The 41908-nt window shown below is 63.0% G+C and carries 42 protein-coding genes; 33 read left to right on the plus strand and 9 right to left on the minus strand.

The features are described 5' to 3' along the window. The first annotated feature begins 512 nt into the window (after positions 1–512). The 6 genes from F561_RS0118750 to map all read left to right on the plus strand — a co-directional run bounded on the left by F561_RS0118750 (position 513) and on the right by map (position 3899). Entirely contained in the window at positions 513–1220 is a 708-nt protein-coding gene (locus F561_RS0118750) for an AzlC family ABC transporter permease (RefSeq protein WP_040381252.1), read from the plus strand. Continuing rightward, a complete protein-coding gene (locus F561_RS0118755) occupies positions 1217–1537 on the plus strand; it encodes an AzlD domain-containing protein (protein WP_019011507.1) in 321 nt (106 codons plus the stop codon). Before F561_RS0118750 ends, F561_RS0118755 begins: the two co-directional genes overlap by 4 nt. A 108-nt stretch (positions 1538–1645) precedes the next feature. Further along, complete coding sequence (locus tag F561_RS29060) at positions 1646–1798, plus strand: hypothetical protein (RefSeq protein ID WP_157452002.1); 153 nt, start codon at positions 1646–1648, stop codon at positions 1796–1798. A gap of 265 nt (positions 1799–2063) precedes the next feature. After that, positions 2064–2471, plus strand: coding sequence for an META domain-containing protein (locus F561_RS0118760; protein ID WP_281166604.1), 408 nt, complete (start codon positions 2064–2066; stop codon positions 2469–2471). A 124-nt stretch (positions 2472–2595) separates the two neighbouring features. Beyond that, positions 2596–2937, plus strand: a complete 342-nt coding sequence (locus tag F561_RS0118765; RefSeq protein ID WP_026299060.1) for a VOC family protein — start codon at positions 2596–2598, stop codon at positions 2935–2937. Between the two features lie 218 nt (positions 2938–3155). Further along, positions 3156–3899: a type I methionyl aminopeptidase gene (gene map / locus F561_RS0118770; RefSeq protein WP_026299061.1), complete on the plus strand. Its 744-nt coding sequence runs from the start codon at positions 3156–3158 to the stop codon at positions 3897–3899. Between the two features lie 22 nt (positions 3900–3921). Here the strand turns inward: map and F561_RS0118775 are convergent, their stop codons facing one another. Next, a complete protein-coding gene (locus F561_RS0118775) occupies positions 3922–4248 on the minus strand; it encodes a hypothetical protein (protein WP_019011511.1) in 327 nt (108 codons plus the stop codon). A gap of 484 nt (positions 4249–4732) precedes the next feature. Here F561_RS0118775 and F561_RS27385 point away from each other — a divergent pair, with 484 nt between their 5' ends. Then, the gene (locus tag F561_RS27385; RefSeq protein WP_019011512.1) at positions 4733–6952 is read left to right on the plus strand and encodes a putative bifunctional diguanylate cyclase/phosphodiesterase; all 2220 of its coding nucleotides are present in this window, start codon (positions 4733–4735) and stop codon (positions 6950–6952) included. Between the two features lie 175 nt (positions 6953–7127). On the opposite strand, the gene F561_RS0118785 is transcribed toward F561_RS27385, so the two are convergent. From F561_RS0118785 to F561_RS0118795, 3 genes are read right to left on the minus strand one after another with little or no spacing between them, the layout of a single operon-like run. Next, positions 7128–8339: a M24 family metallopeptidase gene (locus tag F561_RS0118785; RefSeq protein ID WP_019011513.1), complete on the minus strand. Its 1212-nt coding sequence runs from the start codon at positions 8337–8339 to the stop codon at positions 7128–7130. Next, positions 8336–9139 (minus strand): IclR family transcriptional regulator, encoded by an 804-nt coding sequence (locus F561_RS0118790; protein WP_019011514.1) that lies wholly within the window; start codon positions 9137–9139, stop codon positions 8336–8338. Before F561_RS0118790 ends, F561_RS0118785 begins: the two co-directional genes overlap by 4 nt. Further along, on the minus strand, positions 9136–10344 hold the full coding sequence (locus F561_RS0118795; RefSeq protein WP_019011515.1) for a hypothetical protein: 1209 nt from the start codon (positions 10342–10344) through the stop codon (positions 9136–9138). The genes F561_RS0118790 and F561_RS0118795 overlap by 4 nt, the downstream gene beginning before the upstream one ends. A 207-nt stretch (positions 10345–10551) precedes the next feature. Here F561_RS0118795 and F561_RS0118800 point away from each other — a divergent pair, with 207 nt between their 5' ends. From F561_RS0118800 to F561_RS0118855, 11 genes are all read left to right on the plus strand, one after another. After that, positions 10552–12171, plus strand: a complete 1620-nt coding sequence (locus F561_RS0118800) for a peptide ABC transporter substrate-binding protein (RefSeq protein WP_019011516.1) — start codon at positions 10552–10554, stop codon at positions 12169–12171. A gap of 67 nt (positions 12172–12238) precedes the next feature. Beyond that, a complete protein-coding gene (locus F561_RS0118805) occupies positions 12239–13192 on the plus strand; it encodes an ABC transporter permease (RefSeq protein WP_245556576.1) in 954 nt (317 codons plus the stop codon). Further along, positions 13185–14075, plus strand: coding sequence for an oligopeptide ABC transporter permease (gene opp4C / locus F561_RS0118810; protein WP_019011518.1), 891 nt, complete (start codon positions 13185–13187; stop codon positions 14073–14075). Before F561_RS0118805 ends, opp4C begins: the two co-directional genes overlap by 8 nt. Positions 14076–14134: 59 nt before the next feature. Beyond that, complete coding sequence (locus tag F561_RS0118815) at positions 14135–15214, plus strand: ketopantoate reductase family protein (protein WP_019011519.1); 1080 nt, start codon at positions 14135–14137, stop codon at positions 15212–15214. Next, entirely contained in the window at positions 15211–16377 is a 1167-nt protein-coding gene (locus tag F561_RS0118820) for a Gfo/Idh/MocA family protein (protein WP_019011520.1), read from the plus strand. The genes F561_RS0118815 and F561_RS0118820 overlap by 4 nt, the downstream gene beginning before the upstream one ends. Continuing rightward, positions 16374–18023 carry a DUF885 family protein gene (locus F561_RS0118825; protein ID WP_019011521.1) on the plus strand — a complete coding sequence of 550 codons (1650 nt, stop codon included), beginning with the start codon at positions 16374–16376 and terminating at the stop codon, positions 18021–18023. The genes F561_RS0118820 and F561_RS0118825 overlap by 4 nt, the downstream gene beginning before the upstream one ends. Beyond that, positions 18020–18703 carry an RraA family protein gene (locus F561_RS0118830; protein WP_019011522.1) on the plus strand — a complete coding sequence of 228 codons (684 nt, stop codon included), beginning with the start codon at positions 18020–18022 and terminating at the stop codon, positions 18701–18703. The genes F561_RS0118825 and F561_RS0118830 overlap by 4 nt, the downstream gene beginning before the upstream one ends. Next, the gene (locus tag F561_RS0118835) at positions 18700–19482 is read left to right on the plus strand and encodes an SDR family oxidoreductase (RefSeq protein WP_019011523.1); all 783 of its coding nucleotides are present in this window, start codon (positions 18700–18702) and stop codon (positions 19480–19482) included. Before F561_RS0118830 ends, F561_RS0118835 begins: the two co-directional genes overlap by 4 nt. Beyond that, the gene (locus F561_RS0118840; RefSeq protein ID WP_019011524.1) at positions 19479–20594 is read left to right on the plus strand and encodes an aminopeptidase; all 1116 of its coding nucleotides are present in this window, start codon (positions 19479–19481) and stop codon (positions 20592–20594) included. The genes F561_RS0118835 and F561_RS0118840 overlap by 4 nt, the downstream gene beginning before the upstream one ends. Before the next feature lie 540 nt (positions 20595–21134). Continuing rightward, positions 21135–21464 (plus strand): ArsR/SmtB family transcription factor, encoded by a 330-nt coding sequence (locus F561_RS0118850; RefSeq protein WP_019011526.1) that lies wholly within the window; start codon positions 21135–21137, stop codon positions 21462–21464. Continuing rightward, positions 21461–23158, plus strand: coding sequence for a SulP family inorganic anion transporter (locus F561_RS0118855; protein WP_019011527.1), 1698 nt, complete (start codon positions 21461–21463; stop codon positions 23156–23158). Before F561_RS0118850 ends, F561_RS0118855 begins: the two co-directional genes overlap by 4 nt. Before the next feature lie 216 nt (positions 23159–23374). On the opposite strand, the gene F561_RS0118860 is transcribed toward F561_RS0118855, so the two are convergent. Continuing rightward, positions 23375–23623, minus strand: a complete 249-nt coding sequence (locus tag F561_RS0118860) for a hypothetical protein (RefSeq protein WP_019011528.1) — start codon at positions 23621–23623, stop codon at positions 23375–23377. A gap of 242 nt (positions 23624–23865) precedes the next feature. Between F561_RS0118860 and F561_RS0118865 the strand changes: the two genes are divergently transcribed. After that, complete coding sequence (locus F561_RS0118865; protein WP_026299065.1) at positions 23866–25641, plus strand: hypothetical protein; 1776 nt, start codon at positions 23866–23868, stop codon at positions 25639–25641. A gap of 110 nt (positions 25642–25751) precedes the next feature. Then, entirely contained in the window at positions 25752–26147 is a 396-nt protein-coding gene (locus F561_RS0118870; RefSeq protein ID WP_019011530.1) for a GlcG/HbpS family heme-binding protein, read from the plus strand. A 249-nt stretch (positions 26148–26396) separates the two neighbouring features. Here F561_RS0118870 and F561_RS0118875 read toward each other — a convergent pair whose 3' ends face one another. The 3 genes from F561_RS0118875 to F561_RS0118885 form a co-directional block, all read right to left on the minus strand. Further along, entirely contained in the window at positions 26397–26906 is a 510-nt protein-coding gene (locus F561_RS0118875) for a DinB family protein (RefSeq protein WP_019011531.1), read from the minus strand. A gap of 85 nt (positions 26907–26991) precedes the next feature. Continuing rightward, positions 26992–27438 carry a DUF3224 domain-containing protein gene (locus F561_RS0118880; protein ID WP_019011532.1) on the minus strand — a complete coding sequence of 149 codons (447 nt, stop codon included), beginning with the start codon at positions 27436–27438 and terminating at the stop codon, positions 26992–26994. A 6-nt stretch (positions 27439–27444) separates the two neighbouring features. After that, positions 27445–27924 (minus strand): DinB family protein, encoded by a 480-nt coding sequence (locus F561_RS0118885; RefSeq protein WP_026299067.1) that lies wholly within the window; start codon positions 27922–27924, stop codon positions 27445–27447. Positions 27925–28060: 136 nt separating this feature from the next. Between F561_RS0118885 and F561_RS0118890 the strand changes: the two genes are divergently transcribed. Beyond that, entirely contained in the window at positions 28061–29056 is a 996-nt protein-coding gene (locus tag F561_RS0118890; protein WP_019011534.1) for a helix-turn-helix transcriptional regulator, read from the plus strand. 43 nt (positions 29057–29099) lie between these two features. On the opposite strand, the gene F561_RS0118895 is transcribed toward F561_RS0118890, so the two are convergent. Beyond that, positions 29100–30242, minus strand: a complete 1143-nt coding sequence (locus F561_RS0118895; protein ID WP_019011535.1) for an alpha/beta fold hydrolase — start codon at positions 30240–30242, stop codon at positions 29100–29102. Positions 30243–30369: 127 nt separating this feature from the next. Here F561_RS0118895 and F561_RS0118900 point away from each other — a divergent pair, with 127 nt between their 5' ends. From F561_RS0118900 to F561_RS0118950, 12 genes are all read left to right on the plus strand, one after another. Further along, the gene (locus tag F561_RS0118900; protein WP_019011536.1) at positions 30370–31530 is read left to right on the plus strand and encodes an ABC transporter substrate-binding protein; all 1161 of its coding nucleotides are present in this window, start codon (positions 30370–30372) and stop codon (positions 31528–31530) included. 150 nt (positions 31531–31680) lie between these two features. Continuing rightward, the gene (locus F561_RS0118905) at positions 31681–32778 is read left to right on the plus strand and encodes an alpha/beta hydrolase (protein ID WP_026299068.1); all 1098 of its coding nucleotides are present in this window, start codon (positions 31681–31683) and stop codon (positions 32776–32778) included. Further along, entirely contained in the window at positions 32779–33639 is an 861-nt protein-coding gene (locus tag F561_RS0118910) for a branched-chain amino acid ABC transporter permease (RefSeq protein WP_019011538.1), read from the plus strand. After that, the gene (locus F561_RS0118915) at positions 33636–34613 is read left to right on the plus strand and encodes a branched-chain amino acid ABC transporter permease (protein ID WP_019011539.1); all 978 of its coding nucleotides are present in this window, start codon (positions 33636–33638) and stop codon (positions 34611–34613) included. The genes F561_RS0118910 and F561_RS0118915 overlap by 4 nt, the downstream gene beginning before the upstream one ends. Then, positions 34610–35377 carry an ABC transporter ATP-binding protein gene (locus tag F561_RS0118920; RefSeq protein WP_019011540.1) on the plus strand — a complete coding sequence of 256 codons (768 nt, stop codon included), beginning with the start codon at positions 34610–34612 and terminating at the stop codon, positions 35375–35377. The genes F561_RS0118915 and F561_RS0118920 overlap by 4 nt, the downstream gene beginning before the upstream one ends. Beyond that, entirely contained in the window at positions 35374–36159 is a 786-nt protein-coding gene (locus F561_RS0118925; RefSeq protein WP_019011541.1) for an ABC transporter ATP-binding protein, read from the plus strand. Before F561_RS0118920 ends, F561_RS0118925 begins: the two co-directional genes overlap by 4 nt. 50 nt (positions 36160–36209) lie before the next feature. After that, entirely contained in the window at positions 36210–36794 is a 585-nt protein-coding gene (locus F561_RS30075) for an AAA family ATPase (RefSeq protein ID WP_245556574.1), read from the plus strand. Positions 36795–36827: 33 nt separating this feature from the next. Next, positions 36828–39230 (plus strand): ATP-binding protein, encoded by a 2403-nt coding sequence (locus F561_RS26005; RefSeq protein WP_019011543.1) that lies wholly within the window; start codon positions 36828–36830, stop codon positions 39228–39230. A 62-nt stretch (positions 39231–39292) separates the two neighbouring features. Further along, the gene (locus tag F561_RS0118935; RefSeq protein WP_019011544.1) at positions 39293–40081 is read left to right on the plus strand and encodes a 3-hydroxybutyrate dehydrogenase; all 789 of its coding nucleotides are present in this window, start codon (positions 39293–39295) and stop codon (positions 40079–40081) included. Positions 40082–40288: 207 nt separating this feature from the next. Continuing rightward, positions 40289–40447, plus strand: coding sequence for a hypothetical protein (locus F561_RS29065; RefSeq protein WP_245556575.1), 159 nt, complete (start codon positions 40289–40291; stop codon positions 40445–40447). Positions 40448–40784: 337 nt separating this feature from the next. Next, positions 40785–41480 carry a CoA transferase subunit A gene (locus tag F561_RS0118945; RefSeq protein ID WP_019011546.1) on the plus strand — a complete coding sequence of 232 codons (696 nt, stop codon included), beginning with the start codon at positions 40785–40787 and terminating at the stop codon, positions 41478–41480. Continuing rightward, positions 41480–41908 (plus strand): 3-oxoacid CoA-transferase subunit B (locus F561_RS0118950; protein ID WP_019007877.1); only part of this gene is annotated, 429 nt, incomplete at its 3' end. The genes F561_RS0118945 and F561_RS0118950, both read left to right, overlap by 1 nt.

Consider the following 41908-nt stretch of genomic DNA (forward strand, 5'->3'; position numbering starts at 1 on the left):
CTCCGGAAGCAGCTTCAAGACAACCACTGCGACATCAGCCGGGCACAGGGGATGGCGGTTGAAGAACCGCTCAATTCGGCGAATGACCGAAGACGTCTGAGCGCTTCCCAGGAAGCGCTCGGCCAGCTCCGCATGCCGGACGTCCTTGGCCTGAAGCAGCGCCAAGACAACGAGAGAAAGCAGCTCCACTTGGTTCTTGCGGTACTCCGGAAAGTGGGCACAAAAGCAGCGAGACAGTTGGGTCAGCGTGACGGGAGACGCGCTCTGTTCTGACGGATTAAACGAGAGATTTCAACCCCTCAAAAAGTGTCGGGTACTGAGGTGATCTACACTTTCAGCGATAGCCTGCACGCGCCCCGCATCAGGTGAGCTTCAGAGTGACCTTGAGACCGCCCAAAGTTGGACATGCTGCGCCAATTCCCCGACCACGGTCTCACTGGGCAGTGCGCCGCCAGCCGCAGTCTGCAACACTGCCCTGACTGTCAGGCTGTTCTATGCGGCACCCTGAAGACATGACCGAAATCATTCCACACTCTCCACAGTTCAGGCCTGCCTTCTGGCGGGGGATGCGGGCCTTTACACCACTGGTTCCCGGTGTCGTGCCGTTCAGTATGGTGGCGGGCATTGCAGCGGTGCAGGCAGGCTTCACGCCCGCTGAGTCCATCGCCTTTTCTCTGATCGGTTACGCAGGGTCGGCGCAGCTGATCGCTTCCCAGATGGTGACCAGTCACGCTCCCACCGTGCTGATCGTGCTGAGCAGTCTGATCGTGAACCTGCGTTTTGCCATGTACTCAGCCTCGTTGCTGCCGCTGTTCGTTGGCGTGCCTCTGCCCAGACGCTGGCTCCTGGCTTACGGACTCACCGATCAAGCCTACGCGGTCACGATGGGGCGGCCCGTCACCGAACCCTCTCCCGCGGCGTATTACGCCGGAGCCGCTGCACTGATGTGGCTGACCTGGCAGAGTGGCACTGCCGTCGGCGCACTGGTGGGCGCGAAAATCCCTTCAACCTGGCCGCTGGATTTTGCAGTGCCGCTCAGCTTCATTGCGCTGCTCGTTCCCGTTCTTCAAAGGAGGCCGCAGGTCTTTGCGGCAATCGTGTCTGCGGTGGTGGCAGTGGCAGCACACGGTTTGCCATTTCGCCTGAACCTGATTCTGGGCGCAGTGTGCGGTGTGGCCGTTGGTCAGCTGATGCAGCGTTGGCAGGCCAAATCAGTATGAATATCTGGCTTCTGATCGTGGGGGTGGGCCTTGTCAGCCTGTGTTTGCGTGCGTCGTTTCTGGTGCTGCTGCGGGGCCGACAGCTTCCAGAACGCGTGACCTCCTCGCTGGGACTGGTGCCCGCTGCGGTGCTGGCCGCCCTGATCGCGCCGGAACTGCTGTATTCGTCAGTGACGGGCACACTCGATGTTCTCAATCCCCGTCTGGTCATAGGTCTGCTTGCGGCAGCGGTGGCCTGGAGAACGCGCAACGTGTTGTGGACACTCATGGTCGGCCTGGGCCTGCTGTTGGTTGCTCAGGGACTGGGATGGCGGTAAGAGCATGTTGATAGGCGCAACGGAAACTTGTGTGGGGAAGACAGTCTGCCTCACGCACGCCATCTTGTGGGGTTGACTTCCCGGTGTGGAAATTAGATTGACTGGGCAGTGTCCGGCAATCGCCAGGGACAGCCTGCGGTCTACCTGCATGGAAGCCTAAGCGGCGCAATGGGAACCGGGTATCGGCGTCGCTTCGACCCTGATCGGTTTGGCGGCGGCAAACAGCATCCCGGCCTCGGAGCAGAAGTGATGACCGATTGATTCCGTGAACACAGTCAGGAGCGGCGTAATCGGGATAGTCATCGGATGGCTCATCCGGAATGAAAGAAAGTCCCGTACCTGTTTGTTTGCCCTTCCCTACGAAAGAGGAACAGCAGGATGGCCCGTCAAGGAAAGCCACCTCAAGTGGCTTCTTGCTCCAACTCAGGCAGGCATCTGTAGAAACGATGAAGGCGGCACCATCAGTCACGACAGGACATCAGATCCCCATCACCCGAAACGGCAATGTTGAGCTATGCGATTTTTGATGCTTCCTTTCCTCCTCCTACCCAGCATTGCCGCAGCTCAGTCCGTTCCAGCTCCTCTGAACGGGATCTGGCAACTCAGAGACATGAAAGTCTTCGGAAAAGCCGAAACGACCCTGCCCCCGGCCCAGTTGGTCATTTCTGGCAAACAGGTGGGAGGCAAGATCGGCTGCGGCACCTACTCGGGCACCGTCGCCGCCGCCAATAACAAGATCGAGATTCAGGCGAAGCCGTTGCCCCCCCGCCCCAACGAGCGGTGCCTGTATGCCCTTCCCGGAGCCTTTCACGCAGCGTTGAATGCCTCTGGCAGCTACGTCATCAGTGGAGACACCAAACTGTTGGTCCTGTTCTCCAAAACGACCCGGCTGACCTTCGAGCGCATCGGTTACGTGACCCCTGCCAAGCCCTGAACTGAAGGGAGGAGGTTCGCAGAGTGGCGGTCAGACCTGACAACAGCCGCCACTCACTCCGAGCGGCAAGGATCATGAAGATCAGGAGCAGATGCGGCCACGCCTCCACATTCAATACTGGGGCATGTTGAAAATCGGTTCTATCGTCTGGGGCGTCAGGGACATGTCCCGTGCCACTGCTTTCTGGACGGCTGCTCTGAACTACCAGCTTCGCAACGCGCCAGACGAGGACTGGGCCGTCCTCATTCCGAAAGAGGGGGACGGGGCACAATTGGCCCTGAAACTGGTGACGTCCGAGAAGGCCAAACGGCATCATTTGGATCTCTACGCGGATGACTGCAGAGCGGAAATCGAGCGTCTGTTGTCTTTGGGGGCCATGCGTGCCGAATGGCAATACCCAGCAGATGCGGATTTCACCGTTTTGAGCGACCCAGACGGCAATCATTTCTGCGTGGTGCAGAAGTAGACATGCCTGCGAAGGCTATCCGCAGAGAGAAGGGAACCTCAGTTCACCAAGGGCCACATCAAGTGCCTGAAGAAGAGAAGCAGGCCCGCATCTGACGGTGGGCTTTCTTGTGAAATTGAGACCCCACGTCACTGAAAGGTAGAGGGGCCATCTCCAGGCTTGGGATGCGGCTTCTGCCTGAGCTGGGGAGCAGCAGCGCAGGTGGCTTACAGTGGGGTATGACTATTACTACCGAGGCTGACCTGCGGGGCATGCAGCGAGCAGGGCAGGTCGTGGCCGAGACGCTCCGTACCCTCAAGGAAGCCGTTCACCCAGGTGTGACTCCGGCTGAACTGGACGCCCTCGCTGGACGGGTGTTTGAACAGTACGGAGCCAAATCTGCACCGCGCATGACCTACAACGCTCCGGTCAATGTCTTCATCAGCGTGAATGACGACATTGTTCATGGGCTGCCGACGCAACGTGCCCTGGCTGCCGGGGATGTCGTGAGTATCGATGTCACGCCTTTTGTGGACGGTTACATTGCCGACGCTGCCGTGACCGTAGCCGTACCGCCAGCGTCGCCCGTGGTTATGCGGCTCATCGAATGCACGGAGGCCGCGTTTGAAGCGGGGATGGCTGCCGCGAAAGCAGGGTCTCCAGTCAACGCTGTTGGGCAGGCCATTGAGAATGAGGTCAAACGGCGTGGATTCACGGTGCTTCGGGAGCTTTTCGGTCACGGCGTCGGACGCGCCATACACGAGGAACCGAATGTACCGAACTATTACCGGCCAGCCGACAGAAAGAAGCTGCACGAGGGACTGGTGATCGCGGTCGAACCCATGGTCTCCACCGGGCGGTCACACCGGGTCAGAACGCTGCGTGACGGCTGGACACTGAGCACCACAGATGGCGGCCTGGCCGCACATTTTGAACACACCATCATGATTACCAGAGGTCAGCCCCTGATTCTGACGGCCTGAGCGTCTGCTGGAACGGCAGGCGCTACTGCTCCACCTCAATCACAATCTGGGGGTCCCGAGCATTCCCGCCCACCGAACACCGGGCGGGGACGCTCCTGCTTCCGTCCAGAGAATTGATCTTGAACGTCGCGGTATAGCCCTGCTGCTGGAAGTCGGATGCAGAGAAATCTAGCTTGTTGCTCGACTCTTTCCTGGCTTCACGCTCGCACCACATGATGACATCTGACTGCGGGATGGGCTGCGGCGTGAAATATAGGACAGCCGCCAACGCCGCCGCTGCCAATCCCACCCCGTAACCCAGGATGGCCCGCCCGCTGAACATGGCGGGCTGTTTTTTTGTCCCAGTCATAGCTAAGACCCTACTCCACTTCGGCGCACAGGGAGCCTTTTCCCAAGAGGGTGCCGCAGCGTCCCAGAGCAGGTATACCGTGACCGTGGGGTCAACTCTGACCAGTGACCGGGTAGATCACAGCGCTTGATCAGCAGCCTGAGCTGGCCTGCCCCTCCAGGTTGCCCATAAGGTCGCCGTTCATGTCAAGGTGACCTGAGCGAAGCGAGTCGCGAAGAAAGTACGCTTACGTCATAGCAACGCCTGAGCGGCATCACTGATTCTGCCCGGTGCTGAAAACAGAAGCGGCGCAGATATTAAGGGGACCTGATCACCTTTGAGTTAAACTTCCTGTCCAGTCTATCTGGGCTGGTCAGGTCGTAAAGAACGTCCGCTCATACTTTGTGAAGTCTGGAAGTTATGATTCTGCCCGCCTGTCATCTTTCTCTCTTTCATGAGGCCCTGGCCTCATCGAGCAGATCACCACGGACGACTCTGGAATACTGTGACCATCCCCCATCTGCGTTCCCAGCTCCTTTTGGCTGGCTTGTACCTCGGTGCAACCGTATCTCTCCAGTGGATCGCCACTTTTTTCAATGACGGTCAGTCTCTGTCTCTGTGGTATCTCCCTTCCGGCCTCACCTTTGCCTTTCTGGCGGTCTGTGGATGGCGTTGGGCACCCTGGACACTGGTCGTCAGCGTGACCAGCAACGTCTTCACTTCTGCCTACGACCCCAACGTGGTGGCCGCGATTCCGGGCATTCTGGCCTATGCAGGGGCCGCCGCCGCGCTCAACCGCTTACGCCGTGGGCGGCCCAGCCCTCCTACAGCAGGCGATCTGGCCCGTCTGGGGGTCATCGCTGCCACAGCCAGCGCCGCCGCCGCCCTAGGAAACGTGAGTCTGCTGTACCTGAGTGGGACCTTCACGGGGCCGCTTACAGTCACCCCGTACATCAACTGGTGGGTGGGGGATCTGGTCGGGATCATCACGCTCAGCCCACTGCTGCTGATCGTCCTGGAATCTCTTCGACACGCGGCCCAGAAGGGTACTGTCCTGCGGCAAAGTCAGGTCTGGTTTCAGCAGCATCACCGTGAATTGCGCCTCATCCTTCTGGTCGTGACCGCGACCGTATGCGGGGTGTATACCGTGGAAACCCGCACCGGGCTTCATATCGCCTTCCTGTATTTCCTCCCCCTCCTTTGGCTGTCTCTGCGCTCCACACTGCTGCTTTCAGTCATCGGGGTCTTCTTGATGAACGCTGGCATCATCGTCACTTTTTCTCTTCTGGAGCTAACGGTGCCGCAGCAGCGAGATGCTCAACTCCTGATCACGAGCCTGACCCTGGTGAGTTTGTTGGTCAGTATTCTGGAGTTACAGCGCCGTACCCAGGAGCAGGAGCTGCATCATCAACTGGCGCACGATCCCCTGACTGGTCTGACCAGCCGCGTCGCGTTCCAGCCAGCGGTGAAAACATTGATACGGGACATCCACCCTGATCAACGGCTGCTGCTGCTGTTCGTGGACATCGACCGACTCAAGCACATCAACGACTCTCACGGCCATCTGGTCGGCGACGAGTATCTCAAGCACACCGCCGTTCAGTTGCAGCAGGCGGCGCGGAAAATCCCGAGCATCCAGACAGTGATCGCCCGGCTGAGCGGCGATGAGTTTGCGGTGGCCGCCCGGGTCACGGATGAACAGGAAACAGCTCTGGTGCGGGCCATACAGGACTGCATTCAGCGGCCAGTACGGATCGCGGGACACGAGCTGAGGTTGGCCTTCAGCGTGGGGGTCAGCTCTATTTCCCTGCACGACCACAACGGTCAGACGCTCCGGAACGAATTGGATCTGGTCAGCCTGATTCAGCAGGCGGATGAGGCGATGTATCAGGCCAAGCGGACGGGGCAGAGCCTGCAGTGGTATACGCCGCCTTCAGTGGGCGGCCTCTCGGCGGTCGAATGCGAACGGGGCCTGCGTCATGCCCTGGAAACGGGCGATGAATTCGTCGTGTACTACCAGCCTCTGATCGATCTGCACACACATGAACTTCTGGGCTGTGAGGCCCTGATCCGCTGGCAGCATCCCGTCCACGGACTGCTCTCTCCAGCCGCCTTCCTGCCTGTGGCTGAACGCACCGGGCTGATCGTACCCCTGGGCCGCTGGGTGCTCTGGACGGCCTGCAAGCAGATGGGGGTGTGGCGGGAGCACTACCGCCCACTGCGAATTTCGATCAATGTCGATGCCCAGCAGTTTCATCAGGATATTTTTGTACAAGACGTTCTGGAAGCCGTTCGGGAGGGAGGCATTGCGGCGGATCAACTCGACCTTGAACTGACGGAGAATGCCGTCTTGCTGGACGCGCCTACGGCCACTCAGCATCTTGACGTCTTACGGTCTCACGGCGTCAGGCTGGCGCTGGATGATTTCGGCATCGGCTATTCCAGCCTGTCGCATCTGCGCGACTTCCATGTTCATGTCCTGAAGATCGACCGCTCGTTCACGCGCAACCTGCTGCACGAGGGCCGGGATCTGCATATCGTTCAGGCGATGGTGGCCCTGGGCCACTCACTTGAAATGAGGGTCCTGATCGAGGGCATCGAGACTACTGCACAGCTGGAAAAGGCCGCCGCGCTGGGATGTGATGAGGCGCAGGGCTACCTGTTGGGACACCCTGTACCCCCAGCAGAATTTGAAACGGTCTGGTTACGGGAAAAGGAGTTCTGAGCCTCCTGACCGGGGAGGTAACGGACTGAAGCGGAATAATCCATCTCATACGGAGTCAAAGAGCGTTCCGTATAGAGTGGTTTCCCCTCTTCCACGAGGAAAGAGGGGCGCTTGGGTTATAGGGAGCCGCCGGAGAAAAATTGCGGCCTGATGTTAGAGGGTCCTAGATGCCAGGTTAGGCCAGCCCGATCACCAGACTGTCCAGATCGCGCGGATAGAGGCTGAGCCGCTCCGCTCCGTCTGGGGTAATCACCAGCGTGTCTGAGTGACGAAATCCACCCAGCCCCGGTACATACAGACCCGGTTCGATAGAAAAGATCATGCCCGCAGCCAGTTCGGTGTGATCGTCCAGATCCAGAAACGGATGTTCATGTCCTTCCATGCCGAAGGCGTGCCCGGTGTGGTGGCGGGTGAGGGACAGTACACCACGCTCTTCCAGCAAGTCGCGTACATCCTGTTCGACCTCTGAACAGCGCCGACCGGGTTTCAGCGCCGCGAATCCAGCGTCTTGCGCGTCCAGCATGGCCTGAAAGTACCTGATCTGGTCGGAGGTGGGTTCACCCACGAACATGGTCCGTTCCAGTTCGCTTTCGTAGCCGCCGACCACACCGTAGGCCCCTGTCACCAGGGTATCGCCTGCCTGAACTCCTCCCTGCTGATGAAGTCCGTGCGGATTGGCGGTGTTGTGGCCCCGGATAAACATGGTATTGGCAGGCAACCCCTCGCGCGATTTGGGCACGTAGCGGTCCCCCAGGGCCGCCAGCATGTCGCGGGTGGCCTGCAGACTGGAGCCGTGTGAAACCAGCAGTTCATCGCTGCCCTGACGAATGGCGTCCTGCATCAGTCGGTGGGCGTGGTCGCCCCAGACGCAGGCTTCACGGATCAGCGCGATTTCGGCAGCGCTTTTGATGGTCCGTGCGTCGTCAATCAGGTCCAGCCGCTCGTGGATGGGCAGGTCCAGCACCTGACTGAGCCGGGGACCCCGGTAGCCCCAGCGGTGTTCGTAGCCGTCCAGATCGGCAGCCACGGCCCTTGCATTTGGCCGGAGGGTGCGGAGGTGTGCCGCCAGTGTCAGGAGAGGATGCTGACCGCTGCCGCCGCCCGGATACTCCGGGTAGGTGGCGAACTGGCTCAGCTCTGGACACTGTTGCCGCACATGATCGGATTCCAGTTGCGGAATGAAGAGACTGCATTCGCCGTCATCAGTGATGATGGCCGCCACAGGCCGCTCGGTGGCCGCAAAGAAAAATCCAGTCAGGTACGCCACCCGCGTGGGGCCAAACACACACATCAGGTCGTAGCCGTGCTGCTGCAAGGCTCCGGCCAATTTCTCCCGGCGGGCGAGGTATTCGGCAGGCTGAATTTCAAGGCGTAGGGTGGCCGTCATGAGGGGAGGGACTCCAGGGGAGCGGGTTCGAGGACCGGGCTGGCGACCAGCATCAGGTCGTGGGCAGCGCGGCGGGCAATGGCGCGAATCTGCCGACTCAGTTCAGGAACCCGCTCTTTGGTGAGCCGTCCGGAAGGCCCGGCAATGCCCAGAGCGGCGATGACTTTGCCCGCTCCGTTGCTCAGCGGAGCTGACAGGCAACGTACGCCCAACTCGCGCTCCTCGTTGTCCTCGGCGTAGCCCTGCTCCCGAACGGTATGAAGTTCGGTTTGAAGACGCTCCCAGCTGACCAGCGTATGAGGCGTGCGGGGAATCAGTCCCACCTTGTCTACGATGCGTTTGACGGTGCTGGGCGGCAGGTCGGCCAAAAACAGCTTGCCGACATCCGAACAGGTCAGCGGCGTGATGCTGCCGGGGGTGGTGAACATTCGCATCATGGTCAGAGGCTCCAGCTGGCTCAGGTACATGGCTGTCGTGCCGTACAGCTCGGCCAGGTGTGCAGTTTCACCTGTACAGTCCACCAGTTCCTGCAAGTAGGGCCGTACCCGGCGCACCAGATCGTAGCGGAGGTACAGCGACCGAGAAATCTCCACGATCTCGGGGCCGATATCGTAGCGCTTGCTGAGCGTGTCCTGATGGACATACCCCTTGGCCGACAGCGTCTGCAAGATGCGGTGAATGGTGCTGGGGGCCAGCTGCATCTGTTGAGACAGCTCGGCGATGCTCAGGGGACGGTGTGCGGCAACGATGGTTCCCACAATGTCGAGGGCACGCTCAACGCTCTGAACATTTTCGCTCATGTGGTCGCACGTCGTTGGGGATCAAACATCAGGAGGCTCCGGGGTGAATGCATCTGACCATAAAGGTAATCCACAAATGCCGCCCGGTCTTCGGGTAATGTGCGCTCCCGAACTTCACGCACTGCCTCGTCGCCGAACCAGTAGCTGGCGATAAAGGGGCCACGGAACGGATAGCTGGCAAAGCGCACGCGTCCTTCAATCCAGGGCCGCTGACCGTAGCTGTGCTGTTCCAGGTACTCGATCACGCGGGCTTCGGGCCAGCCTTCGCCCATCTGGTACCAGGCGGCGCTGGTGGCGGTGGCGCTGCGAACCCGCCGCAGGGCACGGTGAAGCAGGTCGCCCTCATCTTCGATCCAGTCGATCAGGTGAACCCCCTGATCCCCGATGCCTTCCTGCACGCAGCCCGTGACCGCGTTGGTGGTGCACAGCAACACGTCGGCGGTGCTTTTGCCCTGCTGGGCCCAGTCGCGGGTCAGCAGGAGTTGGGTCGAGTGGCCGGGAAACACCTCATGCGCCACCAGATGCTTGAGGGCGCTGCGGGTGAAGCTGAGATCCACATTCAGGTCCATCTGGCCTTCGTTAAAGTTGCAGCGGGCGGTAAAAGGAACGCCGCGCAGGGTATTGAGCTGCATCTGGTAATCGCCGGTGGCATAGATCAGGCGGTCTGTGCGGGCCTGGGCATCGGCCATCAGCAGCTTAAATTCGGCTTCCAGGCGCTCGGCGGGAATGGCCTGTTCCTGTTCCCAGCGGGCCACACGCTCGGCCACCGTACCCTGGCGGTATCCGGCATTCAGCAGCACCCGTTCGACATCCAGTTTCATGCTCTCGATCTGCGCGGTATCCACCGCCTGTGCCGGAACACCCACCAACCCTTCCAGTTTTTCCTTGAAGCTCAGTTCCTCGCCTTCAAATAGACGGGCAGCGGTTCGGAGCGAACGGAACATGTCATCCAGAAAGACCCGTCTCGGCCCCGCCTCCAGACCTGACGCCGCCTGCTCCAGAGAACTGAGTTCATGCTGCACGGCGTCCCAGTCTTCCAGAGGCGCAGCGGGCACCAGATCATCGCCCAGATAGATCGGCACCAGTCCTTCGCTGTCCAGCACGCCATGACCCCGCGACAGGCGGCGTTCCAGATGATCCATTCCGATGGTGAGGGCGGTAAGGCGACGTCCGATCTCATGGTCCTGCGGCGTACTGGTAGTCATTGAGTTTCTCCTTGATCTCCATCCTAATCAGAAATTCCACGATGTGGAACCTATATCTAGACAACTTATTCTATCAGGCGGAACAAAACTGGACTTTGTGCTTGACATTTCTCCGTCAAGACGCTCACACTCACAGCTAAGCAAACAACGCTTGTAGTTAGGAAATGGCCGTGAAAACGCTCTGTGTCCCCTATTCAGGAGGTTCCCATGAAGTTTACTCCGATCAGTCAGCATTCCGCATCGCGAAAAGGTCGTCTTCTGCTGGCCCTGACCAGCGTTCTGCTCTGCGGAACCGCTCTGGCCCAAGAACGTGGCGGAACCCTCACCGTCGGACTCAGCTACGACATCGACACGCTGAACGTCTATTCCACGGGCTATCTGGGTGACGTTCAGGCCACTGTGGTCGAAGGTCTTCTGGCTCCAGACCGGAACGCCAACTACGTGCCTGTGCTGGCAACCACTGTGCCGACCATCAAAAACGGAGGCATCAAGGTCAGCGCCGACGGCAAGCAGATGAGCATCACCTACAAGCTGCGCCGCAACGTGAAATGGTCAGATGGAACGCCCTTTACCAGCGCCGACGTGAAATTTACCTGGGAAGCCATCAAAAATCCCAAGTTCATCGCGGAATCCAAGGACGGCAGTGAGGATGTCAGTTCCATCGATACCCCCGATCCCTACACCGCTGTGGTCAACTACAAGCGGGTTGCGCCGGATTACGCCAGTACCCTGTTTACCTTTGGGATTTTTCCCAAGCATGCACTTGAAGGCAAAGACCTGAATACCGACGTATACAACGAAAAGCCGCTGGGCACCGGGCCATTCAAGGTCAAGGAATTCCGGCGCGGTCAGTACGTCATCATGGAGCGCAACCCGCTGTACTGGCGCAAAGACAGCAAGGGCGTGCAACTGCCCTACCTCGACCAGATCGTGTTCAAGATCATTCCGGACGCCAATACGCTGGTCACCCAGCTGAAATCCGGTGAAATCCAGATGACGCCCAGCGTGCCGTATGCACAGGTGACGCAGCTTGACGCGTTGCCCAACATGAATATCGTCAAGAACAACGTCCTGAGCTGGCAGCACCTCGATTTCAACTTCAAGGGGCCGGAAGCGCTGCGCGACCTGAACGTGCGTCAGGCCTTCGCGTATGCCATCAACAAGAGCGCCATCTCCAAAGCGCTGGGAGGCTTCCCGAAGCCCATCGATACCGTGGTGGTTCCGGTCTTCTCGGCCAGCAACAGGAACGTGGTGAAGTATCCTTACAACCCCACCAAGGCCAAGGCCCTGCTGGACGCCGCCGGATACAAGCCCGGCCCAGACGGTATCCGCGTCAAGAATGGCCAGCGCATGAGCTACAAGATTCTGGTTCAGGCCGGACGTGCCAACGATGAAATTGCCCAGCAGGTCATCATCAGCAGCCTGAAAGCTGTGGGCATCGAGCTTCAGCCCGACAACAAAACGGGCGTGGCCTTCCGCGAAGCCCGCTACAAGGGCGGCTACGACGTGTTCTACAGCGGCTGGATCACCAGCGCCGATCCGGTGTACAGCGTGTTCTTCAAGACCGGCGGCGTCAACAACGGTCAGGGCTTCAGCAATCCCAAGATCGACGCCCTCCTGAACCGTGCCGAAAACACGCTCGATCCTGCCGTACAGAAATCGGCCCTGATGGACTTTCAGGCCGAGTTGATGAAGGTGCTGCCCACCATTCCGATCACGACCAACCTGTCGGTCATTGCCGTGACCAACAAACTGGGGAATTTCGTACCCAACCCCACCAACATGACGAACTTCGTCAATACCAGCAGCTGGTACCTGAAGAAATAAGCGCCCTTTTGTAGGCAGAGTCCGGCGCACATGGACTCTGCCTCTCGCAAGCGAGGTCTTGCCGAACGTGACCCTGAATTATCTGCTGAAACGTATGCTGGGAACCATTCCGCTGCTGCTGGGAGTGTCGTTGGTGTTGTTCGGGGTGTTGCACCTCGCGCCCGGAACGCCCATGGATGTCTATGCCGACAATCCGAGCGTCTCCCAAGAAGCCCTTGACCAGATGAAAGTGGCGCTGGGCCTGGATCAGCCGTTGCCCGTGCAGTACACCAAATGGGTTACGGCCTTCTTTACGGGCGAATGGGGCTATTCCATCCGCACGGCCCGGCCAGTCGTCACCGAAATCACGGAGCGGCTGTGGCCTACCATCATCCTGGGCGGCTCCAGCTTCTTTCTGGCCCTGCTGGTGGCGGTGCCGCTGGGGGTTCTCAGCGCCGTGCGCCGCTACAGCGCCACAGATTACGGCATCACGTTCATGTCTTTTCTGGGCATCAGCATGCCCGTGTTCTGGCTGGCCCTCATGCTGCAACTCCTGTTTGCCGTGCAGTGGCGCATTTTGCCTTCTGCCGGAATGCAGACCATCGGAGAAAACTCGCTGGTGGACTTGCTGCGGCATCTGGCCCTGCCTGCCCTGATTCTGGCTTTCGCCAACGTGGCGGGATGGAGCCGGTATATGCGCTCCAGCATGGTGGAAGTGCTGAGCCAGGACTACGTTAGGACGGCCAAAGCCAAAGGGCTGCCGCACAACAAGGTGGTCTACCGCCACGCCCTGCGCAACGCCCTGATTCCCGTGATTACGGTGGTCGCCCTCGACTTTGCGGGCATTCTTTCGGGCGCGGTCATCACTGAAACGATTTTTGCGTGGCCGGGCATCGGGCGGCTCTTTATCGAGAGCATGAATGGCCGGGATTATCCCGTGCTGCTGGCCCTGATGATGCTGGGTTCCTTCGCCCTGGTCGTGACCAACGTGCTGGCCGACCTCGCCTACGCCGCTGCCGACCCCCGGATCCGCTATGACTGAACTGAGTTCTCCCGCTCCCGTCCCCGTTCGGGTGGTCCGTACCGAATCTCCCTGGCGGCGCTTTTTACGGACGTTTGTCAAGCACAAGTTGGCCCTGGTCGGCCTTGGAGTCTTGGTGCTGATGGGCCTGGCGGCCCTGCTCGCCCCGCAGCTCACGCCCTATACCTTCGATGGACAGGACCTCGACATCATCGGCACGCCGCAGCCGCCCAGCCGCATCCACCTGATGGGCACCGACGAACTGGGCCGCGACGCCTTCACGCGGGTGCTGTACGGGGCGCGGATTTCTCTGTCGGTGGGCATCAGTAGCGCCCTGATTGCCACGCTGCTGGGCACGCTGATCGGCGCACTGGCGGGCTATTACCGGGGCTGGATCGATACCCTGCTGATGCGTTTTACCGATGTCGTGCTGTCTATTCCGCTGCTGCCACTGGTGATTCTGGTCAGTGGAATGATCCGTCCCAGCGTCACTTTGCTGATCTGCATCATCGGTGCGTTGGGCTGGATGGGCACGGCGCGGTTGGTGCGCGGCCAGTTCCTGAGCCTGCGCGAGCGTGAGTACGTGGAAGCCAGCCGCGCTCTGGGTGGCAGTCACGGACGGATCATGTTCCGGCACATTCTGCCCAACGCCATCGGCCCCGTCGTGGTCTCCACCACCCTCGCCGTGGGCAGCGCCATCATGCTCGAAAGTGCCCTGAGTTTTCTGGGCCTCGGCGTGCAGCCGCCCACGCCCACCTGGGGCAACCTGCTCAATTCGGCCAGCCAGTGGCTTCAGGGTGCGCCGTGGCTGGCCGTCTTTCCCGGCCTGATGATCCTGTTTACCGTACTGGCCGTCAATTTTCTGGGCGATGGCCTGCGAGACGCCCTCGATCCCCGCAACTGAGCCAGCCCCCTCTCGCCCAACTCTTAATACCCAAGTCTCTCTGACCCAAGGAAACAACCATGAAGATAACCATTATTGGGGCCGGTGCTATCGGCGGCCTCGCGGGGGCCTATATGTCCAAAATGGGCCACGACGTGACCCTGACGGACCGCTGGGCCGAACATATCGACGCCCTCAAGGCCAATGGACTGCGAGTAGACGGCGTTCGCGGCGACCTCCACTTTGAAGTGAAGGCCCTGCACCCGCACGAGCTGACTGGCCCGCTGGAGTGCGTGATGATCGCCACCAAATCGCAGCACAGCCTGGAAGCGCTCGAAAGCGTCCTGCCGCTGTTCGGGCCGGAAACCTTCGTGGTGTCCTATCAGAACGGCTTTAACGAGCCTGATCTGATCGCGCGGCTGGAGCAGGCTGGACTGGGCGGCGCAGAGCGCGTGATGGGCAGCATTCCCAATTACGGCGGCGCGTTGGTCGATCCCGGCCACATCGAATTTGTGCACGAAGGCCCCATCCAGTTGGGTGAAATGACTGGCGAGCGCACCCCGCGCCTGCTGGAACTGGCCCGCTGCCTGGAGGCGCTGACCGAGGTGCAACTCTCGGACAACATCTGGGGCCAGATCTGGGCCAAAGAGGTGTACAGCGCCCAGGTGGTGTTCAGTGCGCTGGTCAACGCGCCCGTGACCGAAAGTCTGGGATCGGAACGCTATGCCCGTGTGGCAGGCGCGGTGGTGCGCGAGGCCCTCGAAATTGCCGAGGCCAACGGCATTCAGGTCGAAGCCTTCGACTTTTTTGACCCGGCCAACTACAAGCCCAATACTCCTGCCGAAACGCAGAAGCTGCTGGACAACATTCAGCACGCCATCTGGCTTCTGAAAAAAGACCAGAAACCGCAGGCCCACAGCTTCAAGAAAAAAGGCAGCGGCATCTGGTGGGACATCGTGTACCGCAACCGCCCCAGCGAGGTGCGCTCCAGCAACGGCAAGCTGATTGCCTTTGGCGAGCGGGTCGGGGCCGATACCCGCCTCAACGCCCGACTCTGCGAGATGATCTACGAAATCGAGGAAGGTCAGCGCGAGCTGGGCTTTCACAACTACGACGAACTGGAGACCTACGTGAACAGCATCGGAAAGGCCCTGCCATGACCTCTTCTTCGAAAAAACTCGGCGTCGGCGTGATCGGCGCACATGCCTGGGCAGAATCGGCCCACCTGCCGGGGTACGCCGCCTATGACCGCGTCGATCTGGTCGCCATCTGCGACAGCGTGCCGGAACGGGCCCACCGACTGGCCCAGATGTTCGGGGCGCGGCGGGTCTACACCGACTACCGCGAGATGCTGCAAGACCCCGATATCGAGATGGTGGATGTCTGCACGCCCACCGACACGCATTTGCCCCTCAGTCTGGCCGCCATCGCCGCAGGCAAACACGTCCTGAGCGAAAAACCGCTGGCCCACGACGCCGCCGACGCCTTCATGGCCGCCCGCAAGGCCCGCGAAGCAGGCGTCCGTACCAAGCTGGGCTTTACTTTCCGCTATTCCCCGGCGATCCGGCAGGTGCAGCGCTGGATTCAGGACGGCACACTGGGCGAGATTTTTCATGTGCATGGCCTCGAACAGAACAGCCAGTTTCTGGATCCCCAGTTTCCGCTGCGGCAGGTCACGGCGGGCGCGGATTTTAATACCCTGATTCCGTCCTCGGTGGTCGGGTACGGCTCGCATCTGCTGGACCTGGTGCGCTGGTGCGTGGGCGAATACAGCAGCGTGATCGGCAGCATGAAAAACTTCGTGCCCGAGCGGGTGGTGCGCGGCTACGGCGAGGGCTTGCAGCGCATTCAGGTCGAGGACGGAACCGTGGCCCTGGCCGAATTTGCCAGCGGAGCGCAGGGCATCTTGCAGACCAGTTACATCGCCATCGGCAATTATCCCGGCGTAGAACTGCGGGTGTACGGCAGCAAGGGGGCGGCGGTGGCCCGCTTGGTCGAGGAAAACGGTGTGGCCGAAACGCTGCGCTTCGCCACGCCCGATCAGGTGGAATTCCGCGACGTACCGCTGCCCGACAGCGCCTATCCTCCCGGCACGACCCTGCATACGCCCTGGCCCGAGCTGTATTACCGCAATCTGGTTCGCCATTTTGTCGATGAGATTCTGGACGGCACGCCCGAGGAATGCACCTTTTACGATGGGGCCAAGAGTCAGGAAGTCGTGAATGCCATCGTGCAATCGAACACCGAGCGCCGCTGGGTCGATCTGCCGCTCTACCCTGAAGAGACGCGGGCGGCTGAGGCTTCTGCGATCAGCACCCTATGAACGAGGCTGCAAGCGGAATTTCTGCGCTGGTAGACGCGTATCTAGAACTCCATGCCCAGTTCCGGCCCGTGGATCTGACCTTCATGGGGCTGCCCGGACACGACCACCGCCTGCCCCCGGCTGGCCCGCAGGTGGCGCAACAGGAGCGCGAAGGCCTACAGGCGTTGCGTGCCGCTCTGGACGCCCTTGATCCGCCCCAGCACGCAGGTGAGCAACTGGACGCCCGTTTGCTGGACGCCCAACTGACACATGCCGCCGCCGAACTGAACCGGGCTTCACGGCTGCTGAATCCGGCGTGGTACACGGGCGAGGCCGCGTTTGGGGTCATCTCCTTGCTGCTGCCCCGGCCCGGAGCAACGCCGGAAGAAGTCCGTACGGCTCTCACGGCCCGCCTGAACGACCTGCCCCGCTTTCTGGATGAAGGGCTGGCCCAACTGCGTTCGGCTCCGCAGATTCCCGCCGACTGGTCTACGCGGGCGGCCACCGAAGCGGCGTCTCTGGCGGGCTTCCTGAAACAGGAACTCTGGCTGCATCCCGCCGCCGATGCCTCAGACGCGGCCCTTTCTAGCGCGGCAGAGCAGGCGACCCAGGCTGCTGAAGCATTCGCGGCAGAGGTGCAGGGGCCGCTGCGGAGTTCCCCAGAGGTATCCACGGCCTGCGGAGAAGCCCATCTGGAACTGCTGATGCGGCGCGTTCACGGCCTGCCTTTTGGACCGCACGAAGCTCTGGCACAGGCCGAGGCCGCTTTCGCCCACCTGACTGCCGAGCTGGAGCAAGACGCCCTGGCCTTCGGCATGAGCTGGCAGAGTGTTCTGGCTGGTCTGGACGCGGTTCGGCCCGACCCCTCCGAGTTGGCCGACACCTACCGCCAGTGGCACCAGCGGGCACTGGAGGCGGCAGACAAGGCCGGATTGGTCACGGGGGCCAGCGACTACGGGCTGGACTTCCGGCCCATGCCCGACTGGGCGCGGCAGGTCTCGCGTGACCTGTATTTCCTGTTTTACCGTTCGCCCGCTGCGGCCCGTGCGGGTGAAGGCAGCGTGTACTGGGTGGTGGAGGACGGTACGCCCCCCAGCGTCAGCTTTATCAAGCTGGTGCATGCCGTCCATCACGGTTCGGTGGGCCACCACACCCAGAATGCGCGGGCGCGGCAATCCCCGTCCCGGCTGGCCCGCCTGGGCGGCACGGACAGCGCACTGGGCCTCACCTTTCTGAGTTCGGGCACGGCGGTAGAAGGCTGGGCCTGCTACGCCGAAGACCTGTTGCTGGAAGCCGAGGGCTTTTATACGCCCGAAGAGGGACTCCTGCTCAAGAGCTTCGAGCGGCGTAATGCGGCCTGCTGCATCGCGGACATCAAACTGCATCTGGGCCAGTGGACTCTGGAGCAGATGCGGGCCTTTTACCGCGACGAGGTGGGCTTTCCCGAAGCGCGGGTCTGGGCCGAAAGCACCCGCAACAGCATGTTGCCCGCCACCCGCCTGATGTACTGGCTGGGCACCCAGCAGATTCGCCGTCTCCGCGCGGCTTCTGCGCTGCCCCCCCGAGAATTTCACGATCAATTACTGGCCCACGGCCACGCGCCCCTGCACTGGCTGAGCGTTCCGCAGCCTGCCGCCCCACTTCAATCCCCCTCAGGAGCCTCATGACCTTCAGCGCCGATGAACGCCGCGACCTGCGGCAACGTTACCTTCAAGTCGATACCGCCAACGTGGCCGACGTTCTGGATCAACTCGGGCACACCGAATACGGCCTCAGCTCCGAGTTCTGGCCTATCCGGGAGCGCCTTGAAAAAATGGGCGGCTGGGCCTACACCATTCGCGGCCAGATGACCCCCTATCCGGGCACGGGCGACCCCAAGAAAATGGAAGCGGTCAGCGGCATCGGCCCCGATGAACTGAGCGTCTGGAGCGGCGGCGGAGCCACGGGCATCTGCTTTTTTGGCGAGCTGATTGCGCGGGGAATGCAGCACCGGGGCAGCGTGGGCGCGTTGGTCGACGGCGGCATCCGCGACATCGAATGGCTGGCCCGCATGAATTACCCGGTGTTTGCCCGCTACCGCACGCCCGTTCAGTCGATTGGGCGCTGGCAGGTCAACGCCTGGCAGATTCCGGTGTACCTGCCCGGAGCCACCAGCGAGCGCGTGATGGTGCGCCCCGGTGACTTTATTCTGGCCGACTTTGATGGGGCTATGGTCATTCCGGCAGAGCTGGTTTTGGAGGTGCTGGAGCAGGCCGAGGCCCTCACTGCACAGGAACAGCGCATCCGCGAAGACCTTGATCAGGGGGCGACCCTGCCGGAAGTGCTCGCCAAGTACGGGCACGTATGAATCTTTTTCCAGATTCGACCCCCGCCCTGGTTACAGCGGCCAGCAGCGGCCTGGGCTACGCCACAGCGCTGGAACTGGCCCGCGAGGGAGCGCGTGTGGCGCTGTGTTCGCGTGATCTGGAGCGGGCACAGGCCGCCGCCCAGCGCATAGAAGCCGAAACAGGACGGCCTGTACTGGCCCTGCAAGCCGATGTGCGCGAGGCGGCGGCGTGCCGCGATGTGGTGCAGCAGGCCGCCGAGGCATTGGGAGGGCTGGGCATCCTGGTCTGCAATGCAGGCGGCCCGCCCCCCGGTGGCTTCGAGAAATTTGACGACGACGCCTGGGAATCGGCCTTCCAACTCACGCTGATGAGCACCGTGCGCCTGACCCGCGCGGCGTTGCCCCATCTGCGCCAAAATGGGGGCCGGGTGCTGACCATCGTCAGTTCCAGCGTCCGGCGGCCCCTGCCCAACCTGACCCTTTCCAACGTGTTCCGGCCCGCTGTGCACGGCCTGATGAAATCGCTGAGCATCGAACTTGCGCCGCAGGTGGCCGTGAACTGTATCGCGCCGGGGCGGGTGCTGACCGAGCGCATTCAGGAACTGGACGAAGCCCGCGCCGCCCGCGAAGGCCGCTCCTGGCAGGAGGTGCGTACCCAGACCGAGCAGGAAGTGCCGCTGGGCCGACTGGGTGAGCCTGCCGAATTCGGGCGGGTGGCCGCTTTCCTGTGCTCTTCGGCTGCGTCCTACGTGACCGGAAGTACGCTGCTGGTCGATGGAGGAGCCGTGACCAACCTATGACCCCCTTTTCGTCTGAACCCAACCCGTCGGCCTACGATCCCGAAAAACACGCCGCCCTGATGGTGGATTACTGTATTTCTGCCCAGCCCGGAGAACGGGTGCTGGTGGCTTCCACCACGCTGGCCCTGCCTCTGGTGGAGGCCATTCACCGCACGCTGCTGATGCGTGGGGCGCGGCCTGTGCTGCGGCTGGAATACCCCAGTCAGCAGGAAGATTTTCTGCGTCTGGCCTCGGATGACCTGTTGGATACCCTGCACGCCGCTGATCTGGCCGATATAGAAAGCGTGCAGGCCAGCATCCGAATTCTGACGCCGCAACATCCCTCCGGCGCTTCTGACCCGGCCCGGCAGGCGCGGTCTACCCGCACCCTTGGCCCGGTGGCTTCGGCGCGTGCTCAGCGGCGCTGGACACTGACCCTGTTTCCCACCCCTCAGGGAGCTGAAATGGCGGGGCTTTCGCAGGCCGACTACGAGGCCTTCGTTGCCAGCGCCCTGTTCCTGGATCGCCCTGACCCAGTGGCGGCGTGGGGCGAAATTCGTACCCGGCAGGCCCGCCTGATCGAGCGCCTGAGTCGTGCAGACGAGGTGCGGATTCTGGCCCCCGAAACAGACCTGCGCATGAGCGTCAAGGGCCGGGGTTGGGTCAACAGCGATGGAAAACGCAACATGCCCAGCGGCGAGGTATTTACCGGGGCGATTGAGGACAGCGTGGAGGGCCATATTCTGTACGATCTGCCCACCACCTTTCAGGGCCGCCGGGTCAGCGGCATTCGCCTGCGCTTCGAGCAGGGCAAGGTTGTGGAAGCCCACGCCGAAGAGGGAAACGACGCCCTGCAAGCGGCCCTTGCCACCGACGACGGCGCACGTTTTGTGGGAGAACTGGGCATCGGCACCAATGACGGCATCCAGTTGCCCAGCATGAACATCCTGTTCGATGAAAAAATCGGGGGCACCGTCCATCTGGCCCTGGGCAAAAGCTACCCGGAAACCGGGGGCACCAACCATTCTGCCCTGCACTGGGACATGATCCGTGACCTGCGCCCCGGCGGTCAAATTCTGCTGGACGGGGAAGTCTTCCAGCAAGACGGCGTTTTCGTTGGAGAGCCTGGCTGAATTCCGTGATGTTCCTGGGAAGGGCTGCTGTTTTTGCCTCCCCTGGGGCCGCCCGAGCATCTCCTTAATCGCCCTCAGGTGATCCGAGTGGAGCGAGCAAGGAAGAAAAGATGTTCTGACGAGAGGACAGGGATGCAGAGCCAGGTGTAGATCCGAGGAACAGCAGCAAAACCGACTCAGAAGCCCACTGGCCCTGAGTCGGTTTTGCGTACACCCGGTTGTTGGGCGTGGCCTGCACCGCCGGATTGGCATGGGCGTGCCCGTAAGGAACAAGTTGAATCAGCAGAAACAGCCCAATTAGGCCGAGGAAAATGCGCGGAACAAGCAGGATGAGGCGTGATTGACTGGGCACTATTAATCTCCTGATAGATAGCAGTTCTTCTATGAATTCGGCTGGAATTCAGCTCTGAGTCGGTGGGCAGAGTGATCCGTTCGACCTGCTTCAGCGAGGACTTTCTGGCTCTGCACGCGCTGGCCTCCGCACCCTCTCCTGCATCCTATCTCTCAAACATTAGACTATTCATATATTATATTCTTCTTATGAAGCAGAGCATTCACCGCTACAAAGCTAGCCTCTTCAAGAGTCTTGCCCACCCTCTGCGTCTGGCGATCCTTGATGCTCTGCGGGAAGGCGAAAAAACAGTCACGCAGCTTCAGGAACTCACTGGAGGCGAGCAGGCCACCATCAGCCAGCACCTCGCCGTGTTGCGCGTCCACCACTTCATCACTTTCCGCAAGGAAGGCACGCTTGCCTACTACCGCAATGAAGATGCTGAGGTGTACATCTTTCTCGACCTGGGTCGCCAGCTGTACGAGCGCCAACTCAACCGCCACCGGCAGGAAATCGACGCGCAGGTGATGGGGCGGTGAGCACCCCCGGGCAAGCCACGCCCGTTTCCCCCTGGAGTGTCCTCAATCCCATTCCCGCCTGGAAGACCGAATTTGGGGGCTACACCCGCCCCCGCTTTCTGCAAGACCTCCTTGCTGGTGTCACTGTCGGGATCGTCGCCCTGCCCCTGGCCCTCGCGTTCGGCGTCACCAGTGGCGCGGGGGCTGCTGCTGGCCTGATCACGGCCATCATCGCGGGGCTGGTCGCCAGTGCCTTCGGTGGCAGCCGTTTCCAGATCACTGGTCCTACCGGGGCAATGACGGTTGTTCTGCTGCCCATCATTGCCCAGTACGGGCTGTCCCAGGTGTTCGTGATCGGCATGATGGCCGGGGGCCTGCTGATTCTCGCCAGCCTGCTTCGCCTGGGCCGCGCCGTCCACCTGATCCCCTGGCCCGTCATCACCGGGTTTACCAACGGCATCGCCATCATCATCGCTCTGCAACAGCTTCCTGCCATGCTGGGCCTCGCCGCCCCCAGAGGAGAAGGCATTCTGCCGACCTCTTTCGAGGTCCTGCGCACGTACCTGAATGCCCCACAACTGGCCCCGCTTGCACTCACGGCAGCCACCGCCGCCATCATGTTGCTGTGGCCGCGCGTCACCACCCGCATTCCCGGCGGAATCGTGGCTCTGCTGCTGGTGACCGGGATCAGTCTGGCCCTGCCTCTCGGTGTGCCGCGCATCGGCGTCATTCCGGCGGGGCTGCCCCTGCCTCATCTGCCTGCGTTCGACCTCGCCACCGTCCCGGCCCTGTTCAGCGCTGCCGTGGCGGTGGCGATTCTGGCCGGTCTCGAAAGCCTGCTCTCAGCGGTGGTGGCCGACGGCATGACCCGTGGCGTGCGGCATACCCCTGACCGGGAACTGTTCGGTCAGGGGCTGGCAAACCTGATTGTGCCCCTGTTCGGCGGTATTCCCGCCACTGGGGCCATCGCCCGCACTGCCGTCGGGGTACGTAGCGGCGGACAGACCCGCCTGACCGGCATCATTCACGCCCTGTTCCTGCTCCTGGTCGTACTTCTGCTGGGCCGTGCAGCCGCCCTGGTGCCGCTGAGCGTCCTGGCGGGGATTTTGCTCGTCACGGCTCTCCGTATGTTTGAAACCCATGCTTGGCAGGCCCTGCGCCGATCCACCCGCAGCGACTTTTTCACCATGCTCGCCACGCTGGTCGTCACGGTTGCCTTCGACCTGATTCTCGCCATCGAGGTGGGTCTGGCCCTGGCAGGCGTGCTGTTCATTCAGCGCATGATCCGCAGCCTGCATGTAGAGGAAATGGACATCACAGAGAGCGCTCCCAGTGACGCCGACCTGGCGCTGCTGCGTTCGCGGGTGTTGGCATACCGGGTCGAAGGGCCGCTGTTTTTCGGCGTGGCGGGCCGCTTTCTGGAGAATCTGACCGCCAATCAGGATGTAGATGTGGTGATTCTGCGCCTGCGACGTGTGCATCACCTGGACGCGAGTGGTGCCCAGGCCCTTGACGGTATCCACCGGGAACTCCAGTCATGCGGCATCACGTTGCTGCTCAGCGGCGTACAGCCCCAACCGCTGGCCCTGCTGACCCGCATGGAGTTGCTCGAAACCCTCACCACCGACCGGCATCACCTGTTCGAGACGACGCCACAGGCCATCGAGCACGCCTGGTCACACGTGCGGCGGCGTGTGCAGAGAGCAGGTATATGACACGGCGCAGGAGGCGTTCTGCTTCACCTCGCTGCTGCTGAGCACTGCCGCTGATGTGAACGGTGCGCGGCTGTAGCCTGAGCATGAAGCGACTCTGGTTTTGTAGGGCAATGACCCCTGATCTGTGGCGGGCATCCCTTCAGCAGAATTTGACGGCCCAGCAGCCGCCGAGCGCGTCTTAAAGTTCTTTTCCTGCGAGCCTGTCCCGGTTACGGGTTAAATTTTGCGCTTCAAGCGTGCTTTGACGCGGTCCATAAAACTGGGTTGAGGGGCAGGAGGGGCGGGCACGGGTGCAGCCTTCGGGAGACCCGGCAACTTGAGGTCTGCCAGTTCATCGACGGCGTCCCACTCCTGCACGTCGGCTTCGAGGTCGTCGGGAACGTCTACCGCGTCCCATTCCTTCGGCTGAGAGGCGTGGCGGCCATACCGAGAGGTCGGAGAAGAGTTGGAATCGCCAGAAGCCATGTCCTAGGGTAACGTCCCGGACGCCAGAGTCCCGAGGAAATCCTCACACCCACGGTCTGACGGCAGGGTCAGGAGCGAAAACTCTTGGTATAGGCAGTGCTCCTCCTGGAGCGACTGTCTAGAAGTGCCCTCATGGGTGGAAGCTCATCTGTTTCTGGGGTAGCCCTCTGCTTAAAGGTTCCCTGAAGAACAAGCGTCTCAGGCGCAGACAGCTCTCTGAGGCCTCGGTCATACTGTGCCGCGTGCCGTTCTCCCGTCCCCTCCGTACCCTGATGTTGTGTGCTCTGCTGTCTACACCCGTTTTGGCCGCCACAAACGCAGAATTGTTGATCTCTCCGACGGGCCAGATCACCCAGGCGGGACGCAGCGTTCAACTCCGGACTCCTCCGCAGTTCATCGGAACCACCCTGCTGTTGCCTCTGCGTGAAACGGCGGCCCTGCTGGGACGGCCCGTGCAGAACAGCGGAACCCTTATCCAGGTGGGCCGCCTGGTGGTTCAGACCAGCAACCGCACCATGACCATCGACGATGTGCCGTATGCCGGTGAACTGGTGCTGACTGCGGGCGGAGATCCCCTTGTGGAAGCGCGTCTGCTGGCCTACGCGTTAGACGGCCAACTGGTCGCCCGGCCCGGCGGAATCCTGTCGATCACGGCGCTCCCCAGCGACGCGCTGACGGCCCCCAGCACGCCAGTGGCCGTGACCCCCCCAGGCAGTTCGCCTGCCGCTCCTGCCACCTCCCCTGCTGCGCCGCAACCGGCGGTTTCCGGGTTGCCCGAAGCGCGTTTTGCAACCAACAAAACCATCTATGCGCCGGGCGAACGCGTCACCTACACCGACTTTTCCTTTGATCCAGAGGGCCTGAACCTGTCGCGCCACTGGGAAGGCATGAACGAGGTGTTCTTTACTCCCGGCGAATACCGCGTGACTCTGGTGGTCACGAACAGCAAGGGCCGCGTCAGTGCGCCCTCCTCGCGCGTCATCCGCGTGCAGGGGGCAACCGTCAACACGCCGCTTTCTTACGCCCTGCGGAACACGCCTCTCGGCTCGACGTTTCGCGATCCACTCAATCCGGCCTACCCGGCCCTGACCCCCGTCACGCAGTCCGGCGCTTCTTTCCCGCTGCTGTTCAGCGATTCCCCGGAGGCACCCAAACAGAGCGGCACCCTGTACCGAGACCGCGCCTCCGGACGGGTGCGCGTGGTGGCCTATCACCTGAACCGTCTAGCCAAGCCTGCGCGGCTGTATGTGCTTGCGCGGCCCCGCAGCGCAGGAACGTCGGTGCAGGTGCTCCGTGGAGGAAGCGCGGGCGGCACAAGCGTGGAGAGCGTGCTGGGGCAGGTCAGCGTGCTGGATTTCCTGACCGATAACGGCAGTTCCCGCCAGGAATTGCAGGCCCAGGGAAGTACTCCCCTGTACACCAGCCCACTTCTGGCTCCAGAACAGGGTGCCAAGGTGTTGATGGATCTGCAAATCAATGGAGAGGCGGAACTGAGCGTGGTCATGCTGGAAGAGGGGCGGCCCCTGACCGAGGAGACCCTGCGGACGCTGCCACTTTTGCCGCCAGATGCCCAACATCAACGCGGCACGTTTCCTGGAGCGGTGCGGAGCCTGAATGTGCGTCTGGGAGCCTCGCCTGTCCGGGTCATGCTGGGAGACAGCACCACCGACCCGGCCCTCAGCGGGATAGACGCCACCACTGGAGCGCCGCAACGCCTGAACGGAAATTACGGTGTGCAGTACGACATCACGGTGGAAAACACCGTTCCTGGCAGCAGCACTGTGGTCAGCTTTGTACCGCGTGCGGGGCCTTACCGGGGCGGCCTCACCGTGGAAGACGGACAGGACCGCCAGATCATCAGAATTCCGGGTTCCGGCGTCCTGACCAATGGCGACCTTCCGCTGATGCTGTGGCGCACACCCTCGAAGACCTTCCGGATGTCGTTCATTCCGACAGGGGGTTCCTTTCTGCCCGTGGCCCTGGTGTTCTATCCGAACGTTGGGGCGGTCAGTCCCTGATCTGTTGCTGAAGACCCCATGAAGACCAGCAGGACACCGGGCGGCCAGAGCAGGTTCGTTCTGCAGCACGGCCCGCGTATGCTGAGCGCAGGAAAACCACAAGGAGACCCATGTTGAATCTCGAAGACGCCCGCAGAATTATTCAGGCCGCCGAACAGAAAGCCGTAGAGATCGGTCAGCCGATGAACATTGCCGTGGCCGACAGCGGCGGCAATCTGATCGCCCACGTCCGGATGGACGGTGCCTGGATTGGCAGCATCGACATTTCCATCAAGAAGGCGTATACCTCACGGGCCTTCGACATTTCGACCAAAGACCTCGCGGGCGAAAGCCAGTCGGGCGGGCAATTCTTCGGCATCAACGCGTCCAACGACGGACGGATCATGATTTTTGCGGGCGGCATTCCGCTGAAGCGGGACGGCCAAGTCATCGGGGCGATTGGCGTCAGCGGCGGTTCGGGCGAACAGGATCACGCCGTTGCCGAAGCGGGAGCGGCAGCCGTTTAGAGCGTCCGCTCTGGGTGAAGAGCCGTCTGATACCGACTCTGCCTTATCACCGCACACGTTCCTGAGACATAGCCACGAACCACGCGTCTACCTCGCAGAACGGAAGGAGTGGCGTCCTTGTGGGCGTCCGTTCACGACGATACGCCCCTGTCTGGTACAACCTGTAGAACTGCCACACAGAACTTTGCAAGCCGGATGGAATCCCAAAAACTAGGGGATTCCATCCGGCTTCGCATTGCTGGCTCTTCCCTACTCGCGCCAGATGGCCCAGTGGTTCTCCAGTTCATCCATCTGCTCGCGCGTGTGGCCCCCCAGACGCAGCAGACTCATGATCTGTCCCCGGTGGTGACTGTCGTGTACCACTGTATGCATCAGGAAATGCGCTGGATTCGACTGATAGGTGCCCTCGTTCCAGGGGTCTGCAAAGGGCTGGTTGTTCTCCAGCGCGTCATGGACGGCGAGCAGCACGGCCTCGTCGCTGAGGGTGAAGGCCTCTCCCAGATCTGCCGGATCGTGGCCCTCCCAGCGCCACACAGGTTGGCCCTCGACCAGCCTGAACAGAGGCTCGACGTGCGCTGGAGAGATGTTGGAGAGCCAGTCTGCGCGGAAACCGGCCATATGCGTCAGGTGTTTGCCGACTGTCCACCCACCCCGGCCATCGCTCAGGCCGAAATCGTCGGGGGTCAGGGCAGCCAGGAGGACTGCGTTCACGCGGGCATTGCGCCGGAAGGTTTCGAGCGGCAGGGTCAGGTCGGGCATACATTTATTCTCCATGAGAGGAAGTGCGGAATAGTGAGGCAATCGGTCCGAATCCGCGCAGGTTTCTGGCTCCCAAGTACAGAGGTCAGGCCAGAGAGTCCGGAAGGGTATAGGTCAGGGTGTAGTGGTGTTGCCCATCCTCGACAACCAGTTCAAGGTGCCCGGTCAGTCCCACAAGCTCACCCGCCGCAGAATCAGGCACGATGCGGTAATCGAGAGTCTGGTGACCGCCGTGCTGCACGCCCAGATGACAGAAGACGAACGTGCCGCTGCGGCCCTGCAAGACGGCGGTGACGCCCTCCAGGGCCACGTATGCGCCCGAACCCAGCTCCGTATTCAGGCTGGAGAGCATCTCGACGGTGCTGTGCCCACTCAGGTCGCCGCTCCAGACCTTGTGCAGCAACGTGCGCCCGATCCCGTACACTTCTGGGCTGGCCGAATCCGGCTGAACTGAATCTGGCTGAAGTGGGGCTGATTGCACCGCAGCCGGAACGCGGGTGACGGTGAACAGGCCGCTGGCAATCTGTGGCACTGACGATCACCGCTCGTAGAAGGCGGGAGGTTCGATCCCCAGGGCGCGGAGGTACACGTAGCCCTGAGCGCGGTGGTGGATTTCGTTGTCTATGTTGTAGATGGCCGCGACCCAGCCCGTCATCTCTCCCCAGGGCAACTGATGGGTGTCCGTAAAAAAAGCCGGATTCGCACCGGGTGCCTCGGCGGCAATGCGCTCGCTCAGGGCGTCCCAGGCGCTGAGCAGTTCGTCCCTGCTGCGGAGAGCGGCGGCCCAGTCCGGCTCGTTCCATTGACCACCCTTGAGACCGCCGAGGGTCATCTCGCTGACCAGATGAATCTCGTTGGCGAGCATGCCAAAGGGGCGCATGGGCGGCGCGGCGGTAAAGGTAAAGAGCTGGTCTTCCGGAAAAGCCTCGATCACGCGGCGGGTCAGGGCGCGGTGGCCCTGCCAGTGGGTCACGAAATCTTCCAGCGACAGAATGGACGGACGGGTAGCAGTCGTCATCATTGAACCTCCTTGAGTGAACAGCATGTGGTTGAATCTGTTGCCAGCGTAATCCTGATTCCCGACAGGACGTGTCGCCTATTGCCGGGGCTGCCTCCGTCCCCCACCGCCCGACCTGCCCGGCTACACTCAGGGTATGTACGATCCGTCCATGCGTGTCCTGACCGTACTGGAACTCCTGCAATCGCGTGAGGAGGTCAGCGGCGCAGAGTTGGCCCGCCGCCTGGAGGTCAGCCCACGTACCGTGCAGCGCTATATCGCGCGGTTGCAGGATCTGGGCATTCCGGTGGAGGGCCGCCGGGGGGTGGGCGGGGCCTACCGCCTGAAGCCCGGATTCCGTCTGCCTCCCCTGATGTTTACGCCGGAGGAAGCGCTGGCCGCCGCGCTGGGCCTCAGAACCCTGCGGCATCTGGGCCTGCACGCTCTGGCCCCCGCTGCCGAGGCCGCAGGCGCGAAACTGGCCCGCAGCCTGCCCACTGCCCTCAAAACGGACATAGAAGCCCTGGAGCAGGGCGTTCAACTGTACGCTTCACCGTGGGTGGTCAGCACCGACGCGCAACTGCTGGCAACGTTGCTGCGGGCGGTGCGCCATACCCGCCGGGTGGCCTTCCAGTACGCCCCGCCCGCCGCTCCCTCCACTTCCCGGCAGGCAGACGTGTACCGCGTGGTCCACCTGGATGGCCGCTGGTACGCCGTGGGCCTCTGTCATCTGCGTGCCGGGCTGCGCTCCTTTCGGCTGGACCGCATGAGTGAATTGCAGGTGCTGGGCGACCCGTTTACGCCGCCCCCCGGATTCGATGCTGCCGCGTATCTGCGTTCTACCATGCATTCCCCACCTCCCACATTCGGGGTCAGCGTGTGGCTGGACTGCCCCATCGAGAATCTGCGGGGGCGCGTCTCGGTGTGGGCCACCGAGCTGAGTGCGGAGGGCAGCGGCACTCGCCTGTGTGCCCAGCGCGAGGATCTGACCAGTTTCGCGGCATTTCTACTGGGTCTGGGCTGCGCTTTCCGGATAGACAGTCCGCCAGAACTGCACGCAAAATTCCGGGTGCTGGCAGAGCGCTGCGCGGCGCAGCTCCAGGCCTATGGCGGCGAGCCTGAGCCACTGCCTGTACCAGCCGCAACCCCCTGAAGGCTTTAAAGGCACAGTGGAGGGCGGGAGGCACGGCGCTCTGTCAGGGATTCAGTCGAGTGGCGCTGATTCCTCTGCTTGCCAGATCAGGTCCGGATGTCTGATCGTGGAGCAGCTCGCGGAGGGCGTCGGCAAAAGGCAGGGTGTCCTGCACGCATCCCAGATGCCCACAGGCCGAGGGATATTCCAGATGGCGGTGGGAGACCTCGGCAGCCTGACTGGTCTGGGCAAACGTCCGCATCTCGGCAGCCGGAAAAAACTGGTCCCCGCTGATATTCACGGTGAGCAGCCGGAGGCCCGAGTTCTTCCAGCGGGCAAACAGGTCCTGGGTCTGTTCGGGAAGCCCGTGGGTCTGAACCACCCGTGCAATATCGAGAATATGCGGCAGACTGGCGGTCTGGGCACGGGTGCGGAGGTAGGCATCGAAATCGGTGTGCGCGAAGAGGTGATGCAGTCCGTCGGCCCCCAGACCGAAAAATGAGATCAGGCGAAGTGCCGCGTCCAACCCGCCCGTCGGGACAATCTCACGCATGAGCGGGCCGAAGACCCCCCGCAGCGCCACTCCCGACTGCGGGCTGGCCGCCACCACTGCCACCCGCTGGGCCAGTTCCGGGGTGCGGGCCGCCCACTGAAGGGCCTGCATTCCCCCAAAACTGGGGCCGATCACGGCGTGCCAGCGTGGTACGGCCAGAGCGTGCATCAGGTCCAGTTGCAGGGCATGCAGATCGGCAAAATCCCAGGCGGGAAAGCGTTCTCCCCAGGGCGTGCCGTCGGGGTGCAGGGTGTCTGGTCCGGTCGTGACGACCCCGTCTTCGTGGGCCTGCACATTGGAAAGGGTGTTCATGCAGACCACGAAAAACCGGTCAGTGTCCACGGCTTCACCCGGCCCGATCAGGGTTGACCACCAGCCCAGCGTGTCGTCAGGCAAGCGGCCTGCCGCACGCATCGTACCGGTGTAGTAGTGACACACCAGCACGGCGTTGTCGTGCGCCGCATTCAGAGTTCCCCAGGACTGCCAGCCGAGGCGCACGGCAACTGGTGTTGCTGCCTTCCCCAGGAGGGCGGTTCTCTCCAGTACACCTGACTGAACCTCTCCTGCCTGAACAGCTTCCGGCTGGGCAGCGCCGGACGCTTCCTGCCCGCCCAGCTGCCCGCTGTCCGCGCCCTCACCCTCATTGTTTCGCATCTGGTTCAGGGTAGCCGCCGGGTGTTACGGAGCAGTCACACTGCCCGGTGATCGTGGCTGGGTCATCCTGCCTCTGGGGACGGGTGTAACGGATCCGTGACGCCGTCCCTCTACACTGCATCCGAACATGAAAAAGATGCTTTTGACGGGCTTGATGCTCGCGCTGTCCGGCGCGGGTGCGGTGAAGGTCGGCGTGCTGCTTCCTCTCAGTGGGGCAGGCAGCGTTTCTGGACAGGCGGCCCGCAGCGGTTACCTGCTTGCGCTCGACGAGATCAACCGGGCAGGCGGCGTGCTGGGCAAACCCCTGGAACTCGAATTTGGCGATGACGGGAGCGCTCCGGCCAAGGCAGTACCGGAGTTCGTCAAGCTGGTCACGGTGGACAAGGTGGACTTCATGGCGGGCGGCGTCAGCAGCGCCACGTCCATCGCCATCAGCGGCCCGGCCAAGCAGTACAACACCTTCATGGCCTGGATCGGAGCGGCGGCAGTTCCTGTCGAGGACGCTTTTGCCGACCACAAGTATTTCTTTCATTACCATCCCTGGGCCTACTACAACTTCGAGGCCATCCTGGGTTACTTCAAGACCCTCAAAACGCAGCGCAAGGCCAAGAACATCGCCATCGCCTATGAGGACGGTCCCTTCGGCAGCGCCGGAATAGACGCCACCATCTCCGCGTTCAAGAAAGCCGGATTTAATGTGGTCATGGCCGAAAAATTCAAGACGGGCAGCGGCAATTTCGGGCCACTGGTCAGCAAGGCCAAGGCCGCCAAACCCGATATTCTGTACTGGATCGGCTACGACACCGACGCCCTGCCGCTGGCGACCGAGGTCAAGCAGCAGAACCTGCAACTGGGCCTGCTGTACGGCACGCCGCCGAGCTGGCCCGTGGGATTCGAGAAGAACAAGCTGTCGGACAACGTGGCGGGCCTGAGCCTGTGGCTCCCCAGCAGCCCGCAGCCCGAGAGCCGTAAATTCGTGGCCGCCTACAAGAAGAAATTCGGCACCACCACCGAGGAGTATTTTGCACCGCTGGCCTATGTCAACCTCAAATCGCTGGCCGCCTCGATCAATGCGGCAGGCAGCACCGACAAAGATAAAGTGGCCGCCGAACTCGCCAAAACCAACATGCCCACACCCTTTGGGCCTCTGACCTTCAGCAAAAGCCTGAAAACCCAGTACCAGGGGTTCAAGTCGGGCAACTGGCTGCACTTCCAGTTTCTCGGAGATGCCCGCGTACCTGTCTACCCGATCCGCTTTGCGCAGAAGCCGATGGTGTGGGGCAAATAGCAGGCCCGACTTGAAGCCGGAAACAGGCCAGAACTAGGAAAATGGGGCCGCGCCGGACAAAGGGGTGTGGCCCCTCGCCTTCGCAGAACCATCCGGCACAGTGATTCCAACCCAGTGATGGAGCCAGAATGAGGCAGGGGAGTAGCGGGCATGGACAGGACAGAAGCAAATACAGCGGGAACGGACGCAGCAGGAGTGGAGATTGTTTCGAGGCGGCTGACCACCTCCCGCCTTCAGACCCATATTCTGGAAAGGGCGGCGACTGGAGCTTCAACGCGGCAGATACTGCTGATTCACGGCAACGTGTCCAGCGGCGAGTTTTTCCGTGAGCTGATGACGACGCTGCCCGCAGAGTGGCAGGTGGTGGCCCCAGACCTGCGCGGCTATGGCCAGACGGAGGCCCGACCCATCGATGCCTCGCGGGGCGTGCGGGACTGGGCCGACGATGTGCTGGCCGTGCTGGACGCACTGGGCTGGCAGGATGCCGACGTGCTGGGCTGGAGCATGGGCGGCGGCGTCGCCCTGCAACTGACGCTGGACAGTCCGCAGCGGGTGCGTTCGCTGACCCTGGTCGCGCCAGTCAGTCCTTACGGGTTTGGCGGCACCCACAGCGCGGCGGGTACGCCCAACAGCCCAGATTTCGCCGGGTCGGGCGGCGGGACGGTCAATGCGGCGTTCGTGGCGGCGGTCGCGGCCAAAGACCGTTCGGACACGGCGGGCAGCCCACGCGACGTGCTGAGAAAGTTCTATGTCAATCCGGCCCGCTTTACGCCCTCTGCCGAGCAGGAAGAGCGCTGGGTGGACTCGATGCTGCAAACCCGGACCGGAGACGACTTCTATCCGGGCGACGCCGTGCCCAGTGAGCACTGGCCCCACGTCGCGCCGGGCACGCGGGGAGTTGCCAACGCCTTCAGCGCCCGCTTCATGAACGTCTCGGCCTTTGCCGACCTGCGCCCGGCTCCCCCGGTGCTGTGGGTGCGCGGCGACGCCGACGCGATCATCGGTGACAGCAGCCTGTTTGATCTGGCCTACCTGGGTTCGCTGGGCGCGGTTCCCGGCTGGCCCGGCGCGGAGGCGTGTGCGCCTCAGCCGATGCTGGCGCAGACCCGCGCCATGCTGGAGCAGGCCCAGCAGCAGGGGGGTGAGTTCCGTGAAGTGGTGTTGCCCGGCGTGGGCCACTCGCCCTTCCTCGAAGCGCCACAGGAGTTTCTGGCGGCATTTACGGCACATCTGGAGGGACGACGCTAGATGGACCTTTTTTTGCAGACACTCCTGAACGGTCTGCTTCAGAGCGGGATTTACGCGCTGGTCGCGTCTGGGCTGGCCCTGTCCGTGGGTGTGGTCGGCATCGTCAATTTTGCCCACGGCGAGTTTCTGATGATCGGGGCGTTTCTGGCCTGGGCAGCAAGCGCCTCGCTGGGCATCGATCCGCTGTTGTCGCTGCCCGTGGTGGCGCTGGCTGTGTTCGGCGTGGGCGCTCTGACCTACCGGGTCAGCATCCGGCATGTGCTGCTGGCCCCCGAACTCAACCAGATGCTGCTGACCTTCGGGCTGGGCATCTTGCTGCAAAACCTGGCCCTGATGCTGCTGGGCGGCAATACCCGCACCGTCAGCACGCCGTATCAGGCCAGTAGCCTGCAACTGGGTGCCCTGACGGTGGGCGGGCCGAAAGCCGTGGCATTCGCCTTTGCGCTGGCGCTGCTGGGAACGCTTTATTTCGTGCTGTACCGCACCACACTGGGCCGTCAGATGCGGGCCGTGGCCCAGAATCGCCGGGGAGCGCAACTGATCGGCATCAACGTGGACCGGGTATATATGCTGGCCTTCGGGGTGTCGTGCGGCCTGGCGGCGGTGGCGGGCGTGCTGGTCAGCGTGCTGCTGTTCGCCAGCCCCACCGTCGGGCTGGTGTTCGCGCTCAAGGCGTTTGCCATCATCGTGATGGCGGGCCTGGGCAACCTGACCGGCGTGCTGTGGGCCTCGGTGCTGCTGGGCGTGTCCGAGGCGCTGGTGCAGACCTACGTGCCGGGCGGCGGCGGCTGGAGCGACGCAGTGTTCTTTCTGATGATTTTCGGCACCCTGGTCCTGCGTTCCTTTCGGGGGAATCGGTGAGCGCGGTATCGGCGCGGCCTGTTCCGGCCCGCAGACCCACCTTCGCGTGGCGGGCGCTCCTGGCGCTGGGCATCTTCTTTGTATTGGCGCTGGCCTTTCCGTTCCTGCCGCTCGGAGACCGCCGCGAATTCCTGCTTCAGATCGGCTTTTTTACGCTGGTGGCGGGCATCATGGCGCTGTCCTGGGATCTTCTGGCCCGCAGCGGTCAGGTCTCGCTGGCGCACGCGGCGTTTTATGGGCTGGGCGCTTACGGTTACGCGCTGCTGCTCAAGGCGGGAGTGCCGTGGGGGGCGGCCATGCCGCTGGCTGCACTGACGGCGGGCTTCGTCAGTCTGTTGCTGGGCGGCGTGACCATGCGCCTGAGCGGGATGTACTTTGCCATCGCCACCCTCGCCTTTACCGAGGTGGTCAGAACCGTGATCCAGAATCTGCCCGAAAGCGTGGCGGGCGGGGCCAACGGGCTGCTGGTTCCGGCGCTGTTGGGCGGCAATTCTCGGGGGCAATATCTGCTGGCGCTGGCGCTGCTGCTGCTCACGGTGGGCGTCAGTCTGGCCGTGCGGCTCAGCAAGCTGCACCACGCCTTTGCCGCCATCCGGCAGGGTGAGGAAACGGCGCGGGTGCTGGGCGTGAACGTGGTGCGCTACAAGTTGGCCGCCTTCTTTCTGTCCAGTGTGCTGGCGGCGCTGGCGGGCGTGCTGTACGCGGGCAAGACCTTCTTCATCAGTCCGCTGGACACCTTCAGTCTGGCCAATTCCATCTCTCCGCTGACCACCAGCATCTTTGGAGGCCTCTACACCACACTCGGGCCGATTCTGGGCGCGACCGTACTGCGGGTGGCCGAAGAACTGCTGCACAACACCGTCAAGAACGGCTATCTGGTGGTGTACGGGCTGGTGCTGATGCTCAGTATCCTATGGTTGCCGCGCGGCATCGTGGGATTGTGGCGGCGTGGACGGCAGGGAGGCGACCTGTGAGCGCCGCCCAATCCGTGCCAGCCTCAGCTCTGCCGGTCCTGCGGGCCGAGAACCTCAGCAAACGGTTCGGGGGCCTCAACGCGGTGCAGAACGTCAGTTTTACCCACTATGCAGGCGAGATTCTGGCGGTGATCGGGCCGAACGGGGCAGGCAAGACCACGCTGCTCAATCTGTTGTCGGGGGTGTACCGTCCCAGCACGGGCCGCCTGTGGTTGCAGGAACAGGACATCACCAACGCACCGATGGAACGCCGCTGCCACGCGGGGCTGGGCCGGGCCTTTCAGATCGTGCGGCCCTTTCCCGAAATGACGGTGCATGAAAACGTGACCGTGGGTGCCCTGTTCGGCCAGCGCGGAATACGTCTGCCACAGGCGCGGGAGCAGGCCTACGACCTGTTGGAACGCACCGGACTGGCGGCCCACGCCGACCGCGCCGCCCACGAATTGACCCTGCTGCAAGACAAACGGCTGGAAGTGGCCCGCGCCCTGGCAACCCAGCCCCGCGTCCTGCTGCTGGACGAGGTGATGGCGGGCCTACGTCCGGCAGAAGCGCAGGAGGCCGTCGAACTGGTGCGCGGAATCCGGGACAGCGGTATCAGCATTCTGTTTATCGAACACATCATGCCCGTGGTGCGCGACCTGGCCGACCGGGTGGTGGTCATGGATCAGGGGCAGGTGCTGGCCGAGGGCACCTACCGCGAAGTGACCGCCAATCCGCAGGTTGTCGCGGCCTACCTGGGCACCGAAGCGGGGCTGCACGCATGAACGAAACCAGACCGGAGCAAAGTAGACCAGACGGTCTCAAACAGGACGCAACCACACAGGCCCGCGCCGGACAGGAACTCGTCATCGAACATCTGGCCGCAGGCTACGGCAAGGTGCAGGTGTTGTGGGACGTGAGTGTGCGGGTGGGGCCGGGAGAGTTCGTTGCCATGATCGGGGCGAACGGAGCGGGCAAAACCACCACGCTGCGGGCCGTCAGCGGCGTGGTCAAGCCCACCGGGGGCCGCATCCAGCTGGGTGGGCGGGACATCACCCGCGCCGCGCCCAGCGAGGTGGTGGCACTGGGGCTGGGTCACGTCCCGGAAGGCCGCGAACTGTTTGCCATGATGACTGTGCGTGAGAATCTGGAACTCGGCGCGGCCATGCGCCCGGAAGCCAGAGCCGCCCAGCAGGACACGCTGGAGCAGGTGTACCGCCTGTTTCCACGCCTTCAGGAACGCTCGAAGCAGATGGCGGGCACCCTGTCGGGCGGCGAGCAGCAGATGGTGGCCGTGGGCCGCGCCCTGATGGGCCTGCCCAGCATTCTGGTGGTGGACGAACCCAGCCTGGGCCTGTCGCCGCTGATGACCCAGACGGTGTTCGAGGCACTGAAGGTCGTGAACGCTGAGGGGGTCAGCGTGCTGCTCGTGGAACAGAATGTGGGCCTCAGTCTGCGGCTGGCCCACCGCGCCTACGTGCTGGAAAACGGGCAGGTGGTCAAGGAAGGTACGGGTGAGGCGCTGCTGGCCGATCCCGGCGTGCGGGCGGCGTATCTGGCGCTGTGACGCCCCCCGATTTTTCTGCCGCTGCTGTCCCTGATAGCATCGCGGCAGAAATGACCCCGAATTGGCGTGACCTGACCTCCTCACGGCGGGCGCGGTGGCCTGCTGTGCGCGGCGCGGTGCCCCGCCCCCGGCTGGGTGAGGCCCTCGCCTCGGCGCGGGTGCTGGTGGTGGTGGCTCCGGCGGGCTACGGCAAAACCACGGCCCTCGCTGCGGGTGGACCAGACCAGGGGCAGGGACTTGGGGAACTGGCCTGGCTGACGCTGGACGCCGACGACGCCGACCCACAGGTATTGGCGGCTGGGCTGGCACTGGCCGCCGAGAGTCTGCCGGGCGGCGCGGCGGTGGGAGCCATGTTGGATGCGGGCGCACCTCCCCGGCGGGTGGCGGCGCGTCTGGCCGACGTGCTGGACGCCTGCGCGGGTCTGCTGGTACTGGATGAGGCCCAGCATCTGGCTGGCCCACTGACCGGCGTGATGCTGCGCGAACTGCTGGACTGCGGGGCAGGCCGGGTGGCGCTGCTGTCGCGCACGCCGCTGCCGCTGCTGGAACTGACTCCACTGGACGCCGCAGGCGAGGTGGTGCGGCTCTCGGCGGCGGAACTTGCCTTCACCGTGCCTGAAATCGGTGACCTGTAGCGTGCCCACGGCCTCACGCCCTCCGGCCCGGACGTGCAACTGGCCCACGCCGTGACAGAAGGCTGGCCGATTGCGGCGCGGTTTCTGGCCCAGGCCGCCGCACAGGGACGCGTTCGCCTGAGCGATCTGGCCGACCTCGACGGCGGCGAGGCACAGTTGGGCACGCTGTTCGATTATCTGGCGCAGGAGGTGTTGGGTCCGCTGGAACCGGCGCTGCGGGGTCTGCTCACCCGCAGCAGCGTCTTTGAAGAGCTGACGCCCGAACTGCTGGAAACCGTGCTGGAAGAACCCAACGCGGCGGCTCTTTTGGAAACGCTGGCCGACAGCGGCACCTTCCTGATCCGTTCGGGTGAGGCGGGCATGCGGGTCTACCGTGCCCATCCACTGCTGCGTGCCCATCTGCGGCGGCTGCTGGAACCGCACACCGCGCAGGTGTTGGCCGCACGCGGCGCAGATTACTTCGAGCAGACTGGACGGCCCCGCCGTGCCCTGGCCGCTCACCTGCTGTCGGGGCACACCGCGCAGGCGGCGGCATTGCTGGCCGCGCACGGCTCGGCCTGGCTGGCACTCGGAAGGGTCACGCTGGTCGAACGCAGCCTCAAGCGCCTGCCCCGTCCTGCCTGGACTCCGGAACTGCACGCACTGGCCGGAGACGCGCTGCGCCTGTCTTCACGCTACGCCGAGGCGCTGAGCGAATACGCGCAGGCCACGCCGCTGGCCCGCGCGCTCGGAGAGGTTCAGGTGGGCCTCGACACCGTGCAGCCCAACCAGACGTGGGCACCGTTGGATGAGGCCGAGGCCTGGGCCAGCGGCAGCGACCTGAACCGGGTGCGGCGATTCCGGGCCGAAAACCTGCTGAATGCAGGGCAGTTGGCCGCCGCAGTCGCGCTCGCACCGGAGTTGGCTTCCGGCGCACGGTACGCGCTGCGAACCGGTGACCTGAACCGCGCCCTGCAACTGGCACGGGCCGCCGCACAGGGAGAGGCGGGCGGAGCGCGGGCCGCCCAGAACCACCGCGAGGGGTTGTTGCTGGCAAGTTTTATCCATGCCATCCGGGGAGACGCCCTTGACGCGGCCCGCTGCGCCGAGAGTGGGCTGGCCGAGGGCGAACGGCTCGGCAGTCCGTTCGTGCGGTCGCTGGCATTGACGCGGCTGGGGCACGCCCACGTCACGGCAGGCGATCTCGCGGCGGCGCAGGTGGCCTACCGTCAGGCGCAGGGCATGGCGCAGGGGGTCGCTGAACGCCTTCAGGCCGAGCCGCTGATGGGGCTGGCTTATCTGGCGGGGCAGGCAGGCGACGCCCGGCTGTCCGGAACTCTCAAGGATGAAGCGCTGGCCCAGACGCAGGGGGACGGCTACATGACGGCCCTCCTGCAGTTGATGACGGCTCTGGGCTGCTGGCACGCTGGGCGGTATGATCCAGATTCGCTGGACGCCGCTCAGCAGGCTTTCGAGAGCTGCACCGATGCGTTCGGGCTGGCCTGCGTCGCGCTGGCCCGTTACGCTGCTGGAGAAGAGTACGCGGTGCAGGCAGCGGCTCAGGGTGCAGCGGCCTATCCATTTCTGCTGAGCAGGCGCTCGCTGTTTTCGCCCTATCCAGACCGGGCCAGACGGGGGGCGCTGCTGGCGCGGCTGGTGGCCGCCCTACCGCAGTTCCGCGCCGATCTGCTGCCCACCGCCCGCGCCCTGGGATACGCCGACATGCCTGCTCCCAGCGACACGCCGGGATTTGAAGTGCGGGTGCAGGTACTGGGCCGGGTGGTGGTGACCCGTGGGATGGAGGGCCGTCCACGCGACTGGGGCCGGGCCAAAGCGCGGGACTTGTTGATCCTCCTGGCGATCCATCCCGGCGGCCTGAACCGCGAGGTGGCGCAGGAAATCCTCTTTCCGGGGGCCGATCCGGGGGTGGGCGAACGAAATTTCCGGGTGACGCTCCACGCGCTCGGGCAGGTGCTTGAGGAGGGTGCGCCCAGCGGCTCTTTGCTGGAGCGCGGCGAGTGGATTCGTCTGCGCCCCAGTCCTGACCTTCACGTTGATCTGCATGCGGCGCAGGTGGTGTTCAGCAGCCCAGCCGCGACGCCGGGCCGCCTAGAGGCGCTGCTGACCCTGCCGGACGCCGTGGCGGCCTCTGAACTGGAAGCCGTGGAGCAGGAAGCTGCCCGCTACGCCGCCCACCTGCCCGACGCACTGGCCGAAGAATCGGTGGCCGCCCTACATGCGGGTCAGCCTGACCGGGCCGCCCGAGCTGCCGAACGCGCCCTGAGTCTCGATCCAGCCCACGAACCCGCTGCCCGGAGCCTGATGCGTGCCCATCATGCCCGCGCCAACCTGTCTGCGGTGCAGCGCGTCTATGCCAGCCTGGGCACAGCACTGGCAGAACTCGGCCTCCAGGCGCTGCCCGAAACCGAGCTGCTGTACCGAAGCCTGACCCGCTGACGGCCCGGTGCCAGCGTCATGAAGTAACGGCGCAGTGACGCTGTGCCCGTACACTCCGGCGCATGACCTTTCAAGAACAAGAACGCGCTCCCCTTGCTCAACGCAGCGCCCTCGTTACGGGCGGCACGGGCGGCATCGGTCTTGCCATCGCCCAACGGTTTCAGGCCGACGGGATGCGTGTGGCCGTCCTTGATCTCGACCGACCTGCCGCCCGCGACACTGCCGCGCAGCACGGCCTGACCTTCATTGCCGCCGACCTCTCCGTGCGGGCCGACTGTCACCGCGCAGTAGCCGAGGTGGTGGCCGAACTGGGCGCACTGGACGTGCTGGTCAACAATGCCGGATTCCAGCACATCGACCCCATCGCTGATTTTCCTGAAGACCGCTGGGACGCGATGCTGGCCGTGATGTTGACTGCTCCTTTTGTGCTGAGCAAGCTCGCCTGGCCCCATCTCCGGCGCACGGGGCAGGGCCGCATTATCAATCTGTCCAGCATCCATGGGCACGTCGCCAGTCCGTTCAAGAGTGCCTACGTGAGTGCCAAACACGGCCTGATCGGGCTGACCCGCACGGCGGCGCTGGAGGCGGGCGAACAGGGCATCACGGTCAATGCGATCTGTCCGGGCTACGTCCGCACACCGCTCGTCGAGGGCCAGTTGGCAGATCAGGCCCGTACCCGTGGCCTCAGCGTTCAGGAGGTGGAGCGGCTTGTGATGCTGGAGCCTGCCGCCATCAAACAGTTGCTGGAGCCGCAGGATGTGGCGGCCCTTGCCAGCTACGTCGCCAGCCCCGCCGCGTGGGGCATGACGGGCGCAGTACTCGACCTCGATCTGGGCTGGACAGCCCGCTGACCTGTATGGCAGTAACCAAACCCGAGCAGGGTGAGGAGGAGCAGGAACGAATGTCGGAAGATCAACTCGCCTCCGTCCCTTTCAACTTCAGCGATCCGGCTGACCCGGACAGGGTGTGATGTCGAAGTAACGGACCGGGGGTAGCCTCTGGCCTGTACTGACAATCCACGCAAGGAGGACCATGCCCAACACGGCATCCAGACATCTATGACGGGCCATTCAGCCTCTCCCCTGCCTGCTTCGGCGCTTCAGGCTCTCCGCGACAAAGAGCGATGCGCCCAGAGCATCGGCTATAACCCGTTCCGCTTCAAATTCACCGCCTTGTGGATCAGCGCGGGTCTGGTCGGAACTGTGAGCTGTGGATGAAGAGCAGATCAGTAGACGAGCGGCGGGGATAAAAATTTGCCAGAAGCCAGAAGTCTGTATTGCTGATTGGAGAGTGGGGCCTTCCAGACGTGCTTCCGTCTTCGCAGGATCGGATATCAGGTTGACCTTTAAACGAATTGGGCAAGCGTGCACGAGGTCGCCTCACCGCTTTGCCGTAGGGTCAAAAAATATGACAACGGATACCAGACACAACAGGTCCTGATGGGAATGGAATTTTCTCCCGCCGTCTGGTTAAGCGGCTGATTCCATCACGACCTGCTCGATTTTCTTTTTTTCAACAGAGTGTTCGGGAGCAGCCGAACAGACAGGAGCAGCGATGAACAAAATGTATCCGAGTGCGGAGGCAGCGCTGTCGGGGGTGGTGGCCGATGGTCAGACGGTGGCGGTGGGGGGTTTCGGGCTGTGCGGGATTCCCGAAGCCTTGATCTTGGCCCTGCGCGACAGTGGGGTCCGCGACCTGACTGCCGTGAGCAACAACGCGGGCGTGGACGGTTTTGGGCTGGGCTTGCTGCTCGCCACCCGCCAGATTCGCAAGATGATCTCCAGTTACGTGGGCGAGAACAAGGAATTCGAGCGCCAATATCTGGCGGGCGAACTGGAACTGGAATTCACCCCACAGGGCACGCTGGCCGAGCGGATGCGGGCCGGTGGCGCGGGCATTCCGGGCTTCTATACCAAAACCGGCGTCGGCACGTTGGTGGCCCAGGGCAAGGAACACAAAGACTTTGATGGGCAGACCTATCTGCTCGAACGCGGCATCGTGGCCGACGTGGCGCTCGTGAAGGCCTGGAAGGCCGATACGAGCGGGAATCTGGTGTTCCGCAAGACGGCACGCAACTTTAATCCGGTGGTCGCGAGCTGTGGGCGGGTGACGGTGGCCGAGGTAGAAGAGGTGGTGGCGGTGGGCGAGCTGGACCCCGATCAGATTCACACGCCGGGGATCTATGTGCAGCGGCTCTTGGTCAATGCGGCCCCTGAAAAACGTATCGAGCAGAGGACGGTGAGGCTCTGATGGCCTGGACGAGAGAGCAGATGGCGGCGCGGGCGGCGCAGGAAGTGCAGGACGGCTTTTACGTGAACCTGGGGATCGGCCTGCCGACCCTGGTCGCCAATCATCTTCCGGTGGGAATCGAGGTGATGTTGCAGTCCGAAAACGGACTGCTGGGCATCGGGCCGTTTCCCACCGAAGCTGAAGTGGATGCGGACCTGATCAACGCGGGCAAGCAGACGGTGACGGCCTTACCGGGGGCCAGCTTTTTTTCGAGTGCAGACAGTTTTGCCATGATCCGGGGGGGACACATCGATCTGGCGATTCTGGGGGCGATGCAGGTGAGTGCGTCGGGGGATCTGGCGAACTGGATGATTCCGGGCAAGATGGTCAAGGGCATGGGTGGGGCGATGGATCTGGTGGCGGGGGTGCGGCGGGTGGTGGTGCTGATG

Source organism: Deinococcus aquatilis DSM 23025 (assembly GCF_000378445.1).
GTDB classification, from domain to species: Bacteria; Deinococcota; Deinococci; order Deinococcales; family Deinococcaceae; genus Deinococcus; species Deinococcus aquatilis.

What these genes read in the sequence shown, in the direction of transcription:
- F561_RS0118750 (WP_040381252.1), top strand. Translation starts at nt 513, where the DNA reads ATGACCGAAATCATTCCACACTCTCCACAGTTCAGGCCTGCCTTCTGG.
- F561_RS0118825 (WP_019011521.1), top strand. Translation starts at nt 16,374, where the DNA reads ATGAACGAGGCTGCAAGCGGAATTTCTGCGCTGGTAGACGCGTATCTA.
- F561_RS0118760 (WP_281166604.1), top strand. Translation starts at nt 2,064, where the DNA reads ATGCTTCCTTTCCTCCTCCTACCCAGCATTGCCGCAGCTCAGTCCGTT.
- F561_RS0118835 (WP_019011523.1), top strand. Translation starts at nt 18,700, where the DNA reads ATGAATCTTTTTCCAGATTCGACCCCCGCCCTGGTTACAGCGGCCAGC.
- F561_RS0118905 (WP_026299068.1), top strand. Translation starts at nt 31,681, where the DNA reads ATGGACAGGACAGAAGCAAATACAGCGGGAACGGACGCAGCAGGAGTG.
- F561_RS0118840 (WP_019011524.1), top strand. Translation starts at nt 19,479, where the DNA reads ATGACCCCCTTTTCGTCTGAACCCAACCCGTCGGCCTACGATCCCGAA.
- F561_RS0118830 (WP_019011522.1), top strand. Translation starts at nt 18,020, where the DNA reads ATGACCTTCAGCGCCGATGAACGCCGCGACCTGCGGCAACGTTACCTT.
- F561_RS29065 (WP_245556575.1), top strand. Translation starts at nt 40,289, where the DNA reads ATGACGGGCCATTCAGCCTCTCCCCTGCCTGCTTCGGCGCTTCAGGCT.
- F561_RS0118875 (WP_019011531.1), bottom strand. Translation starts at nt 26,906, where the DNA reads ATGCCCGACCTGACCCTGCCGCTCGAAACCTTCCGGCGCAATGCCCGC.
- F561_RS0118815 (WP_019011519.1), top strand. Translation starts at nt 14,135, where the DNA reads ATGAAGATAACCATTATTGGGGCCGGTGCTATCGGCGGCCTCGCGGGG.
- F561_RS0118785 (WP_019011513.1), bottom strand. Translation starts at nt 8,339, where the DNA reads ATGACGGCCACCCTACGCCTTGAAATTCAGCCTGCCGAATACCTCGCC.
- F561_RS0118755 (WP_019011507.1), top strand. Translation starts at nt 1,217, where the DNA reads ATGAATATCTGGCTTCTGATCGTGGGGGTGGGCCTTGTCAGCCTGTGT.
- opp4C (WP_019011518.1), top strand. Translation starts at nt 13,185, where the DNA reads ATGACTGAACTGAGTTCTCCCGCTCCCGTCCCCGTTCGGGTGGTCCGT.
- F561_RS0118790 (WP_019011514.1), bottom strand. Translation starts at nt 9,139, where the DNA reads ATGAGCGAAAATGTTCAGAGCGTTGAGCGTGCCCTCGACATTGTGGGA.
- F561_RS0118775 (WP_019011511.1), bottom strand. Translation starts at nt 4,248, where the DNA reads ATGACTGGGACAAAAAAACAGCCCGCCATGTTCAGCGGGCGGGCCATC.
- F561_RS0118885 (WP_026299067.1), bottom strand. Translation starts at nt 27,924, where the DNA reads ATGACGACTGCTACCCGTCCGTCCATTCTGTCGCTGGAAGATTTCGTG.
- F561_RS0118935 (WP_019011544.1), top strand. Translation starts at nt 39,293, where the DNA reads ATGACCTTTCAAGAACAAGAACGCGCTCCCCTTGCTCAACGCAGCGCC.
- F561_RS0118945 (WP_019011546.1), top strand. Translation starts at nt 40,785, where the DNA reads ATGAACAAAATGTATCCGAGTGCGGAGGCAGCGCTGTCGGGGGTGGTG.
- F561_RS0118895 (WP_019011535.1), bottom strand. Translation starts at nt 30,242, where the DNA reads ATGCGAAACAATGAGGGTGAGGGCGCGGACAGCGGGCAGCTGGGCGGG.
- F561_RS0118765 (WP_026299060.1), top strand. Translation starts at nt 2,596, where the DNA reads ATGTTGAAAATCGGTTCTATCGTCTGGGGCGTCAGGGACATGTCCCGT.
- F561_RS30075 (WP_245556574.1), top strand. Translation starts at nt 36,210, where the DNA reads ATGACCCCGAATTGGCGTGACCTGACCTCCTCACGGCGGGCGCGGTGG.
- F561_RS0118860 (WP_019011528.1), bottom strand. Translation starts at nt 23,623, where the DNA reads ATGGCTTCTGGCGATTCCAACTCTTCTCCGACCTCTCGGTATGGCCGC.
- map (WP_026299061.1), top strand. Translation starts at nt 3,156, where the DNA reads ATGACTATTACTACCGAGGCTGACCTGCGGGGCATGCAGCGAGCAGGG.
- F561_RS0118900 (WP_019011536.1), top strand. Translation starts at nt 30,370, where the DNA reads ATGAAAAAGATGCTTTTGACGGGCTTGATGCTCGCGCTGTCCGGCGCG.
- F561_RS0118820 (WP_019011520.1), top strand. Translation starts at nt 15,211, where the DNA reads ATGACCTCTTCTTCGAAAAAACTCGGCGTCGGCGTGATCGGCGCACAT.
- F561_RS0118890 (WP_019011534.1), top strand. Translation starts at nt 28,061, where the DNA reads ATGTACGATCCGTCCATGCGTGTCCTGACCGTACTGGAACTCCTGCAA.
- F561_RS0118870 (WP_019011530.1), top strand. Translation starts at nt 25,752, where the DNA reads ATGTTGAATCTCGAAGACGCCCGCAGAATTATTCAGGCCGCCGAACAG.
- F561_RS0118850 (WP_019011526.1), top strand. Translation starts at nt 21,135, where the DNA reads ATGAAGCAGAGCATTCACCGCTACAAAGCTAGCCTCTTCAAGAGTCTT.
- F561_RS0118800 (WP_019011516.1), top strand. Translation starts at nt 10,552, where the DNA reads ATGAAGTTTACTCCGATCAGTCAGCATTCCGCATCGCGAAAAGGTCGT.
- F561_RS0118795 (WP_019011515.1), bottom strand. Translation starts at nt 10,344, where the DNA reads ATGACTACCAGTACGCCGCAGGACCATGAGATCGGACGTCGCCTTACC.
- F561_RS0118925 (WP_019011541.1), top strand. Translation starts at nt 35,374, where the DNA reads ATGAACGAAACCAGACCGGAGCAAAGTAGACCAGACGGTCTCAAACAG.
- F561_RS0118910 (WP_019011538.1), top strand. Translation starts at nt 32,779, where the DNA reads ATGGACCTTTTTTTGCAGACACTCCTGAACGGTCTGCTTCAGAGCGGG.